This window comes from Herbidospora yilanensis, from assembly GCF_001570565.1.
GTDB lineage: Bacteria > Actinomycetota > Actinomycetes > Streptosporangiales > Streptosporangiaceae > Herbidospora > Herbidospora yilanensis.
The window spans coordinates 57672-115342 of record NZ_BBXE01000035.1; the positions used below are offsets into that span (position 1 = coordinate 57672).

At 70.1% G+C, this 57671-nt stretch carries 49 protein-coding genes, 1 tRNA gene and 1 pseudogene (2 of these 51 cut by a window edge); 22 read left to right on the plus strand and 29 right to left on the minus strand.

From position 1 onward, the window contains the following. Together AW273_RS27670 and AW273_RS27675 are read left to right on the plus strand one after the other, a co-directional pair. On the plus strand, window positions 1–2878 hold the 3' portion of the coding sequence (locus AW273_RS27670) for a ThuA domain-containing protein (RefSeq protein WP_062354184.1). The gene continues 626 nt to the left of window position 1, outside the view; only the last 2878 of its 3504 coding nucleotides appear in the window; its start codon lies off the left edge, out of view; the stop codon is at window positions 2876–2878. Between the two features lie 147 nt (window positions 2879–3025). Beyond that, window positions 3026–4012: a LacI family DNA-binding transcriptional regulator gene (locus tag AW273_RS27675; protein ID WP_062354187.1), complete on the plus strand. Its 987-nt coding sequence runs from the start codon at window positions 3026–3028 to the stop codon at window positions 4010–4012. Between the two features lie 4 nt (window positions 4013–4016). Here the strand turns inward: AW273_RS27675 and AW273_RS27680 are convergent, their stop codons facing one another. The 3 genes from AW273_RS27680 to rpmG form a co-directional block, all read right to left on the minus strand. Continuing rightward, window positions 4017–4325, minus strand: a complete 309-nt coding sequence (locus AW273_RS27680) for a gamma-glutamylcyclotransferase family protein (RefSeq protein ID WP_062354190.1) — start codon at window positions 4323–4325, stop codon at window positions 4017–4019. Between the two features lie 69 nt (window positions 4326–4394). Continuing rightward, on the minus strand, window positions 4395–4637 hold the full coding sequence (locus tag AW273_RS27685; protein ID WP_062354194.1) for a type B 50S ribosomal protein L31: 243 nt from the start codon (window positions 4635–4637) through the stop codon (window positions 4395–4397). A 3-nt stretch (window positions 4638–4640) separates the two neighbouring features. Further along, window positions 4641–4805: a 50S ribosomal protein L33 gene (rpmG, locus tag AW273_RS27690; RefSeq protein WP_062354197.1), complete on the minus strand. Its 165-nt coding sequence runs from the start codon at window positions 4803–4805 to the stop codon at window positions 4641–4643. A gap of 368 nt (window positions 4806–5173) precedes the next feature. Here rpmG and AW273_RS27695 point away from each other — a divergent pair, with 368 nt between their 5' ends. The 6 genes from AW273_RS27695 (at window position 5174) to AW273_RS27720 (ending at window position 12629) form a co-directional block, all read left to right on the plus strand. Further along, the gene (locus tag AW273_RS27695) at window positions 5174–5956 is read left to right on the plus strand and encodes an IclR family transcriptional regulator (RefSeq protein ID WP_063910126.1); all 783 of its coding nucleotides are present in this window, start codon (window positions 5174–5176) and stop codon (window positions 5954–5956) included. Next, window positions 5953–7341, plus strand: a complete 1389-nt coding sequence (locus AW273_RS27700; RefSeq protein ID WP_062354203.1) for an aldehyde dehydrogenase family protein — start codon at window positions 5953–5955, stop codon at window positions 7339–7341. Before AW273_RS27695 ends, AW273_RS27700 begins: the two co-directional genes overlap by 4 nt. After that, entirely contained in the window at window positions 7338–8807 is a 1470-nt protein-coding gene (locus tag AW273_RS27705; RefSeq protein WP_062354205.1) for a sugar ABC transporter ATP-binding protein, read from the plus strand. Before AW273_RS27700 ends, AW273_RS27705 begins: the two co-directional genes overlap by 4 nt. Continuing rightward, window positions 8804–9751, plus strand: a complete 948-nt coding sequence (locus AW273_RS27710; RefSeq protein WP_198168394.1) for an ABC transporter permease — start codon at window positions 8804–8806, stop codon at window positions 9749–9751. The genes AW273_RS27705 and AW273_RS27710 overlap by 4 nt, the downstream gene beginning before the upstream one ends. A 20-nt stretch (window positions 9752–9771) precedes the next feature. Next, window positions 9772–10743 carry a substrate-binding domain-containing protein gene (locus AW273_RS27715; RefSeq protein ID WP_198168395.1) on the plus strand — a complete coding sequence of 324 codons (972 nt, stop codon included), beginning with the start codon at window positions 9772–9774 and terminating at the stop codon, window positions 10741–10743. A 68-nt stretch (window positions 10744–10811) separates the two neighbouring features. Further along, entirely contained in the window at window positions 10812–12629 is a 1818-nt protein-coding gene (locus AW273_RS27720) for a discoidin domain-containing protein (protein ID WP_198168396.1), read from the plus strand. A gap of 49 nt (window positions 12630–12678) precedes the next feature. On the opposite strand, the gene AW273_RS27725 is transcribed toward AW273_RS27720, so the two are convergent. The 3 genes from AW273_RS27725 to AW273_RS27735 all read right to left on the minus strand — a co-directional run bounded on the left by AW273_RS27725 (window position 12679) and on the right by AW273_RS27735 (window position 15803). Continuing rightward, the gene (locus AW273_RS27725) at window positions 12679–13821 is read right to left on the minus strand and encodes a pectate lyase (RefSeq protein ID WP_062354209.1); all 1143 of its coding nucleotides are present in this window, start codon (window positions 13819–13821) and stop codon (window positions 12679–12681) included. Between the two features lie 127 nt (window positions 13822–13948). Then, window positions 13949–14872: an SMP-30/gluconolactonase/LRE family protein gene (locus AW273_RS27730; RefSeq protein ID WP_062354212.1), complete on the minus strand. Its 924-nt coding sequence runs from the start codon at window positions 14870–14872 to the stop codon at window positions 13949–13951. A 73-nt stretch (window positions 14873–14945) separates the two neighbouring features. After that, complete coding sequence (locus AW273_RS27735) at window positions 14946–15803, minus strand: helix-turn-helix transcriptional regulator (RefSeq protein WP_062354215.1); 858 nt, start codon at window positions 15801–15803, stop codon at window positions 14946–14948. Between the two features lie 118 nt (window positions 15804–15921). On the opposite strand from AW273_RS27735, the gene AW273_RS27740 reads away from it, so the two are divergent. Together AW273_RS27740 and AW273_RS27745 are read left to right on the plus strand one after the other, a co-directional pair. After that, on the plus strand, window positions 15922–16224 hold the full coding sequence (locus tag AW273_RS27740) for a hypothetical protein (RefSeq protein ID WP_062354408.1): 303 nt from the start codon (window positions 15922–15924) through the stop codon (window positions 16222–16224). Window positions 16225–16234: 10 nt separating this feature from the next. Then, window positions 16235–16621, plus strand: coding sequence for a VOC family protein (locus AW273_RS27745; protein WP_062354412.1), 387 nt, complete (start codon window positions 16235–16237; stop codon window positions 16619–16621). Between the two features lie 53 nt (window positions 16622–16674). Here AW273_RS27745 and AW273_RS27750 read toward each other — a convergent pair whose 3' ends face one another. Continuing rightward, the gene (locus AW273_RS27750) at window positions 16675–16878 is read right to left on the minus strand and encodes a cold-shock protein (RefSeq protein WP_030455501.1); all 204 of its coding nucleotides are present in this window, start codon (window positions 16876–16878) and stop codon (window positions 16675–16677) included. Window positions 16879–17223: 345 nt separating this feature from the next. Between AW273_RS27750 and AW273_RS27755 the strand changes: the two genes are divergently transcribed. The 3 genes from AW273_RS27755 to AW273_RS27765 all read left to right on the plus strand — a co-directional run bounded on the left by AW273_RS27755 (window position 17224) and on the right by AW273_RS27765 (window position 21930). After that, window positions 17224–18936 (plus strand): NAD-dependent malic enzyme, encoded by a 1713-nt coding sequence (locus AW273_RS27755; RefSeq protein ID WP_062354415.1) that lies wholly within the window; start codon window positions 17224–17226, stop codon window positions 18934–18936. Continuing rightward, on the plus strand, window positions 18936–20342 hold the full coding sequence (locus AW273_RS27760; protein WP_062354418.1) for a class II fumarate hydratase: 1407 nt from the start codon (window positions 18936–18938) through the stop codon (window positions 20340–20342). The genes AW273_RS27755 and AW273_RS27760 overlap by 1 nt, the downstream gene beginning before the upstream one ends. A gap of 121 nt (window positions 20343–20463) precedes the next feature. Then, window positions 20464–21930, plus strand: coding sequence for an RICIN domain-containing protein (locus tag AW273_RS27765; RefSeq protein WP_062354217.1), 1467 nt, complete (start codon window positions 20464–20466; stop codon window positions 21928–21930). Here AW273_RS27765 and AW273_RS38865 read toward each other — a convergent pair. From AW273_RS38865 to AW273_RS27820, 12 genes and pseudogenes are all read right to left on the minus strand, one after another. After that, window positions 21927–22127: a hypothetical protein gene (locus AW273_RS38865; protein WP_062354219.1), complete on the minus strand. Its 201-nt coding sequence runs from the start codon at window positions 22125–22127 to the stop codon at window positions 21927–21929. The genes AW273_RS27765 and AW273_RS38865 overlap by 4 nt on opposite strands. Window positions 22128–22161: 34 nt before the next feature. Beyond that, window positions 22162–22308 (minus strand): annotated as a pseudogene (locus AW273_RS38870) (BTAD domain-containing putative transcriptional regulator); the annotation flags it as partial. Window positions 22309–22396: 88 nt separating this feature from the next. After that, window positions 22397–23038: a response regulator gene (locus AW273_RS27775; RefSeq protein WP_062354222.1), complete on the minus strand. Its 642-nt coding sequence runs from the start codon at window positions 23036–23038 to the stop codon at window positions 22397–22399. Then, window positions 23035–24123 (minus strand): sensor histidine kinase, encoded by a 1089-nt coding sequence (locus tag AW273_RS27780; protein ID WP_062354225.1) that lies wholly within the window; start codon window positions 24121–24123, stop codon window positions 23035–23037. The genes AW273_RS27775 and AW273_RS27780 overlap by 4 nt, the downstream gene beginning before the upstream one ends. Before the next feature lie 10 nt (window positions 24124–24133). Then, window positions 24134–24697: a hypothetical protein gene (locus AW273_RS27785; protein ID WP_062354228.1), complete on the minus strand. Its 564-nt coding sequence runs from the start codon at window positions 24695–24697 to the stop codon at window positions 24134–24136. Window positions 24698–24865: 168 nt separating this feature from the next. After that, entirely contained in the window at window positions 24866–26035 is a 1170-nt protein-coding gene (locus AW273_RS27790; protein ID WP_063910127.1) for an ROK family transcriptional regulator, read from the minus strand. A 1-nt stretch (window position 26036) separates the two neighbouring features. Beyond that, window positions 26037–27098 (minus strand): ABC transporter permease, encoded by a 1062-nt coding sequence (locus AW273_RS27795; protein ID WP_083950097.1) that lies wholly within the window; start codon window positions 27096–27098, stop codon window positions 26037–26039. Then, a complete protein-coding gene (locus AW273_RS27800; RefSeq protein ID WP_062354231.1) occupies window positions 27091–28593 on the minus strand; it encodes a sugar ABC transporter ATP-binding protein in 1503 nt (500 codons plus the stop codon). Before AW273_RS27800 ends, AW273_RS27795 begins: the two co-directional genes overlap by 8 nt. Next, on the minus strand, window positions 28594–29658 hold the full coding sequence (locus tag AW273_RS27805; protein WP_062354233.1) for a sugar ABC transporter substrate-binding protein: 1065 nt from the start codon (window positions 29656–29658) through the stop codon (window positions 28594–28596). A gap of 13 nt (window positions 29659–29671) precedes the next feature. After that, on the minus strand, window positions 29672–31012 hold the full coding sequence (locus AW273_RS27810; protein WP_062354236.1) for an L-fuconate dehydratase: 1341 nt from the start codon (window positions 31010–31012) through the stop codon (window positions 29672–29674). 341 nt (window positions 31013–31353) lie between these two features. Beyond that, the gene (locus AW273_RS27815) at window positions 31354–34593 is read right to left on the minus strand and encodes a discoidin domain-containing protein (RefSeq protein ID WP_083950099.1); all 3240 of its coding nucleotides are present in this window, start codon (window positions 34591–34593) and stop codon (window positions 31354–31356) included. A 130-nt stretch (window positions 34594–34723) separates the two neighbouring features. Further along, window positions 34724–37849, minus strand: coding sequence for a glycosyl hydrolase family 95 catalytic domain-containing protein (locus tag AW273_RS27820; protein ID WP_198168397.1), 3126 nt, complete (start codon window positions 37847–37849; stop codon window positions 34724–34726). Window positions 37850–38289: 440 nt separating this feature from the next. Between AW273_RS27820 and AW273_RS35845 the strand changes: the two genes are divergently transcribed. Further along, window positions 38290–40410: a ThuA domain-containing protein gene (locus AW273_RS35845; RefSeq protein ID WP_063910128.1), complete on the plus strand. Its 2121-nt coding sequence runs from the start codon at window positions 38290–38292 to the stop codon at window positions 40408–40410. A 108-nt stretch (window positions 40411–40518) separates the two neighbouring features. Here AW273_RS35845 and AW273_RS38875 read toward each other — a convergent pair whose 3' ends face one another. From AW273_RS38875 to AW273_RS27840, 3 genes are all read right to left on the minus strand, one after another. Next, window positions 40519–41883, minus strand: coding sequence for a chitinase (locus tag AW273_RS38875; RefSeq protein ID WP_062354242.1), 1365 nt, complete (start codon window positions 41881–41883; stop codon window positions 40519–40521). Between the two features lie 182 nt (window positions 41884–42065). After that, complete coding sequence (locus AW273_RS27835; RefSeq protein ID WP_062354244.1) at window positions 42066–43241, minus strand: hypothetical protein; 1176 nt, start codon at window positions 43239–43241, stop codon at window positions 42066–42068. Next, complete coding sequence (locus AW273_RS27840) at window positions 43216–44034, minus strand: hypothetical protein (RefSeq protein WP_157556228.1); 819 nt, start codon at window positions 44032–44034, stop codon at window positions 43216–43218. The genes AW273_RS27835 and AW273_RS27840 overlap by 26 nt, the downstream gene beginning before the upstream one ends. A gap of 222 nt (window positions 44035–44256) precedes the next feature. Between AW273_RS27840 and AW273_RS27845 the strand changes: the two genes are divergently transcribed. From AW273_RS27845 to AW273_RS27855, 3 genes are all read left to right on the plus strand, one after another. Continuing rightward, window positions 44257–45711: an MFS transporter gene (locus tag AW273_RS27845; RefSeq protein ID WP_062354250.1), complete on the plus strand. Its 1455-nt coding sequence runs from the start codon at window positions 44257–44259 to the stop codon at window positions 45709–45711. A 74-nt stretch (window positions 45712–45785) separates the two neighbouring features. Continuing rightward, entirely contained in the window at window positions 45786–46103 is a 318-nt protein-coding gene (locus AW273_RS27850; RefSeq protein WP_062354252.1) for a nuclear transport factor 2 family protein, read from the plus strand. Window positions 46104–46198: 95 nt separating this feature from the next. Next, window positions 46199–48085, plus strand: coding sequence for a hypothetical protein (locus tag AW273_RS27855; RefSeq protein ID WP_062354255.1), 1887 nt, complete (start codon window positions 46199–46201; stop codon window positions 48083–48085). A gap of 15 nt (window positions 48086–48100) precedes the next feature. On the opposite strand, the gene AW273_RS27860 is transcribed toward AW273_RS27855, so the two are convergent. The 3 genes from AW273_RS27860 to AW273_RS27870 are packed head-to-tail and all read right to left on the minus strand — an operon-like array spanning window position 48101 to window position 49838. Next, a complete protein-coding gene (locus AW273_RS27860; RefSeq protein WP_198168398.1) occupies window positions 48101–48637 on the minus strand; it encodes an NUDIX hydrolase family protein in 537 nt (178 codons plus the stop codon). Continuing rightward, entirely contained in the window at window positions 48634–48837 is a 204-nt protein-coding gene (locus AW273_RS27865) for a helix-hairpin-helix domain-containing protein (protein WP_062354258.1), read from the minus strand. Before AW273_RS27865 ends, AW273_RS27860 begins: the two co-directional genes overlap by 4 nt. Before the next feature lie 11 nt (window positions 48838–48848). Beyond that, window positions 48849–49838: a hypothetical protein gene (locus AW273_RS27870; RefSeq protein ID WP_157556230.1), complete on the minus strand. Its 990-nt coding sequence runs from the start codon at window positions 49836–49838 to the stop codon at window positions 48849–48851. Window positions 49839–49856: 18 nt separating this feature from the next. Between AW273_RS27870 and AW273_RS27875 the strand changes: the two genes are divergently transcribed. Then, a complete protein-coding gene (locus AW273_RS27875; protein ID WP_062354264.1) occupies window positions 49857–50273 on the plus strand; it encodes a protein-tyrosine phosphatase family protein in 417 nt (138 codons plus the stop codon). 172 nt (window positions 50274–50445) lie between these two features. Here AW273_RS27875 and AW273_RS27880 read toward each other — a convergent pair whose 3' ends face one another. Both AW273_RS27880 and AW273_RS27885 read right to left on the minus strand, forming a co-directional pair. Next, a complete protein-coding gene (locus tag AW273_RS27880) occupies window positions 50446–51324 on the minus strand; it encodes a DNA-3-methyladenine glycosylase family protein (protein WP_062354267.1) in 879 nt (292 codons plus the stop codon). A gap of 55 nt (window positions 51325–51379) precedes the next feature. After that, window positions 51380–51865 carry a carboxymuconolactone decarboxylase family protein gene (locus AW273_RS27885; RefSeq protein ID WP_062354426.1) on the minus strand — a complete coding sequence of 162 codons (486 nt, stop codon included), beginning with the start codon at window positions 51863–51865 and terminating at the stop codon, window positions 51380–51382. 83 nt (window positions 51866–51948) lie between these two features. Here AW273_RS27885 and sigJ point away from each other — a divergent pair, with 83 nt between their 5' ends. Beyond that, window positions 51949–52791 (plus strand): RNA polymerase sigma factor SigJ, encoded by an 843-nt coding sequence (gene sigJ, locus AW273_RS27890; RefSeq protein WP_062354270.1) that lies wholly within the window; start codon window positions 51949–51951, stop codon window positions 52789–52791. Further along, window positions 52785–53153, plus strand: coding sequence for a hypothetical protein (locus AW273_RS27895; RefSeq protein WP_062354272.1), 369 nt, complete (start codon window positions 52785–52787; stop codon window positions 53151–53153). Before sigJ ends, AW273_RS27895 begins: the two co-directional genes overlap by 7 nt. Window positions 53154–53317: 164 nt before the next feature. On the opposite strand, the gene AW273_RS27900 is transcribed toward AW273_RS27895, so the two are convergent. Continuing rightward, window positions 53318–54709, minus strand: a complete 1392-nt coding sequence (locus tag AW273_RS27900) for an LVIVD repeat-containing protein (RefSeq protein ID WP_062354276.1) — start codon at window positions 54707–54709, stop codon at window positions 53318–53320. Between the two features lie 53 nt (window positions 54710–54762). Continuing rightward, window positions 54763–55179 carry an SsgA family sporulation/cell division regulator gene (locus AW273_RS27905; protein WP_061295511.1) on the minus strand — a complete coding sequence of 139 codons (417 nt, stop codon included), beginning with the start codon at window positions 55177–55179 and terminating at the stop codon, window positions 54763–54765. 457 nt (window positions 55180–55636) lie between these two features. Here AW273_RS27905 and AW273_RS27910 point away from each other — a divergent pair. Together AW273_RS27910 and AW273_RS27920 are read left to right on the plus strand one after the other, a co-directional pair. Beyond that, a tRNA-Val gene (locus tag AW273_RS27910) sits at window positions 55637–55708 on the plus strand. Between the two features lie 863 nt (window positions 55709–56571). Next, window positions 56572–57671 carry the 5' portion of a pentapeptide repeat-containing protein gene (locus AW273_RS27920; protein ID WP_062354282.1) on the plus strand. Its footprint extends 250 nt past the window's final position, so the window shows 1100 of its 1350 coding nt (coding positions 1–1100); the start codon lies at window positions 56572–56574; its stop codon lies off the right edge, out of view.

Sequence of the window (57671 nt, forward strand, 5' to 3'; positions counted from 1 at the left end):
GTGGTGCCGTGAGGTCGGCACGGCCAAGGTCTGGGCGACGGCGATGGGGCACACCGCCTCGACGTACAGCGAGCCCTACTTCCAGCAGCACGTGCTGGGCGGCATCCGCTGGGCCGGCGGCGAACTGGCCGGCGGCTGCGGCGGCACCGTCTGGAACCGTTTCCAGAAGGTGACCCTCGACTCGGCCCCGAACCAGCCGATGGAGCTCGACATCGCGCCCGACCGGACGGTGTTCTACATCAGCCGGGCCGGCCAGCTCAAGACGATCAACCCGTCGAACGGGCAGATCGCGACCGCGCACACCCTCAACGTCTACACCGGCGGTGAGGACGGCCTGGTCGGCCTGGCCCTGGACCCGGCGTTCGCGTCGAACCGCTATCTCTATCTCTACTACTCCCCGGCCGGCAGCCAGTCGATCGTGCGGGTGTCGCGGTTCACGTACACCGCGTCGGCCGCGCCCACCGCGCTGAGCGACGAGCGGGTCCTGCTCACCATCCCGGCCGAGCGCATCGACGAGCCGGGCCACACGGGCGGCTACCTGACGTTCGGCCCGAACGGCAACCTGTACATCGGCGTCGGCGACGACGTGAACCCGAACGCCTCGTCCGGCTACGCGCCGATCGACGAGCGCTCGGGCCGCGCCCACTTCGACGCCCAGCGCACCGCGGCCAACACCAACGACCTGCGGGGCAAGATCCTGCGCATCCACCCGGAGGCCAACGGCACGTACACGATCCCGAGTGGGAACATGTTCGCGCCGGGCACCGCGCAGACCCGGCCCGAGATCTACGCCATGGGCTTCCGCAACCCGTTCCGGTTCGCGGTGAACAAGGAGAACGGCTGGATCTCGATGGCCGACTACGGCCCCGACGCGGGTTCGGCCAACTCCAGCCGAGGCCCGGCGGGCACGGTCGAGTACAACCTGATCAAGTCGCCCGGCTTCTACGGCTGGCCCTACTGCACCGGCAACAACACCCCGTACAACGACTTCAACTTCGCGACCAACACGTCGGGCGCCCTGTTCAACTGCTCGTCGCCGACCAACACCTCGCCCAACAACACGGGTCTCCAGACGCTGCCGGCCGCGCGGGCGGCCAACGTCTGGTACACCTACAGCGGCGCGGCCCAGTGGCCCGAGATGGGCAACAGCGGCGGCGCGGCCCCGATGGGCGGCCCGTTCTACCACTTCGACCCGAACAACACCTCCGAGACCAAGTTCCCGCAGTACTTCGACGACACCCCGTTCTTCTACGAGTGGAGCCGGAACTTCCTCGCCGAGATGCGGCTGGACAACTCCGGCAACCTGCTGAAGATCAACCGGTTCCTGTCGTCGATGCAGTTCCGCTCGCCGATGGACATGAAGTTCGGCCCCGACGGGTCGCTCTACATGATCGACTGGGGCACCGGCTTCGGCGGCGCCAACACCGACGACGGCGTCTACCGGATCGACTACATCAACGGCTCCCGGGCGCCGATCGCCAGGGCGTCGGGCACGCCGACCTCCGGTCAGGCCCCGCTGACGGTGCAGTTCTCGTCGTCGGGCTCGGCCGACCCCGACGGTGACGCCATCACCTACGCGTGGGACTTCACCGACAACGGCTCGGTCGACTCGACGTCGGCCAACCCGAGCTTCACCTACACCTCCAACGGCAACTACACCGCGCGCCTGACCGTCAGGGACGCCGGCGGCAAGACCGGCACCGCCACCGTGCCGGTCGTCGTGGGCAACACGGCGCCGACCCTCCAGTTCTCGGCGCCGCCGAACGGAGGCGCGTTCGACTTCGGCGACACGATCTCGTACACGATCACCGGCAGCGACCCCGAGGACGGGTCGATCGACTGTTCACGGGTGCAGGTCATCATCGCCCTCGGTCACGACACGCACAGCCACGACGTCGAGCAGCGCACCGGCTGCTCGGCCACGATCACGACCGGGCAGTCGGGCCACGAGCCGACCCAGAACGTGTTCTACGTGTTGTCGGCGACGTACACCGACAGCGGCGGCCTCACCAAGGGCGCCGAGCTGATCCTCCAGCCCAAGCAGAAGCAGGCCGAGCACTTCACGAACTCCTCCGGGGTCCGGGTCGTGGCGCAGTCGGCGGCGGAGAACGGCAACCGGGTCGGCGACATCTCCAACAACGACTGGATCTCGTTCGCGCCCATGGCGACGCAGGGGGTGACCGGCATCTCCTACCGGGTCTCCTCGATCTCCTCGGGCGGTTCGATCGAACTGCGGGCCGGCTCGGCGACCGGCACCCTGCTCGCGACGACGTCGGTGCCCTCGACGGGAGGCTGGGACACCTACGTCTCGACGCCCGTCAGCAGCGTGACGGGGGTGAACGGCAGCCAGACGTTCTACCTGGTGTTCAAGCACTCGACGGCCAACCAGTTCGACCTCGACTCCTTCACCCTCCAGGGACAGGGGGTCGGCGGCACGACGACGACCACCGGCCCGGTGGCCAACGGGGTCTACCAGATCGTCAACGTCGGTTCCAGCAAGGCGATGGACATCGAGAGCGCGTCCACGGCCGACGGGGCGAGGGTCGTGCAGTGGGCGGCCGGCAGCGGGACCAACCAGCGGTTCCGGTTCGTCGACGCGGGGAACGGGGCGTTCCGGCTCCAGGCGACGCACTCCAGCAAGTGCGTCGACGTGTCGGGCGCGTCGACCGCGGCGGGCGCGCTCCTGGTCCAGTGGACCTGCCACACGAACGCGAACCAGTCGTACCGGTTCACGGCGCAGGGGTCGAACTGGCGGATCCAGGCCGGGCACAGCAACCTGTGCCTGGAGCTGCCCGACTCGGCCGACCTGACCCAGGTGCGGCAGCAGACCTGCTCCACGGCCGGTAGCCAGCAGTGGCGGCTGACCCGGATCAGCTAGCGTGAGCGACCGGCCCCCGGACCACCGGGGGCCGGTTCCCGTTCTCCGGTGACCGGATCAGAACGTTTCAATCCCGCTCAGCCACACGATGGGCAGAGCGGCCGGCCCGTTGCTCCTGGCAGGCTTGCTACGTTTTAATCGACGTCCATGAGTGACGTGGGCATCAAGGATGTCGCCGCGCGGGCCGGAGTGTCGCCGGGCACCGTGTCCAACGTGCTCAACCGGCCCGAGAAGGTGTCGCCGGCGACCCGGGAGAAGGTCGAGGCGGCCGTCCGGGAGCTGGGGTTCGTGCGCCACGGGTCGGCCTCCACGCTGCGGGCCGGGCACAGCAAGACCATCGGCCTGTCGGTGATCGACATCGGCAACCCGTTCTTCACCGACGTCACGGCCGGCGTGGAGGAGGTCGCCAGCGACCTCGGCTACGCCGTCATCCTCAGCAACTCGGCCGGATCCCGGGCCAAGGAGGAGCGTAATCTGCTCGTGCTGGCCGAGCAGCGGGTGCGCGGGGTGCTGATCACCCCGTCCGACGAAGACCCGGCGCGGCTCGACCGGCTGCGCGAACGGGGCATCAGCGTCGTCCTGGTCGACCATCCGGCCCACCGCCCCGACCAGTGCTCGGTCGCGGTCAACGACATCGGCGGGGGCATGACGGCGGTGCGCCACCTCATGGAAAGGGGCGCGAAGTCGATCGTGTACGTCACGGGCCCCCTCACCATCCGCCAGTGCCTCGACCGCAGGGCGGGCGCCGAACGCGCCTACGGCCGCCCGCTGCGGGTCGTCGAGATGGGCACGATGAACCCCCGCGCCGGCCAGCAGGCCGCCGAGAAGCTGCTCTCCGAGGGCGACCTGCCCGACGCGGTCTTCTGCGCGAACGATTTACTGGCCCTCGGCCTGATGCGCGACCTCACCCACGCGGGCGTCCGGGTGCCCGACGACGTCGCCCTGGTCGGCTACGACGACATCGACTTCGCGGCCGCCTCGGCGGTGTCGCTGACCTCGGTCCGCCAGCCCACCCACCAGCTCGGCCGGGTGGCGACCGAACTCCTGCTCGACGAGTGCGACAACCCGGCCACCCACGCCCACCAGCAGATCATGTTCCAGCCCGAACTGGTGGTCCGCGAGTCGACCCGGTGAGCCCTCAGGCCGACTCGCGGGACAGGTAGACCCACGCGGTGACGCCCGACTTGAGGGTGACGAGACGGCGGGCGTACTCGACGCCCTCATAGGCGTCGGCGGCGGCCAGCTCCTCGGCGCCGAGCTGGTAGATCACGCCCAGCACCTCCTCACCGGGCGAGCGCTGGACGATCGGGACCGTGCCGCCGGGCATCTTCACCGTGGTCAGGCGATGGTTCGGCAACGCGTCGGGGCGACCTTCCAGGCGGCGGCCGAACCGGGCGAGCTGGACCCGTTCGAGCTGGAGGCTGCCGTACGAGAAGAGAAAGATCACCCGCCCAGTGTGCCAGCGAGCACAAAGAAAGAGCCGGCCGGGCAGGGCCCGGCCGGCTCTTCGAGAAGATCACTTGCTGTAGCGGCGGCGGAACCGCTCGACGCGCCCGGCGGAGTCGACCACGCGGCTCTTGCCCGTGTAGAACGGGTGGCTGGCGGAACTGACGTCGACGTCGACGACCGGGTAGGTCTGGCCGTCCTCCCACTCCACCGTCTTGTTCGACCGCACCGTCGACCTGGTCAGGATCGCGAAGCCCGCGCTCGGGTCGCGGAAGACCACGGGACGGTACTCGGGGTGGATGCCCTTCTTCATGCGCTATCGCTCCTCTCGGAAGGTCACGTGCTGCCGGACGACGGGGTCGTACTTGCGCAACTCCATCCGGTCTGGGTCGTTGCGGCGGTTCTTCCTGGTCACGTAGGTCACACCGGTGCCCGCGGTGGACCGGAGCCGGACCAGCGGGCGGAGGTCACTTCGCTTCATGGGATCGAAAACCGTTTTCAAAGCGGGGATATTCCCCCGGTTCTACCGTGCCGGACACCGCGCTCCTCGGGAACGGCGACGGCCTGGCGCCGTCGGTGAGCAACGATGTCATCACTTTCTCCGCTGTTGCGGGGGCGACCTACTCGATCACACCTATCTAGATCACCCGGAAGGCCGGTCACCACGCGTGGCCGACCTTTTGTGTCTGCAAAAACGACAAACTAACACGCAAGATTCGGATCACCTTGCAAGAAAATCCCTCCAGACACGACAAAAGCCCCAAACAGCAGGGGCTTGACAGGATTTGAGGGCAATGCAACTCTCGCAAGCATGTTACAAGAATATGAAAATAGATTCGAGTAACTCGAATGCAGAGTGGTCGTAAATCAGCAAGCGTCGACAAAGCCTTCGAGCTGGTGCACGCCGTCTCCGACGCCGGTCGCGACGGGATCACCCTGGGCGCGCTCGCGAGCCGCGCCGGGGTCGCCGTCAGCACCGCCCACCGGTACGTGACGTCCCTGCTCGAACTCGGAGTGCTCGACCGTGACCCGGCCGGGTCCTACCGGCTCGGGGTCACCCTGATCATGCTGGCCGGGCAGTACCTCGACGAGGACGGCCTGCGCGCCGCCGCCCGGCCCTACCTGGCCGAACTGGTGGAGCTGAGCGGGGAGACCGTGCACCTCGGGGTGCTGGTCGGCGAACAGATCGTGTACGTCGACAAGGTCGAGAGCGCGAAGTCGATCCGCCTGGTGTCGCACATCGGGAAGCGGGCGCCGCTCCACTGCACCGCCATGGGCAAGGCCATGCTCGCCCTGCTCGACCCCGCCCGTCGCGACGAGATCCTCTCGGGACCTCTCGACGTGCGCACGCCCAGGACCCTCACCGGGAACGCCCTGCTCGCCGAGCTGGGCGTGGTGCGGGACCAGGGCTTCGCGATCGACGACGAGGAGAACGAGGAAGGGGTGCGCTGCGTCGGCCTGGCGATCATGAACGCCTCCGGCGAGCCGGTCGGCGCGTTCAGCGTGTCGGCCCCGGCCGCGCGGTTCAGCCGCGACGACTGCCACCGCCTCGCCCCCAAGGCCCGCGCGATGGCCGCCGACATCAGCAAACGCATCGGCGGGCGAACCCCCTATCGAAGGAGCAGCAGATGACCATTCTCGTGCGGAATCCGGGGACCGGTGAGCCTCTCGGCGAGGTGCCCGACCTGGACGCCGACGCGGTCCTGGCCGCCATCGCGGACGCGCAGAAGGGGCAGCGCGCGATGGCGGCCATGCCCGGCCACGAACGGGCGGCCCTGTTACGCCGGGTGGCCGACCTGATCGAGGGTGAGATCGAGTCGCTGGCGAACCTGCTGGCGAGCGAGAACGGCAAGCCCCTGACGCAGTGCCGGGGTGAGGTCGAGGCCGCGATCCGGATCTGGCGCGGCTACTCGGCCGAGGCGACCCGCCTGTTCGGGCGGCAGACGCCGATGGACGCCGTGCCCGGCATGGAGCGCCACCTGGCCGTGACGATCCGCGAGCCGCTCGGTGTGGTGGCCGCGCTGGTGCCGTTCAACTACCCGGTCGAGTTGTACTCCCACAAGGCCGCCGCCGCGCTGGCCGCGGGGAACGCGGTGATCGTCCAGCCGCCGGTCAAGTGCCCCCTGGCGCTGCTGCGGGTCGCCGAGCTCGTCGAGGAGGCGGGCGCGCCGGAGTTCGCGCACCAGGTCGTCACCGGCGGCGTCGAGGTCTCGGCGACGCTGGCCGAGGCCCCGGGCGTCGCCGCGATCTCGCTCACCGGCAGCACCGGCGCGGGGCGGGCCGTCGCCAGGCTCGCCTCCGGCACCCTGAAGAAGGTCTTCCTCGAACTCGGCGGCAACGACGCGATGATCGTCTGCGACGACGCCGACGTCGAGGCCGCCGCCACCGCTGTCACCCTCGGGCGGCTGGCGCGCGGCAACGGCCAGATCTGCTGCGCGGTCAAGCGGGTGTACGTCCAGGACGGCGTGCACGACGCCTTCGTCGCGGAGTTGTCGGCCCAGGCGGCCAAGCTGGTCGTGGGCGACCAGATGGACGACGGCACCGACGTCGGGCCGCTGATCACCGAGCAGGCCGCCGAAGAGGTCGAGAAGGCCGTCGGGAGGCTGGTCGGCGAGGGCGCGCGGCTGGTCGTCGGCGGTGGCCGCAGGGGCTCGTTCGTCGACCCGGTCGTGCTCGTCGACGTGCCGGCCGAGAGCCCGACCTTCGCCGAGGAGATCTTCGGGCCGGTCGCGCCGATCGCCCGGTTCTCCGACCCGCGCGAGGCCGCGGCGCTGGTCTCCGACTCCCCGTACGGGCTGCACGCCTCGGTGTTCACCCGCGACGTCTCGCGCGCGTTCACCCTGGCCAAGCTGCTCGACGTCGGCGGCGTGATCGTCAACGGGTCGACCGCGATCCGGGCCGAGAACCTGCCGTTCGGCGGCACCAAGGACACCGGCGGCTACCGCGAGGGCCTGCACGAGACCGTGCTCGACTTCACCCGGCAGAAGACCGTGCTGGTCATGGAGGCGTTCGGATGAGCCTTGAGCTCCGGGACGTCCGCAAGAGCTACGGCGACGTGGAGGTGCTCCACGGCGTCGACCTCGTCGGGCGCGACGGTGAGGTCCTCGCCGTCGTCGGGGCCAATGGCGCGGGCAAGTCGACGCTGATCCGGATCTTCTCCGGCGCGCACGAGATGTCGTCCGGCGAGATGCGCGTCGACGGCGAGCCGGTGCGACTGCGCTCGCCGCACGACGCCCACGAGCGCGGCATCCGCACGGTCTACCAGGAGTTGTCGATCGTGCCCGGCCTGTCGGTCACCGAGAACCTGCTGATGGGCCGGTTCCCGAGGCGGAGGAGCGGCCTCATCGACTGGCCGGCCGCGCACCGCGAGGCCAAGGAACTGCTCGACGCCGCCGGTTTCGGCGCCATCGAGCCGCGCACCGTCGCCGGCCGCCTCACCGTGGCCCGCCAGCAGATGGTGGAGATCGCCAAGGCGCTGGCCGGAGAGGTGCGGGTGCTGGTCCTGGACGAGCCCTCGGCCGTCCTGGCGGGCGGCGACCTGGACGCGCTGTTCGGCCTGATCCGCCGGTTGAAGGCGCGCGGGGTCCTCGTCGTGTACGTCTCCCACCGCCTCGCCGAGGTCATGGAGCTGGCCGACTCGATCGTCGTCATCAAGGACGGCGTGATCATCGAGACGACCGAGCCGTCCCGCACGTCCGAGGACGAGCTGATCCGGCTGATGGCCGGGCGCAGACTCGAACAGATCTATCCCGACCGGCGCGGCGCGCCGGGCGAGACCCGTCTGAAGGTCGACCGCCTTTCGCGGCGGGGCGAGTTCTCGGACGTCTCCTTCGAGCTGCGCGCCGGCGAGATCGTCGGGCTGTTCGGCCTGGTCGGCTCCGGGCGCAGCGAGATGGCCCGGTGCGTCTTCGGGGCCGAACCGCCCACGTCGGGCGGCGGGGCGTTCCGCTCCCCCGCCGACGCGATCTCGCACGGCCTCGCCCTGGTGACCGAGGACCGGAAACGGACCGGCCTGGTGGGCGGGATGACCGTGCTCGACAACATCGCCCTGGCGACCATGCGGGCCACCACCAGGGGGCCGCTGATCGACATGCCGGGGCGCAGGGAAAGGGTCGCCGGGATGATCGACCGGCTCAGCATCCAGCCCGCCCGGTGCGCCACCATGCCGGTGGCCGCGCTCAGCGGCGGCAACCAGCAGAAGGCCGTGCTCGCCAAATGGCTGCTCGCCGAGCCGCGGGTGCTCATCCTCGACGAACCGACCCGGGGCGTCGACATGGCCACCCGCGTCGACATCTACCGGATGATCGACGCGCTGGCCCGCGAGGGCCTGGCCGTGCTGCTCATCTCCTCCGACCTGACCGAGGTGCTCGGCGCCACCGACCGCGTGCTCGTCATGCGCGAGGGCCGGCTCGCCGGCGAGCTGCGATCTGAGGGGACCACCGAGGACGAGGTGCTCGCGCACGCGATCGGAGTGGCCGCGTGAGCGTGAACGCCCTGCCCAAGATCTCCCGCGACCTGCTCGTCACGGCGGCGTTCGGCCTGCTCATCGTGGTGATGGTCGTGGTGGCCGCGGTGACGACCGAGTCGTTCCTCACCCAGGCCAACCTGACGAACCTGCTCAAGCAGATGGTCACCATCGGCCTGCTCGCCTACGGGATGCTGGTCGTCATCCTCACCGGCGGCATCGACCTGTCGGTCGGGTCGGTGGTGGCGTTCTCCGGCATCCTGACCGCCGGGCTGGTGTCGAGCCTGCCGATCCCGGCCGCGATGGCCGTCGGTGTCGTGTCCGGCATCGGGTTCGGCCTGGTCAACGGCGTGCTGGTGGCCCGGTTCGGGCTGGCGCCGTTCGTGGTGACGCTGGCGTCGCTGACCACCGTCCGCGGCCTGGCCTTCGTCTACTCCGAGGTGCCGATCGCGCCGGAGGACCCGGCGTTCTTCACGCTCGGGTCGGCCATGGCCGGGCCGATCCCGGTCTCCACGCTCATCATGTTCGCCGTCTTCCTCGTCGGCGGCGTCTTCCTCACCCGCACCCCGGCGGGGCGGTCGATCGTCGCGATCGGCGGCAACGCCGAGACGGTCCGCCTGGCCGGCATCAACGTGCGCCGGCACGTCGTGCTGGCCTACACCGTCTCCGGCCTGTGCGCCGGTCTGGCCGGGGTGATCCTGGCCAGCCGGGTCGGCATCGCGCAGCCCAGCGTGGGCGTGGCGTTCGAACTCGACGCCATCGCCGCCTGCGTCATCGGCGGCGCCAGCCTCGCCGGCGGCAAGGGCTCCGTCCGCGCCACCTTCGGTGGCGTGCTCGTCCTGGTCCTGATCAACAACCTGCTCAACCTGTACGGCGTGCAGAGCTTCTGGCAGCAGGTCCTCAAGGGGTTGATCATCATCGCCGTCATCCTCGCCCAGCGCACCAACCGGGTGCGCGCGTAACCCCCAGGAGAAACACCGTGATGTCCAAGAGAATCCTGGCCGGCGCCGGCCTGTGCCTTGCGATGCTGACCGCCTGCTCCTCGGGCGGCTCGGCGGAGCCGGCCACCCAGGCCGACAGTGGTTACACCATCGGCGTCGCCAACTTCATGCTGAGCGGCCCCTACTTCAGCGGCATGGACAAGGCGATCGCCGCCCAGGCCCAGAAGAAGGGCAACGTCGAGATCATCAGCACCGACGCCAACGGCGACGCCGCCAAGCTGGCCGGCAACGTCGAAGACCTGCTGACCAAGAACGTCGACGCCGTCATCATCTCCGGCGGCCCGCTGGAGTCGGCCCCCGCCGTGCTGAACAGCATCAAGGCGGCCGGCAAGCCGGTCGTGCTGGTCGACCGCAAGTTCCAGACCGGCGAGTACACGAGCTGGATCGGCCCGGACAACGAGGCCATCGGCCGCCAGAACGGCGAATACCTGTCGACCGCGCTGCCCGACGGCGGCAAGGTCGCCATCATCAAGGGCGGCCCCGCCGACAACAGCATCGGCCTGGCCCGCACCAACGGCGTCAAGTCGGTCCTGTCGGCCGACTCCAAGTTCACGCTGGTCGAGGCGCCCGACTTCGGCAACTGGGGCTCCGACGGCGGCCTGACCGTCATGGAGAGCCTGCTCGCCACCAACAAGGACATCAAGGCGGTGTTCTGCGAGAACGACGCCATGTGCCTGGGCGCCCAGCGCGCCATCGCCGACGCGGGCCTGTCCGACGGCATCATCATCGCCGGCGTCGACGGCCAGGCCGAGGCGCTGAAGGCCATCCTCGACGGCACCAACTACAAGGTGACCGGCCTGAACGACGCCGACATCATCGGTGCCAAGGGCCTGGACCGCGCGGTGGAGATCCTCGGCGGCGCGGCGAACGTCGAGAAGGACACGGTCGTGCCCTCCCCGATGGTCACCAAGGACAACGCCGCCCAGTTCCAGAACCCGGACGGCAGCTTCTGACCTTCCCCTTTCACCCGCCGGGGTGGCGGGCGGCGACGCCACCCCTTCTCACCCAGAGAGGTTGCGCATTGCGTACACGAAGAGCCAGAGCCGCACGCCGAGCGGCGCTGGCGCTGCTGCTGACCAGCTCGGCGCTGACCCTGACGAGCACCCCCGCCCAGGCCGACGACCCGACCCGGCCTGGCTGGACGTTGCTCTACGACGAGAACTTCGTCAACCCGATCAACACCGGCAACGCGCCGTGGGTGCGCGACGACTACTCCCAGCCGTTCGACACGATCATGGACGACCCGGGCCAGTGGTACCGCAACGACTACGGCCCGGCCTGGACCACCGCGCTGAACTCCTTCCACACCTACCGGAAGGAGTTCCCCATCGGGCAGAACGGCTGGCTGACCGCCTCGTTGTCGGCCCGCGACTGGAACAAGGACGGCGACATCGAGGCGCCGCCGAGCCTGACGACCCAGACGCTCGGCAGCGAGAAGGTCGCCGTGATGAACGTCCCCGACCACACGGGCGGCGTCATCCTGCGGCCGAGCCAGAAGCTGCCCGACTACTACCGCATCGAGTACAAGCTCAAGACGCTCGACTTCGGCGGCAAACGCAACGGCTCGATCGAGTACGACGGCCGCACCAACGGTTACGCCAACACCGGCTGCAAGACGCAGCACCCGTGGGGCGAGGGCGAGAACTCGCCCGGCTGGTCGGGCAACGCCTCGGCCCCCTACTGCGAATGGCAGGACGTCCGGCGCGGCACCTACGGCTACAACGGCTTCCACTTCCTGTCGATCGTCGACTTCGCCAACCCGGCCCCGCGCAACAACCACTTCTGGCACTACCGCCGCAAGGTGCTGATGGACGCCTTCTCCCAGCACCCTGACCGGGTGGGGAGCGGCACCGGCGGCCGGGTCTGCAACGCCGCGACCAACACCTACTACAACTACCGCGACGGCAACTTCAACACCGTCAACATGTGGATCAGCGGCATGCCGAACTGGAACCCGGGCCCCGGCGGCCTGGCCGGCAACTCGCAGTGGTTCATGACCCCCTGCTCGGGCGGCGTCGCCGAGCAGCAGCTCTCGTCGGCGGCCGAACTCCAGCCGGAGCTCATGCCCAACGAGTTCTACACCTTCGCCATCGAACGCGACCAGACCGGCTACGTCCTTGAGGTGACCGGGAACTTCGCCCGTTCGGGCCAGCGGACCATCCGCATGCACCGCCCGTTCGTCGTCGGCAACAACCCGATCTGGCACTACAACGTGAAGGCCGACGAGTACAACGGGCAGTTCAACGGAAACCTGGTCCAGAACGACAACAACGGCTCGACCACCTGGCCCAACCAGTGGCCGGCCGGTTCGGCCTACCCCGACTACTTCGTGATCGGCGACCTCTACACCAACGTGTACGAAGGCAGCGCCTCGTTGACGGACGTCCGGCTGTACGTGCCACAGACCACCGGCAACCCGAACCTGGCGCTGAACAAGACCGCCACCGCCGACTCCTCGTGCGCCGCGAACGAGGGCCCGGCCAAGGCCGTGAACGGCTCGGTGTCCGGCGGCAACGCCGACAAGTGGTGCTCCCTCGGCTCGAACAAGTGGCTCCAGGTCGACATGGGGTCCAACCAGCGGGTCGCCAAGATCGTCCTGAAGCACGCCGCGGCCGGCGGCGAGCAGGCGATCTGGAACACCCGCGACTTCGACCTCCAAGTGAGCACGAACGGGACGACGTGGACCAACGTGGCCCAGCCACGCGGGAACACGGCGAACATCACGACGCACACCTTTACGCAACGGGATGTTCGGTATATCCGGGTGAACGTGCTCGCGCCGACGAGTAACTCGGACACCGCGGCCCGCATCTACGAACTGGAGGCCTACGCCTCGTAATTCCCGAAGTGAAGAAGGGCCGGTCCGACGAAATCGGACCGGCCTTTCTTCAGCGGTACGTCAGATCCGACGCCGAATAGAAGCAGTTCGTCGAATCGGCCCCCGTGCCGACCTGGGTCGGCTCGTTGCCGCTGCTGTTGCCGTTGTACTTGCGGCAGATCACCATCGACCGGCCCGAGTCGTTGACGATCGTCACCCCCGAGAACCGGGCGGTGTCGCCGTAGTTGACGTTGACGCCCGCGACCGTGTTGCCCGGCCGGGTCAGCGTGACGTTCCTGATGACGACGTCCCGCTGGTACTGCGTGGAGCAGTTGCCGCACGAGCGGTAGAACGTCCCGAAGTTGGTCGCCTGGAAGTTCTGGATCGTGAGGGTCCCGCCCCCGTTGTGCTGGAACACCTTGTCGCCGGCGTACCGGGCGCCGCCGCCGTCGACCAGGAAGGTCGGCTCGCCGCTGCCCCGGAAGGTCGCGGCGTCCTCGCCGACGTCCTCCCACCAGACGTTGCGCAGCGTGCACGACCCAGAGCAGTGCACGCCGTCGCCGGCGGGCGCGCCGATGATGACGTTCTGCAGGGTCGCGCCGTTGGCGAGCTGGAACACCGGGTCCTGGCTCTCCTCCTGCCCGCCGTCGCCGATGCAGCAGTAGCGCCGCATGCCGCCGTCGAGGGTGCCGGAGACGGAGATGGTCCCGTTGACGCTCACCTGCCCCGTGGGGGTGGGCCACCCGGTGGGCTGAGGTGTCGGGGTCGGGGTCGGGGTCCTCGTGGGCGTGGGGCTCGGGCTCGTGGGGGTGCCGCCGCAGGCCACGCCGTTGACGGCGAAGTTCGTCGGTGCGGGATTGCTCGACCCCGACGTGCCGTTGAAGCCGAACTGGACCGACGCGCCGGATGCGACGGCGCCGTTGTAGCTCAGACTGGCCGCCGTCACCGTGCTCCCGCTCTGGGTCACGGTGGCGTTCCACGCCTGCGAGACGGTCTGGCCGGCGGTGTACGACCAGGTCACCCGCCAGGCCGACAGCGGGTCGCCGGTGTTGGTCAGCGTGACCCCGGCGGTGAACCCGCCGGGCCACTGCGACTGGACGGCGTAGGTCACCCGGCAGGCGACCGCCGCCTGCGCCGCCACCACCGTCAAAGGTGTGACGGCCGCCGCGGCCGTCAGGACGAGTAGCGCCTTCTGACGCCATGAGCGCAGCATGCTGCCTCCTGCTGCTCGGGAACGTAGGCGCCAGCATCCGCGCCCGGCTGACCACCCCTCCTGAGGCTCACGTCGTTCTCCCAGGTCGGCGCTGAACGTTTCTGAAATCCGGTGTTACGGGCGGTCGTCAGCCTCGCCCTGCCGGACGGGGCGCTTCGATGAGCATCAGGTTGGGGTCGGTGCCGGTGAGGTAGGCGGCGCTGAGCACGTAGAGGGTCCTGCCGCGCAGGGCCACCGACGTGGGGTTCTGCAGGCCGGTGGCCGGAAGCGGCTTCGCCCGGCCGGCCGCGTCGATCGTGACGACCTGGTTCGGCGCGTTCAGGGTCGCCACGACCTGGTCGTCGCGGGTGAAGGCGATGTCGTCGATGCCGGCCAGGCCGGTGGCCCTGACCTCGACGGGACGGCCCGGCCTGAACCGGAGCAGGGTGCCCTTGTCCAGGTTGGTGGCCCAGATGGCGCCGTCGCGGACCTTGATGCCGTTGGCTCCGAGGAATCCGGCCGGGGCGAGTTCGGGCGCCGACGACCAGACCTTCGCGACGCCGCCCTTCAGGGGGACCGCCGAGATGGTGCCGAGGGCCGAGTCGGTGAGGTAGAAGGTCTTGGCCGGTCCGTCGTAGGCCAGGCCGTTGGGCAGGCCGTCGGCCGGGAGCGCGGCGATGCGGCGCGGCTTCTGCCCGGGCTTGAGCCGGTAGAGGCCGGTGGTCTCGGGGTCGCCGCTGGCGTACAGGAAATGGAGAGTGCCGTCGTCGGCGCGCACGATGCCGGTGGTGAGCGCGAACCCCAGGGCCGGGACGTCCGCGCCGCCGTCGGCGGGGGCGGGGAGGGTGGCCAGGATCCTGATCGAGCCCTTCGGGCTGATCGCGGCGACCTGCCTGGCGGCGGCGAAAGTGACATACGCGGTGCCGTCGGGGGCGAGGGCGATGTTCTCCGGCTGCTGGCCCTTGGCCAGGTCGAAGTGCACCGCGATCCGGGACGGCGTCGCGGCGGACGGCGCCGCGGCCGCCAGGGCCATGCCGGTGGTGAGCGCGAGGGCGAGCAGTCTGGTGCGCATTGGTGGAGTCCTGTCCGTGTGAGGGCGTGCGGCATCGGGCGCCCGGGTCCGAGCGCCTGCGGAGAAGCGGGTGTCAGTGGGTCGTGTACGTGGAGCGCGACGCCGCCCCGGTGTGCACGCCGTGCACGAGCAGCGTCATCGCGGCGTGGGAGGGCGAGCCGGGTTCGGTGGTCGCGACGACGACCACCTGGTCGTCGGTGACACGCAGTGTCTGCTGGGTCACGTGCATGCCGCCGACCAGGGGGTGGCGCATCTCGTACACGGCGTCACCGCCGGTCTTGACGCGGTGGTCGGCCCACATCGCGGCGAACTCGGGGCTCCTGACGGTGAGTTCGCCGATCAGCTCGTTCATCGCGGGGTCGTCCGGATGGCGTCCGGAGGCCATGCGGAGGGTCGCGACCACGGCCCGGGCCTTGGCGGGCCAGTCGGCGTAGAGGTCGCGGGTGTGCGGGTCGAGGAAGACCAGACGGGCCATGTTGGGCCGTTGGGACAGATGGCCGGCGTACAGCGCTTGACCCGCGGTGTTCCAGGCCAGCGCATCACTGCGGCGGCCCAGCACCACCACGGGCACGTCGCCGAGCACGGCGACGAGCTGACGTGTGGCGGCGCTGACCCGTTCGGGCGCGGGCCGTCGCGCGGGGCCCCGCCGACGGCCGCCCTCCGCCAGTTGGTGCAGGTGGCGGCGTTCGGTGTCGTTCAGGCGCAGCGCCGAGGCCAGTGCGTCGAGCACCTCGGGTGAGGCGTTGGCCGCCTGGCCCTGCTCCAGCCGGGAGTAGTAGGACGCGCTCACCCCGGCCAGCAGGGCGAGTTCCTCCCGGCGCAGCCCGGGGACCCGGCGGCGGTCGCCGTAGGTGGCCACCCCCGCGTCCTCTGGCACAAGCTGGGAGCGCCGCGTCCGGAGGTACTCCCCGAGTTGCCGTCTGCTGTTCATGTCCTGAAGTATTCGCGGCCGGTCCGGTTCCAGCCACACCCTGTGGGGGTTGGTCAACGCTTGAACCAGGAAGCCAGGATCTTGCTCCGACACCGGCATAACGGCTTTACTGGTGTTCATGATTATGCGGACCTGGCGCGGCTGGACCCGGAGAGAAGACGCCGACGCCTATGCGGACTACCTCATGGAGACCGGCCACCCCGGCTACGTCTCCACCCCCGGCAACCGGGGCGTCACCTTCACCCGCCGCGACGACGGCGACCGGACCGAGTTCTTCCTCGTCTCCCTCTGGGAGTCGTGGGAGGCCGTCCGCGCCTTCGCCGGCGACGAGCCGGGCACGGCCGTCTTCTACCCGCAGGACGACCGGTTCCTCGTCGACCGCGAGACCACCGTCGACCACTTCGACGTGTTCGCTCACTAGGTTGGCCGCCATGACACACCGATCGCGGCTGCACGCCGTCTCCATCGACGTCCCGCCGGACGTCCACGACGAGGAACTGGACTTCTGGCAGGGGGCCGTCGGCCGCGAGATGCCGCGGCTCGGCGCCTTCCCCGACTTCCACCGGACCACGCCGCCCGGCGCGGGGGTCGCCTTCATCGTGCAGCGGCTCGGAGAGGGGGCGCCGGGCGTGCACGTCGACATCCACACCGACGACCTCGACGCCGAGGTGGCGCGGCTCGAAGGGCTCGGCGCGGTGAAGGAGGCGTTCACCGAGGGCGGGTGGTGGATCATGCGCGATCCGGCGGGGTTGCGGTTCTGCGTGCTGGAGGATCCGCCCGGCACGTTCGGCGACGACGACTCGGCCCTCTGGGAGTGACGAAAAACCGGGCCCGCGCCGTGTGGCGCGGGCCCGGTCGGGTCGTGCTCAGGTCAGGCGGGAACGATGTTCTCGGCCTGCGGGCCCTTCTGGCCCTGGGTGACGTCGAAGCTCACGCGCTGCCCCTCCTGGAGCTCACGGAAGCCCGAGGCGGCGATGTTGGAGTAGTGGGCGAAGACGTCGGCGCCGCCGCCGTCCTGCTGGATGAAGCCGAAGCCCTTTTCCGAGTTGAACCACTTCACGGTACCGGTAGCCATATCGATTCTCCTTCGGGGTTGCCCGTGAGACGCGCACTGTGCGCGCCTCGCGTCGCCGCGATGATTACCCCGACCGGAAAATGATCCGGAAATACGAAAGTGCCACCACCGATTCATTTCACGGTGAGGCACTTGAAGTCTTCGGGAACCACAACTGCAACTGAAAACGACAGTATCACGGCGCCCCCGGCCGTTATAACGGCGGTGCGGAAAAACCTGGCCCCCCGGGTCCGCCGAACCGGATCAAGGGTGATTCGTGGCGAAAACCTGACTTTGCCCGGCGTGTCGCCGGGGCACGGCCCGCTGAACAGCCACTTTCCTGGGCGAGACGGGGGGATGGTGACGATGTCACCTGGGAACAGGAAGCCGGACACGGGCCGCCGCGAGTTCTCCGAGCAGCCGGACGGCTCGTACGCGACGTCCCTGCGGGGCCTCGACCTGCTGCGGGAGCCGATGCTCAACAAGGGGACGGCGTTCACGCCGGAGGAACGCGCGGAACTGCTGCTCGACGGCCTGCTGCCGCCGGTGGTCGAGTCGCTCGACGAGCAGGTCCCCCGCGTGTACGCCCAATACCAGGCCCAGCCGGGCGACCTGCTCAAGAACGTCTACCTGGAGGGGCTGCGCGACCGGAACGAGACGCTCTACTACCGGCTGCTCGGCGACCACCTGCGCGAGATGCTCCCCGTCGTCTACGACCCGACGGTCGCGCGGGCGATCGAGACGTACAGTCACGAATACCGCAGGCCCCGAGGGGTGTTCCTGTCCGTCGACGACCCGGGCGGGATCGAGCGCGCCTTCGCCAACCTGGGGCTGGGCCCCGACGACGTCGACCTGATCGTCGCCTCGGACGCCGAGGAGATCCTCGGCATCGGCGACTGGGGCGTGGGCGGCGGCGCCGGCATCGCGGCCGGCAAGCTGGCCGTCTACACGGCCGCCGCCGGGATCGACCCCGACCGCGTCATCCCGGTCGCGCTCGACGTCGGCACCGACAACGAGGGGCTGCTCAACGACCCCGCCTACGTGGGCAACCGGCACTCGCGGGTGCGGGGGAAGCGCTACGACGACTTCATCGACGCCTACGTCACGGCGGCGACCCGGATGTTCCCGGGCGCGATGGTGCACTGGGAGGACTTCGGGCCCTCCAACGCCCGGCGGATCCTGGAGAGGTACACCGACCGGATCTCCACCTTCAACGACGACATGCAGGGCACCGGCGCGATCGTGCTGGCCGCCATGCTGAGCGCGGTGAAGGTGTCGGGGCTGCCGATGCGCGACCAGCGGATCGTCGTCTTCGGCGCGGGCACGGCCGGGATCGGCATCGCCGACCAGCTCCGCGACGCCATGGTCCGCGACGGCCTCGACCCCGGGGAGGCGGCCCGCCGCATCTGGCCGATCGACAAACAGGGCCTGCTCACCGACGACATGGGCGACCTGCGCGACTTCCAGGTGCCCTACGCCCGCCCGGCGAGCGAGGGTGGCGGCGGGCTGGAGGAGGTGGTGGCGCGGGTCGAACCCACCATGCTGCTGGGCACCTCCACGACGCACGGCGCCTTCACCGAGAAGGTCGTGCGCACGATGGCCGCGAACGTGGAGCGGCCGGTGATCTTCCCGATCTCCAACCCGACGGAGCGGATCGAGGCGATGCCGGGCGATTTGATCCGCTGGACCGACGGCCGGGCCCTGGTCGCGACCGGCGTGCCGATCGACCCGATCACCCACAACGGCATCACCCACGTCATCGGCCAGGCCAACAACGCGCTGCTCTACCCTGGCCTGGGGCTGGGCGTGATCGTGTCGCGGGCCCGGCGGGTCAGCCGGGGCATGCTCCAGGCCGCCGCCGAGGCCGTGGCCGGGCTGGTCGACCCGACCCTGCCGGGGGCGTCGCTGCTGCCGCAGGTCGACAACCTGCGCGAGATCTCCGCCACGGTCGCGGTCGCCGTCGCGGAGCAGGCCGCGCGGGAGCACCTGGCCCGCACCACCCTGCGCGACCCGGTCCAGCAGGTCCAGGACACCATGTGGCAGCCGCGGTACCGGCCGGTCCGGGCGAGGGAGCGGTGATGACGACGTACAAGGAGACCCGCACGGAGAGCGACTCGCTCGGCGAGATCCCGGTGCCGGCCGACCGCCTCTGGGGCGCGCAGACGCAGCGGTCACTGATCCACTTCGACATCGGCGACGACCGGATGCCGAAGGCCGTCTACCACGCCTACGGCTACGTCAAGAAGGCCGCCGCGATCGTCAACGCCCGCGCGGGGCGGCTGCCCCAGTGGAAGGCCGACGCCATCGAGGAGGTCGCCGACGAGGTGATCACCGGGAGACTCGACGACGAGTTCCCCCTGTACGTCTGGCAGACCGGCTCCGGCACCCAGTCGAACATGAACGTCAACGAGGTGATCTCCAACCGGGCCATCCAGCTCCTCGGGGGCAGGCTGGGCTCCAAGGACCCGATCCATCCTAACGACCACGTCAACATGGGCCAGTCGTCCAACGACACCTTCGTCACCGCGATGCACCTGGCCGCCGTGGAGGCCGTCGAGGACGGCCTGCTCCCGGCGGCCCGACGCCTGCGCGACGCCGCCGCGGAGAAGAGCCGGCAGTGGGCCGACGTGGTCAAGATCGGCCGCACCCACCTGGAGGACGCCACCCCGCTGACGGTCGGCCAGGAGTGGTCCGGCTACGCCGCCCAGCTCGACGACGCCGCCGAGCACCTGACGGCCACCGCCAAGGGCCTCTACCGGCTGGCCATCGGCGGCACCGCCGTCGGCACCGGCCTGAACGCGCCGCCCGGCTTCGCCGAGGAGGTCGCCGCCGAGATCGCCGAGCTGACCGGCCACCCGTTCACCGGCGCGGCCAACCCGTTCGCCGCCCAGGCGTCGTGCGACGCGCTGGTGCGGGTCTCCTCGGCGATCAGGGCACTGGCCGTCCCGCTGTTCAAGTTCGCCAACGACATGCGCTGGCTCGGCTCGGGCCCGCGCGGCGGCCTGCACGAGCTGATCCTGCCGTCGAACGAGCCGGGCTCCTCGATCATGCCGGGCAAGGTCAACCCGACCCAGGCCGAGGCGGTGCTGATGGTCTGCATCCAGGTGATGGCCGACGACACGGCGGTCTCGGCGGCGGGCGCCGAGGGCAACTTCGAGCTCAACGCGTTCCGCCCGCTGATCATCAACAACGTGCTCCACTCGGCCCGCATCCTGACCGACGTGATCGACCACTTCCGCAGGTTCCTCGTCGTCGACGCCCGCCTGGACGAGGACCGGCTGCGGGAGTACGTCGACCGCTCGATCATGATGGTGACGGCCCTGAGCCCGGTGATCGGCTACGACAGGGCGGCGAAGATCGCCCACCGGGCGCTCGACGAAGACCTGACCCTGAAGGAGGCGGCGCTGAAGTCGGGCGTCGACGAGGCGCTGTTCGACCGGGTGGTCGTGCCCGAACGGCTGACCCGCCCGGGGACGGCCGGCTGAAGCGTCCATGAATGCATTCAGGCCGGGCGCACCCGGAGCTGGCCTGCGTCAGCGTGTTCTTGACAACCCATGACCTCGCACGTGATGTTAACGCTAACAGCATCTAGTGATGGGATGTTTCATGGTGTCTCGCGCCCACCGGTTACTGACCGCCGCCGTGGTGACCCTGTTCACCGCGGCGGCGGGCCTCGTCGTCTCCGCGCCGTCGGCCCATGCCGCCACCAGCCAGTTCCGGGGCATGAACTGGGCCGTGCTGGGTGACAACTTCAGCACCGGCACGCTCGTCGTGCAGGGCCTGAGTCAGTCCGACAACAACGCGACGGTTCGCGCCAAGGCCAACTCGATCTACGACAGCATGGAATACCTCATGGGCGTCAACACCGTCCGGCTGCCCATCAACACGCACACCGTGGCCAACGCGAACTGGTGGAACTCCTACCGCGGCGCCATCGACGCCGCCACCGAGCGTGGATTCAAGGTCATCCTGGCCTACTGGGAGGACGGCGCCGCCTCCGGCGGCCGGATCACCAACCTCGCCGCCTGGAACACGATGTGGTCCAGCGTCATCAGCACGTACGGTTCGAACGGCAACGTCTACTTCGAGCCGATGAACGAGCCGCACGGCTACTCGTCGGCGGAGTGGCGCGACGTCGCGGCCAACTGGCTCGGCCATCACACCTCGGCGGTGCCCGGCCGGGTGCTCATCGGCGGCACCGGCTTCAGCCAGGACCTGCGGGACATCTGCAACGACAGCCGCTTCAACGCGACGTTGTTGTCCTTCCACTACTACGCCTTCTTCTACAGCGCGATGACCTACGACGAATTCCGGAGCCACATCCAGACGCGTCTGGGCAACTGCGCCTCCCGCGCGGTCGCGACCGAGTTCGGCGCGCCGATGGCCACCGGCCTCGACTACGGCGACCCGAACAGCACCGACAACTTCGTGCGCTACCTCCGCGCCATGGCCCAGGTCATGCGGGACAACCAGATGGGCGGCACCTACTGGCCCGCCCTCGGCGGCAAGGTGACCGCGGGTCTCGGCTACGACCACTACTCGATGTTCGCTCTCGGCGGCAGCGGCACCACCCTCAACCTGGCCACCCGCAACGGCCACGGCGCCAACCGGGTCCGGTACGCCTGGGGCGACGCCGTCAACGACTCGCCTCCGCCGTCGGCGTACCGGATCGACGCGCGCCACAGCGGCAAGGCGATGAACGTCCAGCAACCGAACACCGGCAACAGCACGCGCGTCAGCCAGTACGCCTACGGCGGCAACGCGTGGCAGCAGTGGCAGTTCCAGGACGCCGGCAGCGGCTACTGGCGTATCGTCAGCCGTCACAGCGGGAAGTGCCTCGACGTGGTGAGCGCCTCGACCGCCGACGGCGCCGATCTCGTCCAGTACACCTGTGGCACCGGCGCCAACCAGCAGTTCCAGATGGTCGCCAACGGCGGTTACTTCCAGCTCCGGGCCCGGCACAGCGGCAAGTGCGTCGACGTGCCCGCCTCCGCGACGGGCGACGGGGTGATCCTCAAGCAGTACACCTGCAACTCGGGCGCCAACCAGCAGTGGTCGCGCACGGCCGTCTAGAGGAGGTCGACGGCCTCACCCGGTTCGAGCGCGGCGCCGGCGGCGAACCCGTCCCGGTAGGCGGCGTCGCCGGCCAGGTCCCGGGCCGCCCGCTCGCAGGCGGCCCGGGCCGCGCGCAGGTCGGCCGAGCCCATCTGGGGCCGGCCGTAGTCGCGCCAGATCTGGTGGCCGAGGCCGAGCAGGCGGGCGGCGCGCACGCCGTCGCCCGGTGGCGGGCCACCGCAGGTCGCGGAAGCTGTCGAGCGCCTCGGCGGGCCGCCCGGCCCGGTAGAGGGCCGGCATGTGGCCCTCACACAGCCGCTCGCGCAACGGATGGGCCTCGACCAGCGGCCGGATCTCCCGGAGCGCGGCCTCGGTGGCCCAGGGCCAGTTCGACACCAGCCCGCGCAGGCTGCGCCCTCTTCGACGAGCTCAACGCCGAGACCCGGTTCCAGGCGGGTGTCCAGCCCCGCCGGCGGGGCCTGGTCTAGGGAAGCAGGCCGTGGTCGCGGGCGTAGACCGCCGCCTGCGTGCGGTCGCGCAGGCCGAGCCGCTGGAGGATGCGCGAGATGTGATTCTTCACCGTGCCCTCGCTGAGGTAGAGCCGGTCGGCGATCTCCCGGTTCGACGCCCCGGCGGCCACCAGCCGCAGCACGTCGAGCTCCCGCGCCGTCAGCGGCACCCGCGCCTGCGGGGCACGGGCGCCGCCGGTCGCCACCAGGCGGGCGGCGACCCCCGGGTCGAGCTGGGCGACCCCGGCGTGCGCGAGCCGCACGGCCGCCGCCAGTTCCCGTGCGGGGAGGTCTTTCAGCAGGTAGCCGGTGGCGCCCGCGCGCAGGGCCTGGAGGACGTACTCCTCGTCGTCGAACGTCGTCAGCATGACCACCCGGACCTCCGGCGCGCGGTCGCGGAGCGCGGCGACCGCGCGCACCCCGTCCATGCGCGGCATCCGCACGTCCATCAGCACGATGTCGGGCCGCAGGGCGACCGCCTGCTCGACCGCCTCGTGGCCGTCGGCCGCCGTGCCGACCACGGTGACGCCGGGCTGCACGCCGAGCAGCGAGGCGATGGCCTCCCTGATCAGCCCCTGGTCGTCGACGACCAGCACCCGCACCGGCTCGTCGCTCACGGCGCGTTCCTCCGGGGGATGGTGACGGTCAGCCGGGTGCCCCCGCCGGGCGGGCTGCCGATGTCGACCCGGCCGCCGGCGAGCTCGACCCGCTCGCGCATGCCGAGCAGCCCGTACCCCTCGCTCCCGGGCACGAAGCCCCGCCCGTCGTCGCTGACCACCAGCTCCGCGCCCCGCGGGTCCAGCGACGCGGCGACCGACACGCGCGTGGCGCGGGCGTGCCGCCGGGCGTTCGTGATGCCCTCCTGCGCCGCCCGGTAGAGGGCACGCAACGCCGCCGGGTCATGGCCGCCCTCCTCGCCGGAGAACTCCAGGACCACATCCGTCTGGCCGTCGACCAGGGCGGACAGGGCCTCTTCGAGGCTGAAGGACTCGCGCAGGGTGCGCACCGAGCGCCGCACGTCCTCCAGCGCCCGCCGCGCCGAGCCGCGCGCGTCGGCGACCGCCCGGTCGGCCGCCTCGGCGTCGAGGTCACGGAACGCCGCGGCCTTCTCCAGCAGCACCACGATCGCGGTCAGGTGGTGCCCGAGATCGTCGTGGATGTCCCTGGCCACCCGGTTGCGCTCGGCCGTGGCCGACAGTTCGGCGACCGCCGCCGCCGAGGCGGCCAGTTCCATCCGTGCCCGGCGCTCCTCGGCCGCCACCGCCGCCATGGTCACCGCGAGGACCAGCCCGACGCAGAACATCAGCAAATCGGAGACCTGCCCGGCGTCGGCGAGCCAGTGCGGGTCGCGGACCAGTCCGGCCGCCGCCATGACGACGACGCACCCCACGGCGAGCGCCACGGCGACCGTCCGCCCGAACGTGAAGTAGGCCGTGAACGGCACCAGCACGAACAACACCCGCGACAACCCGGCGCCGTCGGCGGACGCGACCAGCGTGCACAACCCCACCCGCAGGGCCAGCAGCAGCACCGGGCCGATCCGGTGCTCCCACCGGTCGAGGACGGCCAGCCCCGCCAGCCCCGCCACGAACGGCACCGGCCGGGTGTCGCCCACCCCGGCCAGCCAGGCGTACAGACCCGCGAGGAGGACCGCGCCGTAGAGCACCGGCGACACCCACGGCACCGGACGGGACAGGGCCATGCCCGAAAGACTACGGTCGGTCCGCATACCGCCGCACCGATAGTGACAACCAGATGAGCGTCGCGGCGACCATGACGTGCAGCAGGCTCGTCAGCACGCCGTCCGGCAACGACGCGCCGACCGCCAGCGCGGTCAGCGTGACGCCGTACCCGGCGGCGGGCACCCGGGGGAAGACGCCCGCACGCAGCATCGCCGCCGAGAACAGGACCGTGCCGGCCACGAACACCGCCGTACCGCCGAGCAGGACGAGCTTCGTCGGGCCCAGGAGCAACTCCCGCGTCACCGCGCCGTCGAGGAAGAAGACGACCAGGTTGAGCGCGAAGGCGATGCCGGCGAAGAGGGAGAGCCCGATCATGTTGACGGCGTACGCGACCTCGCCGAACCGGCCGGAGACCTCGCTCTGCCGCAGGTGGAAGGCGGTGAGCGCGGGCGGCCCGAAGGCGACCCCGAGACCGATGACGAGGCTGGTGATCGTCGTCTCACCGGTGAACGCCTCGACGGCGCCGGGGACGCCGACGGACAGGCCCATGACGATGCCGCAGACGGCGCCGAACCGGAGCAGGGGGGAGGGCATGGGAGGACTCCTTGACCGAGGGGATTCCGACGGTAGGAGCGGCGGCTTCTCCGGATAAGTGCCGCAGGTCATGGTGACGTCACGGCTTCGGCGACCACGGTCATGTGCCGTCACGCGCCGGTGGCGGCCTCCGGCCCGCCCGCCGGGTGAACGTTCGTGGTCATCGCACTACCTGCCCGGCCGCCCTGCCGATTCGAGGATCAGCGGGTCGTCGAGGACACGGTCGACCACCGTGCCGGCCGCTCCTCGCGACGCCGCCTCGAAGCCCAGCTCCGAGGCGATGATCCTGCACCGCCCCCCGGCCACGACCCGCCGTTCGAGCTCGGCCTGGGCCGGGGGGATCAGCCGTTCGGCCAGCCGGGCGAAGTAGCCGCCGACCACGATCGCGCGGGGGTTGAAGAGGTTGACCAGGATCGAGCCGCCCAGGCCCAGCCAGCGGCCCACCTCGGCCAGCGCGTCGAGGGTGCGGGGGTCGCCGGCCGCGGCGGCCGACGCGATCGAGTCGACGCGCGTGTCCGGGTCGGTCGAGGTGGCTCCGGCGGGGTCGAGTGCCGCCAGTCCGACCTTCGTCTCCCAGCATCCGGTGCGGCCGCAGCCGCATCTCTCGCCGCCGGGGTCCACGAGCAGGTGGCCCGTCTCCCCCGAGAAGCCGTCGGCGCCGCGGAGTAACCGGCCGTCCACGATGATGCCGCCGCCCACGCCGACCTCGCCGGTCAGGTAGACCATGTCGGGCGTGCCCGCCGCCACGCCGCACGCGTGTTCGGCCAGCGCCGCCAGGTTCGCGTCGTTGCCCACGCCGACCGGCAGGCCCAGTTCGGCGTGGAGCAGGTCGGCCAGGGGCACCTGCCGCCAGCCGAGGTTCGGGGCGAAGGTGACCACGCCGCCGGAGACCAGGCCGGGCACGGCCACCACGACGCCGGCCAGCGAGCCCATCTCGCCCGCCGCCCGGCGGGTGACGCGGACCAGTTCGGCCAGGCACGCGGAGAGGCCCGCGCCGGCCGCGTCGAAGCCCTCACGGCTGGAGAACAGGACGCGGCCGCCCAGGTCGGAGCCGTGGGCGGCCACGTAGTCCACGTTGATCTCCAGGCCCAGGGCCCCCACGTGGGAGCCGTCGAGGGCCACGTCACGCCGTGGCCGCCCGATGGCCCCCGCCGAGGAGGTGCCCGCCTCCCGCGCCAAACCGAGCGACATCAGCTCGGCCATCAGGGAGGAGACGGTGGCCCGGTGCAGACCGGTCGCCTCCACCACGTCCGCGCGGGAGCAGGTCCCGTGGTCGCGCAGGTGCCGGAGCACGCGGGACAGGTTGTCCCTGCGCAGGGTGGCGCGGCCGGTCGTCACGCTAGTCCTGGGCCCTCCCGCCGGCCAGCCGGCTGATCATCAGGGCGACCAGGATGATGCCGCCGTACACGAGCTGCTTCCACTCGCCGGGCACGCCCTGGAGCGTCAGGATGTTCTCGACCAGGCCGATGACCAGGACACCGGTGAGGGCGCCGAGGATGGTGCCCTTGCCGCCGTCCATGCTGACGCCGCCGATGACGGCCGCGGCGAAGACCATGAAGATCCAGCCGACGCCCTGGTTGGCGCTGATGCCGCCGAGGCGGCCGGTCTCCAGGATCCCGGCGAGCGCCGCGAGGGTGCCGCCGATGACGAAGACCGCCAGCACGACCCGCTCCACGCGGATGCCCGCCGCCCTGGCCGCGTCGGCGTTGCCGCCGATGGCGTAGAGGGAACGGCCGGAGCGGAAGTAGCCGAGGGCGGCCATGCCGACGGCGAACAGCACGCCGGTGATCCAGATGGCGGCGGGCAGGCCGAGCCAGACCGCGCTGCCGAGGTAGGTGAACGACTCGGGCAGGGCGAAGAGGCTCTTGCCGCCGGTCAGGCCGAGGTGCAGGCCGTGCACGACGATCAGCATCGCGAGCGTGACGACGAAGGCCGAGAGCTGGTAGCGCAGGATGAGGAAGCCGTTGAAGGCCCCGATCAGCGCGCCGATGAGCAGGCACAACACCACGGCCATCGCCGGCGGCAGGCCCAGGCCGAAGCCGCCGTCGCCGGTGGAGATGACGAGCATGACCGCCACGGCGGGGGCCATGCCGACGATCGACTCCAGCGACAGGTCGAACTTGCCGGCGATCAGGATGAGCGCCTCGGCCAGCACGACCAGGGCCAGCGCCGACTGCTGCTGCAGCACGTTCGTCAGGTTGCCCGGGGTGAGGAACACCGGGTCGATGAACGACCCGACGATCAGCAGCACCACGATGACCGGCACCAGCGTCAGGTCGCGGAACCGGCTCAGCCGGAAGCCCGGCCGGGCGGCGAGCGCCGGGGCCGGGCCGGAGCCGTTCGCCGACGCCGCCGGGGTCTTCGGCAGTGTCGGGGCGCGGCGCCCCTGCCGATCACTCATGACTGACACCCTCCATAGCGGCCACGAGGTCGTTGTCCGACCATCCGCGTGGCACGTCCTTGATCACCCGGCCGTGGAACATCACCAGGACCCGGTCACAGATTCGCAGGTCGTCGAGTTCGTCGCTGACCAGCACGGCTGCCGCCCCCCGCTGCGCGGCGTCCTCGACCGAGCCGAGCAGCGACTGCTTGGCCTTGACGTCGACGCCGGCGGTGGGGTTGATGACGACCAGCGCGGCCGGGTCGTCGACCAGGGCACGGGCCATCACGACCTTCTGGGCGTTGCCGCCCGACAGGTCGCCGACCGGCTGGTCGGGGCCCTCGGTCTTGATGTCGAGCTCCTGGATCATCGTGCGGGCGCGGGCCCGGCGCCTCTCGGGCGAGATCATCCCGAAGCGGCCGAGCTTGCCGGCGATCGGCATGGTCGCGTTCTCGCCGACCGACAGCAGGGGCACGAAGCCCTCGTGGTGGCGGTCCTGCGGAACGAAACCCACCCCGGCGGCCAGCGCCGACGGCACGTCGCCCGGCTTCGGCCGCTTGCCGTTGATCGTGATGACGCCGCTGTCGGCGCGGCGCAGCCCGACGATGCTCTCGGCCAGGCCGACCTTGCCGCTGCTGCCCGATCCGGCCAGGCCCACGATCTCGCCGGCCTTCACGGTCAGGTCGACGTCGTGGTAGCGGCCCGCGGAGTTGAGGCCGCGCACCTCGATGACGACCCCGGCCTTCTCGTCGACCGTCCGGGCCTTGGCCTCGTAGGTGACGGCGTGCTCGCCGGTCATCGCGGCCACCAGCGCGTCGTGCGGGAGGTCCGCCACGGTGCTGGTGACGATGTGGCGGGCGTCGCGGAAGACGGTGACGCTCTGGCAGACCTCGTACACCTCTTCGAGGTGGTGCGAGATGAACATCATCGTGACGCCCTGCTCCCGCAGGTCGCGCATGCGGTCGAAGAGGCGTCCGATGGCCGGGCCGTCGAGCTGGGCGGTCGGCTCGTCGAGGATGATGAACCGCGCGCCGAAGGAGAGCGCGCGGGCGATCTCGACGAGTTGCCGCTGCTCGACGCCCAGGTCGCCGGCGAGCCCCGACGGGTCGACGTCGACGTGGTACTGGTCGAGGAGGGCGGTGGCGCGGGCGCGCATGGCGCGCCAGTTGATGACCCTGCCCTCGGTCTGGCGGTTGATGAAGAGGTTCTCGGCCACGGTCAGCGCGGGGATGATCGTGGACTTCTGGTAGACGCAGGCCACGCGGGCCTTCCACGCGTCGCGGTCGGCGAGCGGCGGAGCCGGCTCGCCCGCGAACCGGACCTCACCGGCGTCGGGGCGCTGCAGGCCGGTCAGGATCGACACGAGGGTCGACTTGCCGGCGCCGTTGCGCCCGATGAGGGCGTGCGTCTCGCCCTGCTTGATGGTGAGGCCGGCGTCGTTGAGTGCGACGGTGGGGCCGAAGCGCTTGGTGATCCCGCGCGCCTCGACCGCCGCCGCGTTCGATGAGGTGCTCATCTACTTGACCTGGTTGCCCCAGAGGTTGGGGTCGTCGACGTTCTCCGCGGTCACCAGCGGCGCGGGGAGCTGGTCCTCCAGGCCGTTGGGGAGCTGGATGATGTTGCTGTCGTGGTCGGTCGGGCCGGGCTGGAAGGTCTTGCCCTCCAGAGCGGCCTTCGCGTAGTAGACGGCGTACTTGGCGTAGAGGTCGGCCGGCTGCGAGACGGTCGCGTCGATCTCGCCGGCGCGGATGGCCTCGAACTCGGCCGGGATGCCGTCGTTGGACACGACGAAGATGTGCTTGGGGTCGTCCGGCTTGACCAGGAGGCCCTTGGCCTTCAGGACCTGGAGGGTCGGGGCCAGGTGCACCCCGCCGGCGTGCATGTAGATGCCCTTGATGTCGGGGTTCTGCTCCAGGCGGGTCTGCAGCATGGACGCGGCCTTGCTGCCCTCCCACTCCGTCGGCTCCTCGAAGACGGTGATCCCGGGGAACTTCTCCTTCATGCAGTCGCGGAAGGCCTCGGCGCGGTCACGGCCGTTGATGGAGGCCAAAGCGCCCATGAGCTGCACGACCTTGCCCTTGCCGCCGAGCTTCTCGCCGAGGAACTCGCACGCCTTGGTGCCGTAGGCGCGGTTGTCGGCGCGCACGACCATGTAGACGTCGCCCTTGTCGGGGCGGGTGTCCACGGTGACGACCGGGATCTGCTTGCTCGCGAGCGAGTCGAGCGTCGAGGCGATGGCGCCGGTGTCCTGCGGGGCCATGATGATCGCCTTGGCGCCCTGGCTGACCAGCGCCTGGGTGTTGGCGACCAGCTTGGCGACGTCGTTCTGGGAGTTGGTCGGCGGCATCAGCTCGACGCCGTCCTGGGTGGCGATCTCGGGCACGTACTTGTTGTACGAGTTCCAGAAGTCGGAGTCGGCGCGCGGGAAGTCCACGCCGACCTTGCCGCCGCCGGCGGCGGCCGCGGGAGCCGACTCGCCGGGGTTGGCGCTCGCTGCGGAGTCGGGGGTGTCGGACGACCCGCAGGCCGCCAGGCCCAGGGCGAGCACGGCGGCGCTGGCGGCGACGGACAGAAGTTTCATGCCGATCGGCCTTTCAGGACGGGGGGTGAGTGACGGCGGAGGTTCTGCGCGCCTCCGCCGCGGGGGAGCTCTGGGCCACTGCGCTGGTCCAGTACTGACCCCATGGATAGGTGAACGCGGCGAGCGACGCGGGTCGCATCGCCGAGCTGAATCCGGCTGCTTCGGGCGCCACGTAGCTGCCGTCCCGGATGACCACCGGGTCGACGAAGTGCTCGTGCAGGTGGTCGATGTACTCGATCACCCGGCCCTCCTTCGACCCGCTGACGGAGACGAAGTCGAACATGGCCAGGTGCTGGACCAGCTCGCACAGCCCGACCCCGCCCGCGTGCGGGCAGACGGGGACGCCGAACTTGGCGGCCAGCAGCAGGATGGCGATGTTCTCGTTGACGCCCCCGACGCGCGCCGCGTCGAGCTGCAGGTAGGAGATGGCCTCCGACTGGAGGAGCTGCTTGAACACGATCCGGTTCTGCACGTGCTCCCCGGTGGCGACCGGGACGGGCGCGACCGCGCGTGCGATCGCGGCGTGGCCGATGACGTCGTCCGGGCTGGTGGGTTCCTCCACCCACCAGGGGCCGAACTCGGCCAGTGCCTTCACCCAGCGGATCGCGTCGGAGACATCCCATCTCTGGTTGGCGTCGATCGCGATCGGGAAACCGTCGCCACAGACCTCGCGGGCGATCCGCATGCGGCGGACGTCGTCGTCGAGGTCGGCGCCGACCTTCAGCTTGATCTGCGGGAATCCCTCGTCGAGGGCCTCCTTGCAGAGGCGCCGAAGCTTGTCGTCGTCGTAGCCGAGCCAGCCCGGCGACGTCGTGTACGCGGGATAGCCGTGCTCCCGCAGGGCCGCGATGCGGCCGGCCCGGCCCGGCTGCGCGGCGCGGAGGATCTCCAGGGCCTCGCCTGAGGTAAGGGCGTCGGTGATGTAGCGGAAGTCGACCAGGGAGACGATCTCCTCCGGGCTCATCTCGGCGAGCAGCAGCCAGAGCGGCTTGCCCTCGCGGCGGGCCTTCAGATCCCACAGGGCGTTCATGACGGCGGAGATCGCCATGTGCATGACGCCCTTCTCCGGTCCGAGCCAGCGCAACTGCGAGTCGCCGATGAGGTCCTGGTAGACGGCTCCCAGGTCGGAGCAGTCACGGTCGACGATGTGACCTTCGAGCGCCTTGATGGCGGCGGTCTGCACGTCGTTGCCGCGTCCGATGGTGAACGCGAATCCGTGTCCCTTCTCGTCCTCGGTCCGCAGCACCACGTACGCCGCCGAGTAGTCGGGGTCGGGGTTCATCGCGTCGGAACCGTCGAGTTCCGTCGAGGTCGGGAACCGGATGTCGTGCGTCTCCAGGGAGATGACCCTCATGCGAGCTCCAGACACATCCGATTAATGTTAGAGACCGGCGCTACCGCCGGGCGGTCGTATACGAAAGCCTTTCGAGATAAAGATCCGATTAATTTGCGGACACGGCTCCTTGTGGCACCGTGGACCGATCCCAGGTGGGATCAGAATTCCGCAGGTCGCCGCCGGGCGGAAGACCCCGCGGCCGTCTTCTCGGTTACTCTCCAGACATCCGATGTTTGGTTCTCAAGAAGAATGCCCCGCGTGTTACAGGCATGTCAATAGCCGCAACCGGAAAGAGATCCGATGATTCCGCAGGGCCGCGACCGACCTCGTGGTCCGTCGCGGCCCTCGGGCTGACCTGCCTAGACGCCGTGGACGTCGAACTCCCAGAGCGAATAGCCCCATGCGGTGGCCCGCTGGGTGCCGTAGATCCGGACGTATCGCCCGGTTCCGGTCACCGCGAGGTCGTCGACGCCGCCGTCGCCGGCCGTCTGGGTGTGCACGACCGTCCAGGAGCTGTTGTCATTGGAGGTCTCCACCCGGTACTGCCGGCCGTAGGCCGCCTCCCACTGGAGCCGGACCCGGGAGATGGACCGGGTCTGGCCGAGGTCGACGGTGATCCACTGCGGGTCGGCGTAGAGGCTGGACCAGCGGGTGGCGCCGTTGCCGTCGACCGCGTTGGCCGCGACGTTGGCCCCGGCCTCCGTGCTCGACACCGTCACCGGTCTGCTCCGGGACAACACCTGGGCGATCCCGCCGGCCGGAGTGCCGTACACGTTGAGGTCCCAGAGCGAGTAGCCGTACTGCGTCAGCGCGCGCTGGGTTCCATATATACGGACATACCGCCCCGTGCCACTGACGGAGAGATCGTCCACTCCCCCGTCCGAGGCGGTCTGGTTCGACAGGACCGTCCAGGTGCTGTTGTTCGGGGAGACCTCCACCCGGTACTGACGGCCGTAGGCCGCCTCCCAGTTCAGCCTGACCCGGTTGACGTCGTAGGACGCCCCCAGGTCCACCGTGATCCACTGCGGGTCGGCGTACAGGCTGGACCAGCGGGTGGCGCCGTTGCCGTCGACCGCGTTGGCCGCGACGTTCACCCCGGCCTCCGTGCTCGACACCGTGACCGGCCTGCCCTGCGCGAGGTCGCCGCCACCGGAGATCGGCGTCGAGACGCCGGGTCCGGTGAAGGTGTAGCTGTCGACGTCGAACAGTGCCGGGCCGGCCGCGCCAGAGAAGGTCAGGTACAGGTCGCGCGTGCCGGTCGGGGCGCTCACGGGAGCGGTCAGCTCCACGTAGTCGTCCCAGCCGCCGGTGTTGGTCACGTTGACGCCGGCGACCACGGGGCCGGTCGGGGAGTCGTACCGGAAGGAGAGCACTCCCCCGGCGTTGGCGCTGGAGACCCGGGCCCTGACCCCGGTGATTCCCTGGAGGTTCACCGCGTGGTGGCGCACCCATTCGCCGTTCTGGATGTCGCCGAGCCGCTTGCCGCCCTCGGCCTGGGCCTGGTCGACGACACGCGGCCCGTTGAGGGTCACGTAGTGCTCGGCCTGCCACTGCTTGGGCCACAGGGTGATCTCCCGCTCGCCCGTCAGCGGCACCGTGCCGGTCGCGCCGCGGTCGGTGTAGGAGGCCCTGATCACCCAGAACAGCACCGAGTCGGGACCGGCGTGCACCGGGCCGACGTCGAAGGAGGCGCCGCAGCCGGTGCCCTCGCCCTCCTCGTGGGCGTGTTCCTGGTGCCCCAGCGCGGCCCGGACGACCACGTTGGCGCACGGGACCGTGCCGTCCTGGGCGTCGGTGGCCGAGGCGGAGGCGGTCAGGCGCTCGTCCCAGGAGAACAGGCCGCCGTTGGGGAGCCCGCCGACGTTGACGACCGGCCGGTTGTTGCCCACCACGACCGGGATCAGGGTGGTGCCGGTCATGGTCCCGTCGCTGACGGTCAGCCGGGCCCTCTTGTCGCCGCTGGTCGTGTACGTGTGCGACGGGTTGGCCGCCGTCGAGTCGGTGGTGCCGTTGTCGTCGAAGTCCCACGCGTAGGTGAGCGGGTTGCCGTCGGGGTCGTTGCTGCCCGCGCTGGAGAACTGCACGGTCAGCGGAGTGAGCCCGTTGTCGACACTGGCCGTGGCCACCGCGACCGGCGACCGGCCGCCCTGCACGTAGTTGATCTTGACGAGAGCGGCGTCGGCGGCTCCGGAGAAGTACCCGCTGCCGTATTCGAGCAGGTAGAGCGACCCGTCGGGGCCGAACTCCATGTCGATCGGGTGGACGAACGGCATCCCGGCGAGCACAGGTTCGATGATCGTCGGGGTGCCGGTGGCGGGGTTGCCGTCGCCGAACTGGACCTCCTTGATCCAGTTGCGGCAGTACTCGGTGATGATCAGCTTGTTGTCGTAGTACGGCGGCCACTTCACCGCGCTGTTGAGATCGGGGTCGTAGTGGTAGACCTCGGCGTGGTTCGGCGAGCCGCAACCGCCGGGCTGGTCGAGGGCCGGCCACTCCTTGCTGCCGCCGTGCTGCTCCCACACCAGCGCGCCCCGCGTGGGCGGGAGCTGCTGGAGGCCGGTGTTGCGCGGCGAGTCGTTGACCGGGCCGGTGGTCCCGCCGCACGGGAACCAGCCCCGGGGCGCGTTGGCCGCGAAGTCCCAGTCGTTGTAGGCGACGTTGGGGCCGCCGCAGTAGGGCCAGCCGTAGTTGCCCGCGCTGGTGGCGCGGTTCCACTCGTCGTAGGCGGCCGGTCCGCGGTTGGCGATGGTCGCGCCGGCGTCCGGCCCGACCTCGCCCCAATAAAGGGTGTCGCCGCCCTGCTTGTCGACCCAGATCCGGTACGGGTTGCGCGTCCCCATGACGTAGATCTCCGGCCGCGTCCGCGCCGTGCCGGGCGGGAACAGGTTGCCCGCGGGGATGGTGTAGGTCCCGTCGGCCTCCGGGTGGATGCGGTTGATCTTGCCCCGGAGGTCGTTGGTGTTGCCCGACGTGCGCTGCGCGTCGTACTGGGGGTCGCGGCTGGTGCGCTCGTCGATCGGCGCCATTCCGGCCGAGTCGCCGCCGGAGTTGGTGTTGTCGCCGACCGCGAAGTAGAGGTTGCCGTTGCCGTCCCAGCTCATCGATCCGGCCGAGTGGCAGCAGAGGTTCCGCTCGGTCGGCCACTCGATGATCATGTCTTCACCGGTCAGCGTGTTGGTACCGGTGGTGAAGGTGAACCGGGAGATCCGGTTCACCAGCGGGGTCACCTTCGGCGAGTAGAAGAGGTAGACCCAGCGGTTGGCCGCGAAGCCCGGGTCGAGGGTGATGCCGATCAGTCCGTCCTCGAACCGGGCGTCGAGCGGGAGGGTGAGGGCGACCGTCGTCGCCCGGGTGGCCGGGTCGTACAGGCGGACCTGGCCGCCGCCGGCGCTGGTGCCGCGGTTGATGTACAGCACCTTGCCGTCGGGCAGCACGGACAGCTCGATGGGCTCGCCCATCGACAGGCCGCCGTCGAGCCGGACCTTCTCGAAACCATTTGTGGGTGGCGGCGCCGCGTGAGCGGGTGCGGCGGGCACCAGTGCGACGACGATCAGGGCCAGCACACCCAGAATCGCGCGCAGGCGCGGGATACCTGACATGGGGTCTCCAGTGCAGGAGGGGACGGGGACGAGACGACGGCCCGTGATCACCGAGAGCCGCCGATGGAGAACGCACCGGTGACCACCCGCCACAAGCGGTCACCGGCGCGCTTACTGCCCCTGGGGGTTTCTAGACAGGGATCAGATCGAACTGCTCCCATGGTCCGATCGCGGCGCGGTTGGTGACGAGGTTCTGCGACCCGCCGCCCTCGGCGCAGACGTACTGGTTGTTCACCGTGGCCCGAAGCGAGATCGAGCCGTCGCCGTTGGTCACCACCGCGAAGGTCTCCCACGACCCGGCCGAGGGCCGGTCGGCCAGCAGCGGCACGTTGCCGCCGCCCTGGTTGGTCACATAGAGGTTGTTGGCCACCGAGCGCAGCGCGATGTTGCCGCCGCCCAGGTCGACCCGGACGAACTGCTCGGTCGCCCCGGCCGTCGTCTTACCGGCGATCAGCGGAGTGGTCGCGTCGGCGGCCGAGACGAACAGGTTGTTGGCCCGCGACCGCAGCGTGTACGTGTTGGCCGGCGTCGACCCCGTGATCACCCGGACCGCGTCGATCATGCCGACCGACGTGGTCTTGTTGACCACCCGGAGCGTGTGCTGGCCGCTGGACAGGCCCGTCTTGCCGTAGACGACCTGCTGCGCCTGCCGGGCGCCGCTCTGGTAGAGGTTCACGTTCTGCTGGAACACGTTGTCGATGTAGACGTCGACGTTGCCCATGTCGGAGAACCGTTCCGAGAGGATCTCGATGCCGGTGCCGGTGAACGTGTAGGTCGCGGCGGCGTTGACGGTGGTGCTGTGGTGGGTGTCGTCGTTGTGGTCGCCGTAGCCTCGGCCCGTGGTCAGGTGCCAGTTCGCGTCGTAGGTGAGCTCGGTGTTGTTGACCAGCCCCGGGGTGCCGCCGCCGTTGATGCCGAGGGTGGAGGCGGTGCCGCTCAGCGACTTGGCCGCCTGGTTGGCGGTGCCGGTGAGCTGGGTCTGGCTGTAGGCCGACAGCGGCTTGCCGGTGCGCTCCACCACGTAGACCGTGTTCGCGGCGGTCGCGAAGCTGATCTCAGCGGCCGAGCCGGTGGTGATGATCGCGTTGTCGGAGGTGCGGCGGACGCGGACCTGCTGGGTGCCCCACGGGTTCACCACGGTGGCCTGCTTGCCGTACAGGGACCTGATGCCGACGTACTTGGTCTCGTCGCCCTCGCGCTCGGAGGACACGATGAAGCCGTCCTTGGCCAGCAGCGAGAACTTCCCGATGAACGAGGAACCGCTCGGCGCGGCCGGGAAGACCCGGATCTTGTCGTTGTACGACTGCATCAGCGACTCGTTCATCGCCGCCATGTGCACGCCGTGGTACTCGAACACGCCGTTGGTGTTGCTGGTGAAGCTGTTCGGGTAGTTCTGGTACCGCTGCGCCATCGTCTTCATGCCCTGGAAGGCCTGGTCGCCCAGGCCCAGGCGGGCGGCCTGCACGGCGTCGTTGGCCCAGACGTTGCCGTAGGGGTGCGGACGCACGTTCCAGGTGTTCAGCGCCGTCTGGTAGTCGGGGAAGCCGATGCCGGTCAGGTTGTACGGCCAGATCATCTCCGCCGCGACGTTCTCGTTGTTGCGGGTCTGCGAGATCGGCGGCTGGTGCGGCTGGTAGGCGTTGTTGACCACCGAGTAGGGCACCAGGTTGTTCAGGATGTTCTGCAACTCGGTCCGCAGGCTCGCGTCGACGCCGAGCTGCTGCGCCACCTGGATCGTCACGGGGAACAGGCTGCGGATCGCGGTCAGGTCGGTAAGGGCGTTCCGCACGTTCCAGTACGTCTCATGGGCGTTGGAGTTGGCGATGTAGTACTGGCCGGTCGAGGCGTCACGGGACACGAAGCTCCGGTAGAACTTCGCGGCCTCGCGCATGAACGGGTAGGCCGTGTTCGCCAGGTAGGTCGCGTCGTTGGTGTACCGGTAGCGCAGGTACATGTTGTACGCGGCCTCGGCGGCGGTCGACATCGTGTTCTTGGTGTAGTCGGAATTGACGGTGCCGCGCGCGTTGCCGTCCCAGCCGTAGGTCTCCGGGAGCCAGATGCCGTCGATGCCGTATCTGGTCTGCGTGTACGACTTCAGCGCGTGGTAATTGCGCGAATGGAGATTGTTGAACACGTCCATCAGGTCGATGTGGTTGGACGCGTAGAACGAGTAGTACACGTGGCGCATGTTCCAGTACCAATAGGCGTTGGACCACTTCGACTGGTCTCCGGTGGCACGGAAGACCCCGTTGATGAAGTGGAACGGGTAGTTGCCGTACCCGCCCGCCGCGACGATGTAGTTGCTCAGGTAGTAGAAGTTCTCCAGGTAGTCGTTGTCGGCGCTGCCGCCGTACTGGACGAACGACTTGCCCCAGAAGTCGTGCCAGAAGTTCTTGAAGCCGGTGAGCGTGGCGCCGATTCCGGCCGACTTCACATTGGTGAGCTGATTTCGCGCCTGCTGCACCGAGTTGGCCGAGGGAGCGTTCTTCCGGGAGGCCGCGGTGAACCAGATCGTGTAGTCGTTGTCGGCGGTGATGCTCAGCCGGACGGTGCGCCCGTTGACGGTCGAGGTCGAGTAGTTCGCGCCCTCGACGGTGGCGGCGAAGGTGTAGCCGAACCCGTTGGCGTCGGTCTGGCCCCGGCTGAACCCGGCGACCGAGGAGTCGTTGAACGTCTGGACGGTGCGCCAGGTGTTCAGGTCGGGTGTGTCGGCGATGTTCTGGACGGTGTTCGGGTCCCACAGGCCGAGGTCGACCGTGGTGGTGCCGAGCCCGCCGCGGGTGTCCTCGACGCGGATGCCCATGACCTCCGAGCCGGGCTGGCCCAGGATCGTCACGGTGCGGTTGTTGTCGTACTTGGTGGTCAGCGTGCCGTCGTACAGGTTGAGGCGCTGCTGGTAGGTCGTGTAGCCGGTGTCCAGGCCGGGGCTGGTGTTGAGGGTCAGCGTGCCGGCCGCGTAGGTCGACTGCTGGGCCAGGTCGGCGCCGGAGACCTGCATGGTCATGCCGTTCTGGCTCCAGACCATGGCGCCGGTCCTGCCGTTGCCGACCGTCAGGCCGTAGTTCGGGTTGGTGTTCGGGCGGTTGTAGACGATGTCGTGCTTGGACAGATAGCCCGCCCGGTTGACGTTCAGGGCCCCGGCCGACTGGTCGAAGGCGTGGTCGGTCGTGGACGCCAGCGCGGGCGCCGTCACCACTCCCCCGGCCGCCAGCCCGCCGACGAGCGCTAATGCGGGGAGCGCTCTCAGAAATCTCATGTCATCGATCTCCTGGTCACCACAGCGGATTCAGGGGGTGCGTCCCTCCGGCAGGGGAGCCGCCGGGCCCCCTCACCGGCGATCGGCGACCGGTATGGGACAGCCCGACGGCCCCTCTGCACAGGCACAGGCCCGACTCGCACTGTTACCAAGTCGGAACTGTCAGGCGCAGTTAACATTGGATGTCTTCGGGCGTCAATAGCCACCTCTGCTTCACAGACCAGCGATCAGCCGCTTTTTATGTCGGTTACGAGAAGAAACTCGGTCGGACCGGTCCCAAATACCTCCGATGTCTTGAGATCGTTATCGTCCGTTGACGGTGTCCTTCAGGTGTGCGAGCCTTTCGGAGCACCCGCACGCGAGTGGCTCCGCGTGCCTTTCGAATTCACCATTCGGGTAGCGGTCGGCGCGCGCTCTCGCGAGCACAGTTAGGAGTCACGATGCGCCGACTGTTCATGGCGCTGCTCGGGGCGGTCCTGTTAGGGAGCGCGCTCTCCGCCGTGCCGACGGCCGCGGGCGCGGCACCGCTCACGAAGGTCCTCGTCTTCAGCAAGACCGCCGGGTTCCGGCACGACTCGATCCCCACGGGGATCGCCGCGATCCAGCAGCTGGGCGCCGCCAACGGCTTCACCGTGACGGCCACCGAGGACGCGGCCCAGTTCACCACGGCCGACCTGGCCCAGTACCAGGCGGTCGTCTGGCTCTCCACCACGGGCGACGTGCTGAACGCGGCCCAGCAGACCGCGTTCCAGTCGTACATCGCCGGCGGCGGGGGCTACGTCGGCGTGCACGCCGCGGCCGACACCGAATACGACTGGTCCTGGTACGGCGGCCTCGTCGGCGCCTACTTCGCGAGTCACCCGGCCACCCAGAACGCCGTGGTCAAGGTCGAGGACCGGTCGAACGTGTCGACCTCGCACCTGCCGCGGACCTGGACCCGTCTGGACGAGTGGTACGACTACCGCACCAACCCCCGTTCGGTCGCGCGGGTGCTCGCCTCGCTCGACGAATCGACGTACAGCGGCGGTTCGATGGGCAGCGACCACCCGATCACCTGGTGCCAGAACTACGGCGGCGGCCGGAGCTGGTACACCGGCATGGGGCACACGCAGGAGACCTTCGCCGACGCCGGCTTCCGGCAGATGCTCCTGGGCGGCATCCAGATCGCGGCCGGGTTCCGGGCGGCCGACTGCCGCCCCGAGACCGGCTACACCCCGCTCTTCGACGGCACCCAGGCCGGCCTCGACCGGTGGCGGCAGGCGGGACCCGGCGGCTTCACCCTGGCGAACGGCACCCTGACCTCGTTCGGCGGCATGGGCCTGCTCTGGTATCCGGTCTCCACCTTCGCCGACTACTCGCTCAAGGCCGACTGGATGATGCCGGGCGACGACAACGGCGGCGTCTTCATCGGCTTCCCCGACCCGCAGGGCGACCCGTGGAAACCGGTCGACCAGGGCCACGAGATCCAGATCGACGCCACCGACGCCGACCCCTCGCGCACCACCGGCTCGGTCTACGGCCTGTCGGCCCCCGACGCCGCGCTCCGCGACGCCGCCCTCAACCCGCCGGGGACGTGGAACGCCTACGAGATCAAGGTGACCGGCACCCGCATCGAGATCTGGCTCAACGGCGTCAAGATCAACGACTACACCAGCTCCCGCGCGATCCAGAACGGCTACATCGGCCTGCAGAACGACGGCGCCGGCCTGGACGTCAACTACCGCGACATCCGGATCAAGGGCGACGCCACCACCCCGCCGCCGCAGCCGGCCGACCTGGCCCGGGGCAAGATCGCGACCGCCTCCAGCGTCGAGCCCGGGAGTGCTCACGTGGCCGCCAACGCGGTCGACGGCGACACCGCCACCCGCTGGGGCTCGGCCTACGCCGACCCGCAGTGGATCACGGTCGACCTGGGGGCCTTGTACCACCTCAGCCGGGTCCGCCTGAACTGGGAGGCGGCCTACGGGCGGCAGTACCGCGTGGAGGTCTCCCCCGACAACACGACCTGGACGACGGTCTCCACGCAGACCGCCTCCGACGGCGAGATCGACGACCTCACCGTCTCGGGCACGGGCCGCTACGTCCGGATCCACGGCACCCAGCGCGCCCTCACCGCCTACGGCTACTCGCTGTGGGACCTGAACGTCTACGGAACCCCCGCCACCGGCGGGCCGGCCCTGCTCTCCCGGAGCCGTCCGGTGACGGTCTCCAGCGTCGAACCCGGCAGCGCGCACGCGGGCGCCAACGCGGTCGACGGCGACACCGCGACCCGCTGGGGCTCGGCCTACGCCGACCCTCAGTGGATCACGGTCGACCTGGGCCAGACCCGTACGATCAACCGAGTCCGTCTCCAGTGGGAGACCGCCTACGGCCGGCAGTACCGCGTGGAGACGTCCACGAACAACAGCACCTGGACGACGGTCTCCACCCAGACCGCCTCCGACGGCGGCGTCGACGACCTGACGGTCAACGGCGCCGGCCGCTACGTGCGGGTCTACGGCACCCAGCGGGCCACCGCCTGGGGCTACTCGCTCTGGGAGTTCGACGTCTACGGCTCGTAGACGCATGAGAGCGGCCCCCCTCGTCTTGCGGGCGAGGGGGGCTTCGTGGATGGGAGTGGCCCCCTCGTCCCGGGGACGAGGGGGACTTCCCCGTTGCGGGGCTCCGGGCTAGAAGCCGGCCGTGACGCGGGTGAAGTCCCAGTTGGCCTGGGCGACGCCCGAGCAGGTGTCGTTCAGGCCGCCCGAGCAGGGGCGGTCGCGGTTGACCGACCAGAAGGCCAGCCGGCCGAGGCCGCGGGCGCGGGCCCAGTCGCGGATCTGGGTCCAGGTGGCGACCGTGGTGACCTCGCTGTTGTCGGAGTAGCCGTTCATGCCCGAGATGCCCATGCGGGCGTAGGCCTGCGCGTCGGTGTAGCCCCACAGGGACTTGAGCTGGTTCTTCAGCCCTTCGGACGCGCTGACGGTGGCGTTGTAGATGTTGGAGGCGCCGAAGTTGAACGGCATGAGGGTGTAGTTGTCGATCGGCACGTTCAGCGCGCGGGCCTGCTGGAGGAAGCGGGCCTCGGCGCCGGCCGGGCCGGACTGGCTCGTGCCGATGGTGACGACGACGCGGACGTTCGGATTGTTCTGCTTGATGATCTTGATGCCGTTGAGGATGCGGTCCTGGACGGTGTAGTTCCCCATCTCGTCGGTGTTCTCGACGTCGAAGTCGACCACGTTCGGCCCGTGGGCGTTGATGACCTGCTGCACGGCGCCGGCGAAGGCGTCCGGGGTGGAGCAGTTCGGGCCGAGCTTGTTACCGGACCAGCCGCCGAAGGAGATCTGGACCTGGCCGCCCGCGGCCTTGATGGCGTTGATCGTCGACTGGTCGGTGCCGCCGGTCAGGGGGCGCTGGCCGTCCCAGCGCGGCACGCAGCCGCCGCCGGACAGGATGAAGGCCATCGTGAAGGAGCGCACACCGGTCTGGCTCATGATCGAGGTGGCGCTGGGCGGGCTGCCCCAGCCGAGGTAGAGGTAGGGCGTGCCGGGGAACCTGGCCGGGTTGCCGGGGTCGGGGTTGCCGCCGCCGGTCGGGAGGGTCCAGCGCTGGTTGGCGCCGGCGAAGCAGTCCCAGATCTGGAGCGGGGTGCCGTCGGCCGAGGAGTTGCCGGTGGCGTCGAGGCACTTGCCGAGGGCGCGCAGGGTGCCGTCGGCCTGCGGGGTCCAGTTCTGGGCGGCGCTGCCGTTGCAGTCGTAGAGCTGCACGCGGGTGCCGTTGGCCGTGCCGGCGGCGGCGACGTCGAGGCACTTGCCGAGGGCGCGGATGGTCTGGCCCTGGCCGGTCGTCCACTGCTGGGCGTTGGTGCCGTTGCAGGTGTAGAGCTGGATGGTGGTGCCGTTGGCGGGGTTGGCGGCGGCGACGTCGACACACTTGCCGCCGAATCCGGTGATCTGCCCGACCGCCGCCTGGGCGGGGGCCGCGACGACACCGGTGAGCACGAGCGCGGCGGCGCTCAGCACGGCTCCGGCGCGCAACAGTAAGCGGAGGCGCATGGGGGGTCTCTTTCCGACGGGCGAGTACGGGGAGAGGAGAGCCCGGCCGTTGCTTCTCCTCTTAAATTAACTCGGATGGAACACCCTCCTACAGACCCCTGTCAATAGGAAAGTTTCCGAATTAATTCACCCGCCGATCGCCTTCGGAAGCGGTTGAACTGCGGGAATGCGCTCTCCTGTCATCACCGCCCATCGAGAGCGTGGAGAAGTCTGGTCACTTCCACGCGCCACAGGCTGTCTGCCGGGAACCACCTGGACCGTTCCGACAAGGCGCGGGCGGCATGGCCGGCGGCGTCCGCCCGGGCCCCTGTCCGGGCGATCACCACCCACGGCCGCCCGGGATCGGCCCCGCCCCACCACGGCCGGGGCCGGACCGCGGACAACCCGGCCGCCAGCCGCGCCGCCCGCTCCGCGTCCCCCGGCCGACCGGCCGCGAGGTGCGCCTCGGCCGTCAGCAGCGCCGCCCGGATCTGCCGCCCCGCGTCGAGCGGCCCCCCGAGCGACATGCAGGCCTCGGCCACGGTCAGCGCGTGTTCCGCGGCCTCCCCCATACTCCCGGCCCGCCCGGCCCCCGCTCGTGAACCGGCGTCAGCCGCCACTCCTCCACCCGGCCCCGAGCCCGCGCTGAGAGCCGTTTGAACACCCTGCCCCGTTCCCGGGCCGTTTTCGCGTGCCGCCTTCGCACCCGGCTCCGGCCCGTTCTCCGGCCGCGCTCGTGCCGTCGCCCCCGCTCCGGCCGCCGCCAGCCGGGCGGAGGCCTCCAAAGCGCGGGCCTCCCAGGTGAGCAGGTGGTCGCCGCCCAGGACGGCGGCGCGGCGGCCCGACTCCTCCGCCGCCAGCTCGGCGGCCTCCGCGGTGGTCCGGCGGGCGTCCGGGTCGAGCAGCGGCAGGGTCAGGAGCGTGACGACCAGGTCGGTCCGGGCCACGCCGGTCCAGTGGTCGTGGCGGCCCAGGGTCTCGTGGCGGCGGGCGAGTTCGGCGCGCTGGGCGGTGAGCGCCCGGCGCAGGTCGTCGGGGCGGGCCCGGCGGGCGAGCCAGCGCAGATGGGCACTGGCGATCTCCATGGTGACCGGGTCGTCGGGGCCGAGGGAGACGCCCGCCTCGGCGTGCGCGGCCGACCAGGCGGCCACCGTCTCGTCCACCTGGCGGGTGCGGCTCAGTTCCCGTTCGGCCGCGGCGGCGACGCGGAGGGTGGTCGGGTGGGCGGCGCCCAGGTGGGCGCGGGCGCTGCCGAGCAGGTCGCCCAGTTCGGCCGCGGCGGACGGGCCGCCCGCGCGCACGATGGCGCGCAGGCGGGCGATCCAGGAGTGGCCGGCCGGCTGGGCCGGCCCGTCAGGCCGCGCGGGGGCCGTTGTCACGTTCCCGTCCCTCCGTCCTGATGGTCCGGCGCAGCGCGTCGGCGGCGGCTTCGAGCAGGTCGGCGGCGGCCGTCCGCTCCGGCGGGTCGAGCCGGGCCGACAACACCGCCACGACGGCGTCGGCGAGCGCGGGCAGCGGCTCGGTGGCGCGTTCCACGGCCGGGATCCGCGACTCCAGCGCGGGCCGCACCCCGTCGAGGACCACTTCGGCCGGCACGTGCAGCCCGCGCGTCGCGTCGATGATCACGTTCTGGAGCAGGCAGAAGACGTCGCGCGCGGTGGCCCGGGGACCGAAGACCGTCATGAGGTCCTCCACCGCGCAGACCGGCGGCTCCAGCCCGGTGGCCCGCAGCAGGCCCGGGTGGTCGGCGGCGAAGTCGGCCACCGCCAGCACCAGCCCCTCGGCGGCGGCCATCCGCCCGCCCGGTCCTGACTCCAGCATCTGTAGCCAGCTATCGCGATAGGGCCAGAAAGTCCAGACCACGGTCTCGCGCGCCAGTTCGGTCAGCGCGTCGACCCGCCCGAAGCAGTCGGGCAGCCCCCCGTCGTAGGCCGCCGCCAGCGAATGACGCGCCCTCGGTCCCACGACCGTGTACAACGTGCTGGTCGAGCCCCCCGACACGTCCAGCACCTCCTTGCCGACCCGGCCACCGGCCTCGGCCACCTCGCGGCAGGCCGCGTAGTAGACCGTCCTGGTCGCCCAGTGGCGTTGTCCGTGGCGGCTCCCCTGTAACAGGCCGTCCCGCCAACGGGCGGCCACGCTCCGGCGAGATTCCGTGAGTACGTCGGCCACGACCCCTCCCACCCGTACGGAAGTATTCGAATTGTCGACAGAAGACTACAGCTGACTTAAGTACTTTTCACGACCTGATTGCTTTTGGTGGCATTGGTGAGGATGTTCACCAGGTGTTCCCTGCGGAAAGACAGCCGATCGGCCAACATGGAGGGGCCCGGGCCGAACCGTGCAAAAGTGACATGAATAGGATGCAATTCGATCTGCACGGAAAGGCACCACGTGACTCCCCCAGCTCGCCGCGGCGGCGCGATCATCACAGCACTGGCGTCGGCGGGGATCGTGGTCTCGGTGATGCAGACCATCGTCATCCCGATCGTGCCCGAGCTGCCGCGGTACCTCCACACCGACGCCGCCTCGGTCACGTGGGTGCTGACCGCCACCCTGCTGGCGGGCGCCATCGCGACCCCGCTCACCGGGCGGCTGGGCGACATGTTCGGCAAGCGGCGGCTGCTGCTGATCTGCCTCGCGCTGCTGGTCGCCGGGTCGGTGGTGGGGGCGCTCAGCTCCTCGGTCGTGCCGATGATCGTCGGCCGGGCGCTCCAGGGGTGCGCTGCCGGGGTGATCCCGCTCGGCATCAGTCTCATGCGCGACGAACTGGCCCCCGAGCGGCTCGGCTCCGCCATGGGCCTGATGAGCTCCTCCCTCGGCGTCGGCGGCGCGCTCGGCCTCCCGGCCGCCGCCGCCATCGCCCAGAACGCGAGCTGGCACCTGCTGTTCTGGGGCGCCGCCGGGCTGGGCCTGATCGCCATGATCATGGTGTGGACGCTCGTGCCGGAGTCGAGCGACCGCAGCGGCGGCCGGATCGACTTCCCCGGCGCGATCGGGCTGACCGCCGGGCTGCTCTGCCTGCTGCTGGCCATCACCAAGGGCGGCGACTGGGGCTGGGGCGAGCCGCTGACGCTGGGGCTGTTCGGCGCGGCCCTGGTGATCCTGGCCGTGTGGGGCGTCTACGAGCTGCGCCGCCCGGGGCCGCTGGTCGACCTGCGCACCTCCGCGCGGCGTCCGGTCCTGCTCACCAACATCGCCTCGATCGCGATCGGCTTCGCCATGTACGCCCAGGCGCTCGCCATCCCGCAGCTCCTCCAGTTGCCCGCCGCCACCGGCCACGGGCTCGGCCAGTCGATGCTCGTGGCGGGCCTGTGCATGGCGCCCGGCGGCCTGGTCATGATCTTCGTGTCGCCCCTGTCGGCCAAGCTGTCGGCCTGGAAGGGCGCCAAGGTGTCGCTGATGACCGGCGCCCTGTTGTTCGCGGCCGGCGACGTCGCCGCGTTGTGGCTGCTGAGCGCCCCCTGGCAGCTCATCGTGGTCAGCATGATCACCTCGACCGGCATGGCCCTGGCGTTCGCCGCCATCCCGGCGCTGATCATGGCGAACGTCCCGCACACCGAGACCGCCGCCGCCAACGGCCTCAACGCGCTGATGCGCTCGGTGGGCACCTCCACCGCCAGCGCGGTGGTCGGCGTGGCGCTGGCGCACATGACCCAGCCGTTCGCCGGGGTCCTCGTGCCGACCCTCGACGGATTCAAGCTGACGTTCGTCCTGGGAGCGGCGGCCGCCATGCTGGCGGCGCTGATCATGGCGTTCGTCCCCGGGCGGCGGCGAAGTGTGGCGTACGCCACCCCCACAAAAGAAGCGGCGGGTATGGCGGCCGGCCACGTTCACCGCCCCTCGTAACCGGCATATCGTCCTCCTCAGCGGGGGATGTGGCCCACAAGGACACATCACCCGACCACACTGCGAGGACCGCGATGGATCCGCTTCTGCCCGCCATCCAGCAGATGATCGACGCCACCAACCGGGGCGACGACGACGCTCTCCTGGGGGCGTTCGCCGAGGACGCCGTCGTCAACGATTTCGGCCGCACGTTCGAGGGGCGCGACCGGATCGCCGAATGGAACACGCGGGAGCACATCGGCGCCCGCACGAAGATCGTGGTCACGGGGGCGCGCACCACGGGCGAATCGACCACTGTCGCGGTCACCGTGTCCGGCGACGGCTACAACGGGCCGGGCACCCTGACGTTCCGCACGCACGACACCCTTATCGACCGGCTTGACATCACCTGACGGGGGACGTCGGTCAAGCGCCGGGAAAGGGCGGTGCAAGCGGAAGGTCTATCACTTGTTCGCGTACGCGATGAAACGTACGAGAAGGAGCGCGGATGGCCCACGAGGGGGACCGCCGGGGACGGGGCACGGCTCTGGCGGCCGGGGAACACGCACTGCACACCGAGGGGGATCTACGGGCGGCCCGCCAGTGGTTCGAGCCGGCCTGGCGTGGGGCGGAGGGCGACGGCGACCACGAGGGGATGGCCCGGTCGGCCCTGGGGCTGGGCGGCGTGTGGGTGCACGAGCACCGCACCGCCGAGGCGGAGTCGACGGTGCGCACCCGCCAGTGGCAGGCCCTGGCCGCCGCCGAACCCGGCTCCGACCTGGCGCGGCGGCTCCGCATCCGGCTGGCCGGCGAGGAGGACTACCGCCACGGCACCCACCACGCGATCATGCTGGAGCTCGCCGAGGCCAGGACCGCCGACGAGCCGGTCGCCCTGGTCGAGGCGCTCAGCCTGGCCCACCACTGCCTGCTCGGCCCCGACCACGGCCAGACCCGGCTCGCGCTGGCCAAGGAGCTGATCGGGCACGCCGGACGCACGGGCCGCCGCGGCGACATGGTCATGGGGGTGATGTGGCGTACCGTCGACCTGTTCTTATTGGGCGACCCCCACGCCGAACGCGGCCTGCGGGAACTGGAGGCCCTGCTCGACCGGAGCCCCCACCTGGCGGCCGGGTTCATCGCCAGCGCGATCCGGGTGATGCTGGCCATCCGCCAGGGCCGCTTCGCCCACGCCGAGAACCTCGCCACCGCCAGCGCCGAACGCGGCACCGCCGCCGGCGACCGCGACGCCGCCGGCTGGTACGGCGGCCAGCTCGGCACCATCCGCTGGTTCCAGGGCCGCATCGCCGAACTGACCGATCTGATGCACGACCAGGCCGACTCCCCCGTGCTGAGCGCGGTCGACAACAGCTACTTCGCCGGCCTGGCCGTCGCCGCCGCCACCGCCGGGGAACACCGCCTGGCGGCCGGCATGCTGGCCCGCATCCGGGGCCGCGACCTCGCGGCCCTGCCCCGGTCGAGCTCCTGGCTCTACACCATGTACGGCGTCGCCGAGACCGCCCACCTCCTCGGCGACGAGACCGCCTCGGCCGAGGTCTACGACCTGCTCAGTCCCCACGAGGGCAGCCCGGTCATCGCCAGCCTGGGGGTCACCTGCCTGGGCTCGGCCCACCATCCGCTCGGGGTGGCCAGCCTGACCCTGGGCCGCCCCGACCGGGCGATCGGCCACTTCCGCTGCGCCGTCCGCGACAACCTGGCCCTGGGCCACTGGCCCGCCACCGTGTTGTCCCGCTGGCGGCTCGGCCACGCCCTGGCGCTGCGTCACGGCCCCGACGACGACGGCGCGCTGCGGGAACTGGAACTGGCCACCAAGGAGGCCGCCGAACTCGGCATGGACCTCCCGGCCCCGGTCGTCCGCCGCTCCCCGGGGCCGTGGTCGGCCACGGCCCGCCGCCACGGCCGCCACTGGCGCCTCGACCTCGGCGGCCGGTCGGTCGTCGTGGAACACAGCGTCGGCATGGGCCACCTGGCGGTCCTGATCGCCAACCCGGGCCGGGAGGTCTCCGCCGCCGACCTGGCCGGCGTCCCCGGCCAGCCCCCCGACCAGCCGGTGCTCGACACGACGGCGCGCCGGGCCTACGAGGCCCGGCTGGCCCGGCTCCAGGAGGCGATCGAGGAACGCGAGGCGCTGACCGACACGGCGGGGGCGACGGCGCTACGGGCCGAACACGCGTGGCTGGCGGGCGAGCTGGCCGCCGCGACCGGGCTGGGGGGCCGGTCGCGGGCGTTCGCCGGCGACGGGGAACGGGCCAGAGTGGCGGTCGGCAAGGCGATCCGCCGGGCTCTGGCCCGGATAGAGGAGCTCGACGAGGCGGTGGCGGCGGAACTGCGGGCGACGGTGAAGACCGGGGCCCGGTGCGGCTACCACCCGCGATGACCGCGTGACCGGCGGTCAGACGATCCGGCCGACGTGGGCGAGGGCCTGCTTCAGCAGGGTGCCCTGGCCGCCGGTCATCTCCTGCTGGACGACCGGGGAGGCCGCCTCCTCGGGGGTGAACCACTCCAGGTCGAGGGCGTCCTGGCGGGGGGCGCAGTCGCCGGCGACCGGGACGATGTAGGCCAGCGACACCGCGTGCTGGCGCGGGTCGTGGTAGGGGGTCACGCCCGGGGTGGGGAAGTATTCGGCGATGGTGAACGGCTGGGGCGACAGCGGGACGCGGGGCAGGGCGACCGGGCCGAGGTCCTTCTCCAGGTGCCGCAGCAGCGCGTCGCGGACCCGCTCGCCGTAGAGGACCCGCCCGGAGACCAGCGCGCGGCTGACGGTGCCGTCGGCGCCGATGCGCAGCAGCAGGCCGACGTGGGTGACCACGCCGTTCTCGTCGGCGCGGACCGGCACGGCGTCGACGTAGAGGATCGGGAGGCGCTCGCGCATGAGCGAGAGCTCCTCGGGTGACAGCCAGCCCGCCGCGGTTTCGGTCATTTCGGTCATCGCTCGATCTTATCGGGATCGCGGAACGACAGTCCGGCGGCGGTCAGCGCCTCGGTGAGCACGCGGATGCCCTTGGGCCCCATCCCGTGCAGCGCGAGCAGTTCCCTGGCCGTGAACCGGGTGACGTCTTCGAGGGTGCGGCAGCCGGCCTCGGCCAGCGCGCGGTTCGCCGGGCGGCCGATCGTCGGGAGTTCGGTCATGGGTGCCGATGCTACGAGACGCGCCAGAGTGTGGCATTGGCTCCGGGGTCATCGGGGTCCCCTTCCGGTGAGGTGAACCCGGCGCCCCACACCTGCGAGGTGCCCGGCCGGCGCGCCACGGCGGCCAGCGACGCGTCGTACCCCTTGGGCCGGGGCAGCGGCACGCTTTCCCAGCTCGTGCCCCTGACCTGCCAGAAACGCGGGTTCCAGCCGCCCTGCGCGATCCAGACCCCGCCCTTGCCGTCCGGCTCCGCCTCCGTGTACGGCTGCCCTTGCGTCGCCCCGAGCGTCATCCGCCACCGGGAGCCGTTCCAGTGCACGGCCAGTGGCCGGGAGAAGGTGACGTCGTCGCCCTCGGCATCGGCCCCCTCCCAGGAGACCCCGCCGACGGCCCACACATCGCGCGCGCCGAGGACGGCGACGTCGATGAAGGTGGCGGTGGCGTCCTCGGTCGGCAGCGGGATCGCGGGCAGCGGCACCTTGCGCCAGGCCTTGCCCGACCAGTGGAAGACGCCGCTCCCGGCGGCCCAGACGTGCCCCCCTCCGGCGTCCACGGCCTGGGCGGTGCCCGGGACGGGGTGGCGTTTCCACGACGACCCCGTCCAGCGCCGCGAAGTGTTCCCGCCGACGGCCCAGACCTCGCGGGCGGAGACGGTCTCGGCGTCGGCGGCCCGGAACGTGCCAAGCGACCACGACGTCCAGGCGCGCCCGTTCCAGGCGTAAGCCCGGTCGGGCCCGAAGGCCCAGACCCGGCCCGCGGAGGCGGCGACCGCCGACAACTCGGGCAGCCGTCCGGGCAGCGTCTTCCTCGCCTTGCCCTTGAGCGACTGCACGAACCCCTGGCGGCGCCCGTTCACGGACCGGTGCCCGGCGGTCCAGACGGTGCCGTCGGCCGTGACCGCGACGTCGGCGAACACGTCGTCTCCGGGGAAGTGGACGACCTGGGCGACCTGCCAGGGAGTGGCGGAGGCCGCCAATAAGACCGCGATGATTGCCCGCATCCGCCCACAATATTCCCCATGACCCTGCACGGCGCTCTTCTCCTGCCGGACGGCACCCGGATCCGGGGCCGCGGACTCCGCCACCCGCTGCCCCCGGGCCCGCTCCCCGACTTCGGCCTGTACGTCGTGGGCCGGCCCCCGCAGGTGCCCTGGCCCTCCGAATGGGTGCGCTGGCCCGACTTCTGGTTGCCCTCCGACCCGGCCCGTGCGGCCACGGCGATTCGCGGCCTGTACGACCGGGCCGCCGGCGGAGCCGACGTCGAGGTGGCGTGCGGGGGCGGGGTGGGCCGCACCGGGACGGTGCTGGCCTGCCTGGCCACGCTGACGGGCCTGGACCCGGACGAGGCGGTGGCGTGGGTGAGGGCCAACCACCACCGGAAGGCGGTGGAGACCCCGTGGCAACGCCGCTGGATCCGCCGCTTCGCCACCCTGTGAGGCCCGAAGCAGGCGGTCTGCTTCGGCGGAGTCGCCCCGTCCGAGGGCCGGAGACTCGGCCGACCCGCGCGGTCGGGCGACCGGCTCCTACGCGTCACCGGTCGCGGATGGCGGGTTCTCCGGCTCCGGGGGGTCGAGGGAGATCCTGCCGCACGCCACCGACGGTTCCGCGTTATTCGGTGTCGCGGTAGGTGGCCGTCCGGAACAGGAACGACGCCCACGACCGGAACGGCCGCCAGGTGTCGGCCAGCCGCCTGAACTCCTTCGGCGGCGTGTCCTCCGGCAGCCCGTAGGCCTCCCTGAGCAGCGCGAACAATCTCGGCTCGTCGCCGGGGAAGGCGTCGGGGGCCCCCGCCCCGCGGATGAGGATGAGCCCGGCCGAGAACGGCCCCACCCCCGGCAGCGCCCGGAGCTCCGCCAGGGCCTCCTCCGGCGGGACGCTCCGCAGGTATTCGGTCGTCAGCATCCCGTCGAGGGCCGCCCTCGCCAGCCCCCGGATCCACTCCTCCTTCTGGGCGGGCAGCCCGAACCCCTCGGCGTCGACCAGGCTGATCGGCGGCGGGAAGACGGCGTGCTCGGCGTCGCCGACGACGATCCGCGCGCCGAACCGCTCCGAGATTCGCCCCTTCAGGCTCCGCGCGACGACCATCGACGACCGCTGCACGATCACCGCCCAGACGGCCGCCTCCCACGGCGTCCAGAAACACACGGGCCGCAGCCCCGGGTGGGCCGCCCGGAGATCCTTCAGCACGGGATCGGCGTCCCCCACCCGCTCGAAGCCGGCTCCGTCGACGTCGAGCGAGAAGATCCGCGCCACCTCGGCGCGCAGGGCGGCCCCGGCGGGCCGGGTGGTCTCGACCCGCACCCCGCCGGGGGCCGCGGTGACGGCGACCCCCACGGGGAGCCAGTCGTGTTCGGCGCAGTAGCCGAACCGCAGGGTCCCGCCCTCGGACGGAAACGTGGTCGCCGCCGGCCACTCCCCGACGAACCGCAGCGTGGCGGCGAAGTCGAAGGCGCCCCGGGCGGTCAGCGTGAATCCGTGCGTGGTCATCTCGGCATCGTAGGGGGCACGGGCCCGGTTTCATCCGCCGGCGGCGACGCCGGCTTCACCGCCTGCTGAGCGGGCTGTAGTTCTGCCCGACGGGCCTGCCCGGGATCGGCCGGGCGATCAGCGCGACGGGGATGAAGAAGCAGATCTGGCCGATCGCGACCGTGAGCGTCCAGAGGGCGTGGTCGTCGTAGTGCGCGGACGCCCGCGCGAACAGCTCGTCCGGCACGCCGGGGCCGGGTGTCAGCACGGCCTCCACGAGCTCCAGCGCGACCCGTTCGGCCTCGGTGAAGCAGGTCGCGTCGCGCCACGACGCCACGGCGGTGATGCGGTCCTCCGGCTCCCCGGCCTCGCGGAGATTCCCCGTCTGCCGGAGCGTGTGGTAGGTGCTCCCGGCCAGTTGCCCGGCGCGGAGATGCACCAGGTAGACGGTACTGTCGGGGATCGTGCCGTTGTGGACCGCCTTGGACATTCCGGCGGCGATCGCCCCCATGCCGGGGAAGAACCGCATCGGATCGGGCAGGCGGGACTGAAGTTCGGTCATGGTCACCCGACGACGTGACGACGCGGAATGTGAGGCCTCACATTCCGGGCGGCCGTCTCGTCGAGTGAGGTGAAGGGGGCGACGTGACAGTCGAACTGAACGAACGACGACATCTGATCAACCTCTCCTACCGGCTCCTCGGCTCCCTGGCGGACGCGGAGGATGTCGTACAGGAGACCTACGCGCGCTGGTACGCGCTGCCACCCGACCGGCAGCGGGCCATCGCCTCACCGGGGGCGTGGCTGACCACCGTGGCCAGCCGCGTCTGCCTCGACCTGCTGGGCTCGGCGCGGGTCCGGCGTGAACGCTACGTGGGCGAGTGGATCCCGGAACCGGTGCCCGACCAGCCCGGCGACCCGGCCGACCGGGTCACCCTCGACGAGTCGGTCAGCATGGCCTTCCTCGTCGTGCTCGAATCGATGACCCCGGCCGAACGGGTCGCGTTCATCCTGCACGACGTGTTCTGCCACTCCTTCGCCGAAGTGGCCGAGATCGTCGGCCGCAGTCCCGCCGCCTGCCGCCAGCTCGCCTCCTCGGCCCGCCGCCGCGTCGCCGCCGTCCCATCGGTCCCCGCGACCGACCGCGCCGACGTGGTCAGGGCCTTCAAACGGGCGTGGGAGGCCCACGACATCGGGGCGCTCGTCGCCCTGCTCGACCCCGCCGTGACGGTCACCGCCGACGGCGGCGGCCTGGTCGAAGCGGTGCTGCGGCCGATCGAGGGCGTCGACCAGGTCGTCCGCTACGCCGCCGAACTCGCCGGGAGACTGCCCGGCCTGACCCTCCTGGAGCGCACCGTGAACGGCCAGCCCGGCCTGGTGATGCGCCAGGACGGCGTGACCGTGACCGTGCTGGCGTTCGACGTGGCCGGCGACCGGATCACCCGCATCTGGGCGGTCCGCAACCCGGAGAAGCTGCGGCCATGGTGACGAACGTCCTGATCGCCGTGCGGACGCTGGTGCTCTTCATCGCGCCGATCACCGCCGGCCTCCTGCTGACCACGCCCAGCGGACTGGCCCTGCACAGCGCGTCGGCGTACACGATGTTCACCGTCGCGGTCGTGCACGTGATCGTGACGATCGCCCAGTGGCGACCGGGCGGGGCCTCACCCCGGCCGATCCTGTCCGCCGCCCTCTTCCTGGCCCTGACGCTCGCCCAGGTGGCGTTGGGGATCGCGGGGGTGGTGGTCGCGCACGTGCCGCTGGGGGTGCTGATGTTCGGCCTGAGCCTCGTCCAGCTCAGCCGGGCCAGAACTGAACCAGGTAGGCCTCGTCCTGGCCGTCAGGCCTGAACACCCGGAAGTTCCACCGGCTCTCCGTCCTGCCCAGATGGAGATAGGCGACGAATTCCACCCCGTAGAGGCTGCTCACGCAGATCTCGGCCGACTCGAAGTAGACGACACCGGCGCCCGCCTCCCACCAGCCGCCGGGCCATTCGGGGACGGACGGCCGCTCATCAATAACTCCGCTGGCTCTGCACGTTGAGTTCGGTCATCTTGACGCTCTTGGCCGGATCGGTCAACGGGTCGTTGATCTCCAGAATGTCGAGCCCCTTGGTGATGTCGCTCGAATAGATGAACCCGTTGTAGTAATAGGCCGACCACGACCCGCCCAGGCTGAGCCCCGGCCGCAGCGGCCCCCGCTCGAAATAGCCGATCTCGCGGGCGTTCGCCGAATCGGTGAAGTCCCACACCGAGACGCCGCCCTGATACCAGCCCTGGACCATGATGTCCTTGCCCCGCACCGGAATCAGCGACCCGTTGTGGGCGACGCAGTTCTCCTCGCTCGTCTGCACCCGGGGGATTTTGAAGTAGCCGCGCCGCTCAAGGGTGTTCTCGGGCGTCAGGTCGTAAATGGCGTTCGCGCCCTCCTGTACCCCGGTGCCCTTGTCGCAGGTCGCCGAGGCCCCGCCGCCGAGTTCGTCGCTGAACACCAGTTTCGTGCCGTCGTTGTTGAAGGTGGCCGAATGCCACACGGCGAAATTCGGGTCCTGTACGACCTGGAGAACCCGCGGCAACAGAGGATTGGAGATGTCCATCAGCACGCCGTCGCCGAAACAGGCCCCCGCGGCGAGTTTCCGCTCCGGATAGACGGTGACGTCGTGGCAACCACGCGGTTCCTCGTACTCCGAGCCCTCCGTGACGGGCCGCTTCCCGAACACCGGCGGCCGGGCGGCCACCCGGGCGGTCTCGGGGGCGTCCACGGGCACCTCGATGATGTCCATGGCGGCGTGCGGCGGCGGGCAGGTCACGGAGTCGGGCACGGGCCCGGAGGAGGCGACGTAGACGTACACGGTCTTGTCGCCCGGCAGCACCGCATGGGTGTGCGATCCGCATTCGGTACGAACAGAGGTCACATACTTCGGCTGCTTCTTGTCGGAGACGTCGAAGATGCGCACGCCCTCCCACGCCCCGGCGGCGCCTTCGTCCGAATCCCGGGAGACGCACGATTCGTCGTCTCGGGGGTAGTCGACGGAAAGGAACAGCAGATTCCCGGTGACCGAGATGTCGTTCTGGCCGCCTTCGCAGACCGTACGGGAGACGACCGAGGGTTTCTCCGGGTCGGAGATGTCGACGATCGTGAACCCGGCATAGTTTCCGACGAACGCGTAATCGCCCTGAAAGGCGAGATCGGTCCCCCACGCCTCGTCACCGTCGAAAGGCGCCTCAAGAGGGACGTTCGCGACGACCCTGACGTTGTCGCTGTGATCGATCGCGTCGACCCCCAGCCCGGCCGCCGCCGGCGAGGAGGCCGCCGCTTGCGGGGACACCTCGGGAGGAGGCTCACCGCCAGAAGAACACCCGGTCGCTAAGAGGGCCACCACCAGGACGCCGAAGATCCGCCTCATGGGGGAACGCTATGGCACGGATGGCCCGGTTACGTGGGGAATGCGTAACGGTTTCACGAGCTCCAGAGCATGTTGGTCAGCTCTTCGTCGAGATCCATGAAGTCGACCTCACGCCCGGCCGGCACGAGCTCGTAGGTCCGGTGGAGGAACTCGGTCAGCGGCGCCAGCGGCACCTCGAACAACGCCTGCCCGAACGGCGAGGTCAGGCTGATGTGGAGCGTGCGCTCCCCGTCGGACCGGGCCGGCCACACCTGGACGTCGCCGTCGCCCACCCGCCGGACGATTCCCACGGTCAGCAGCTCGCGCGCGAAGATCCATTCGACCGGCTCGTCGTTCCCGACGTGGAAGGCCATGCGGATGGCGTAAGGATCTTCGGCCGTGTAGCTCAACCCCGCCAGCAGCGGGACGGTCGTGCGGTCTGGGACGACAAGCCGAAGGCCCAGCTCGGCAGAGACGGTGGTGCTGTTCATCGTCAGCCAAACCTTTTCGTCGTCGGGACCCCCTGCGGGGCTTTCACTGCTCAGACGGACCACGTCCCGAGCTATGACGCGGAACGAAGAAACCTTGCAGGGAAGATTCCGCCGTCCGGCCGTTCTGTAACGCACAGCACAGCCAGACATTTTGGCATCTACCTGCACAAACACCATAACCAACCCGGTGTTTGCGATGGTTTTGCGTGTCCTCCGAGACGTGGATGGGCTTCAGGTGGTGCTTATTGGTCGAGTGTGGAGCATCACGATGCTATGCCAACAGACCGCCACGCCGCCCGTTCCTGGAGAACCTTTCGATGACGATGCGGGGACAGACCCGAGACACGGCGGGGACTCCAGGGGTTGGACGGCCCGCGACTCGGGCTTCGCTTCGCGTGGAGGGGGCGGAGTGCGGTATGGTTCTTGCTGTCGGGCCCCGCAGGGGAACGATCATCCCGGGCGATTAGCTCAGCGGGAGAGCGCTTCGTTCACACCGAAGAGGTCACTGGTTCGATCCCAGTATCGCCCACTCTGGAGAGGGAGACCTGTGGTCAGCGGCTTTGCCGCTTTCCCCGGGTCTCCTTCGTCGTTTACACGGGGGGACGACCCCCCGAACCCCCCGATGCGAAGGGGCTGTCGCCCCCTCGCGCTCCCTCTGGCGCGCTTGCGCGCCCCTGGCGTCGCTTCGCTCCGGGTCGCTTTCGCTCCTTGCGAAGGGCTCTGCCCTTCGCGCTCCCTGGAATTCCTCGCTTCGCCCGGGTGGCTCTCGCTTCGCTCGCCGATTTGCCAGTACCGGCCCAAAGATTCCTTCCGGGTGTCGTCTCTATCGGAAGCCGCACTGTTTGAGGCTGCCACGCGTCGAACAAGGTGGCGAGGCGACGAGATCGACGTTATGGGTCTCGCTCATCAGGCAAGTACCCGTGACGTAGGCCGGGAGATGATCGAACGCGCCGAAACCGCTGTGGACGAGTTAGCGGTGCCTGCCCGGTCGGGGCCCCCGCCTGCCAAGCTCCGTTAGCGCGTCCTTGTTCATCTGAGCTACACCGCGCCTCTATCAATAAGACGACGCTTGCCGAGCGTCGGCAACTCCTGGGCGTGAGCGGTTGGCGTCCTCTGCTGGCTGTCACAGGTCGTATAGACGTGCGTCAGTACAGGGCCGGCACGGCCCGGCTCGTCACCGCCGGGCAGTTCGCCAAGCAGGCCGAGCATGCCAAGATCGCCGCTTGGTGCTTGGATACCGACACTTGGCGGGTCACGAAGTTGCTCCCTGAAGTCTGCTCAGCTCGACTCGTCCTGCCGACCGGATTCATTCCGCTACAGAGCACCGATATGGCTAGCATGCGCCAGTGTCATGAATAGTCGGCCTTATCGGCGAGTGCTAGGTTTTCATCCATGGAGAAGCATGCGCTGAGCGACCTGACCCCCGTCGAATTTGAAGAATTCTGCGTCGACCTTCTCGGTTTCATGGGCTTCAAGGTGGACTGGAGGAAGGGAAGCAACACGAGTGCCAGTACGGCCGACGGCGGAGTCGATATCATCGCCATATATCCACGCGAAGATCCCGACGGATCGCTATACGAAGAGCGCTGGTTCGTCGAGTGCAAGCATTCAACGCTCCGCGCGATCTCAAAATTAGAGGTGGAAAAGCTCCATCTCGCTTCGAAAGGGCGTGACGAGAAAGCCCATGTGCTGCTGTTCATGACAAGCGGAGCACTCGGGAATTCCGCCAAGGACTACATCGCCACACTCCGGAGGAGCGAGCAGCCCCTCCGCATTCTGTACTGGGAGCGAAAGCATCTGGAGAAGCTCCTGAGACGAATGTCGTCCGACACCTCCTCGGGCCCGGATCGGTCCCTGCTCTTTTTGGAGGCGAAAACCCGCCTGACGCACGACGACGTACAGGTACGCACGGGCGGATTGGAGATGTTAGAAGAGTTGGCGGTGTCGTCCCCTTCGAAGAGACAGGCGGTCATGCGGGCCATGTGCCAGTATCTGAGGAACGATTACCGAGAGACCGTGGACGACGCGCACGTCTTCGCTCAGGACGTCATCTCCCGTCATGTCGCGTGGCCGGCCCCCCGGCGCGACCAGGAACCGCCCACGGACTACTGGCCGGACATGGAGATCGACCTGACTGGGGCGCGGCTGAAGGATCTCGATCTGGATAACGCGTGCATCCGGTCAGCGATATTTGACGATGCGGAATTCCTTGGCGATGTGCGGTTGCAAGAATGTCTCATCGAGGAGAGTCTCTCCCTCAGGCATGCTCGAGTGGAGGGAAACTTCTGGTTTTCGGGCAGCAAGGTAGGCGGGTCGGCCTCGTTCTCAGCTACGACATTCGGCGGGTCCGCCTACCTGGGACGCTCAGTTTTCAGAGGGGACACAGATTTCGACCACTGCAGGTTCCACCAGCATGCCAGTTTCGTGTCATGCGATTTCCGTGGCGCGGCGACGTTTCGCGACACCTCATTCATTGAGTCTGCGGACTTCAC

Bases quoted from the DNA above. Each gene is read 5' to 3' on its own strand.
- AW273_RS27675 (WP_062354187.1), top strand. From the start codon at position 3,026: ATGAGTGACGTGGGCATCAAGGATGTCGCCGCGCGGGCCGGAGTGTCG.
- AW273_RS27685 (WP_062354194.1), bottom strand. From the start codon at position 4,637: ATGAAGAAGGGCATCCACCCCGAGTACCGTCCCGTGGTCTTCCGCGAC.
- rpmG (WP_062354197.1), bottom strand. From the start codon at position 4,805: ATGAAGCGAAGTGACCTCCGCCCGCTGGTCCGGCTCCGGTCCACCGCG.
- AW273_RS27695 (WP_063910126.1), top strand. From the start codon at position 5,174: ATGCAGAGTGGTCGTAAATCAGCAAGCGTCGACAAAGCCTTCGAGCTG.
- AW273_RS27700 (WP_062354203.1), top strand. From the start codon at position 5,953: ATGACCATTCTCGTGCGGAATCCGGGGACCGGTGAGCCTCTCGGCGAG.
- AW273_RS27705 (WP_062354205.1), top strand. From the start codon at position 7,338: ATGAGCCTTGAGCTCCGGGACGTCCGCAAGAGCTACGGCGACGTGGAG.
- AW273_RS27715 (WP_198168395.1), top strand. From the start codon at position 9,772: ATGTCCAAGAGAATCCTGGCCGGCGCCGGCCTGTGCCTTGCGATGCTG.
- AW273_RS27725 (WP_062354209.1), bottom strand. From the start codon at position 13,821: ATGCTGCGCTCATGGCGTCAGAAGGCGCTACTCGTCCTGACGGCCGCG.
- AW273_RS27730 (WP_062354212.1), bottom strand. From the start codon at position 14,872: ATGCGCACCAGACTGCTCGCCCTCGCGCTCACCACCGGCATGGCCCTG.
- AW273_RS27735 (WP_062354215.1), bottom strand. From the start codon at position 15,803: ATGAACAGCAGACGGCAACTCGGGGAGTACCTCCGGACGCGGCGCTCC.
- AW273_RS27740 (WP_062354408.1), top strand. From the start codon at position 15,922: ATGATTATGCGGACCTGGCGCGGCTGGACCCGGAGAGAAGACGCCGAC.
- AW273_RS27745 (WP_062354412.1), top strand. From the start codon at position 16,235: ATGACACACCGATCGCGGCTGCACGCCGTCTCCATCGACGTCCCGCCG.
- AW273_RS27750 (WP_030455501.1), bottom strand. From the start codon at position 16,878: ATGGCTACCGGTACCGTGAAGTGGTTCAACTCGGAAAAGGGCTTCGGC.
- AW273_RS27755 (WP_062354415.1), top strand. From the start codon at position 17,224: ATGTCACCTGGGAACAGGAAGCCGGACACGGGCCGCCGCGAGTTCTCC.
- AW273_RS27760 (WP_062354418.1), top strand. From the start codon at position 18,936: ATGACGACGTACAAGGAGACCCGCACGGAGAGCGACTCGCTCGGCGAG.
- AW273_RS27765 (WP_062354217.1), top strand. From the start codon at position 20,464: ATGGTGTCTCGCGCCCACCGGTTACTGACCGCCGCCGTGGTGACCCTG.
- AW273_RS27780 (WP_062354225.1), bottom strand. From the start codon at position 24,123: ATGGCCCTGTCCCGTCCGGTGCCGTGGGTGTCGCCGGTGCTCTACGGC.
- AW273_RS27785 (WP_062354228.1), bottom strand. From the start codon at position 24,697: ATGCCCTCCCCCCTGCTCCGGTTCGGCGCCGTCTGCGGCATCGTCATG.
- AW273_RS27795 (WP_083950097.1), bottom strand. From the start codon at position 27,098: ATGAGTGATCGGCAGGGGCGCCGCGCCCCGACACTGCCGAAGACCCCG.
- AW273_RS27800 (WP_062354231.1), bottom strand. From the start codon at position 28,593: ATGAGCACCTCATCGAACGCGGCGGCGGTCGAGGCGCGCGGGATCACC.
- AW273_RS27805 (WP_062354233.1), bottom strand. From the start codon at position 29,658: ATGAAACTTCTGTCCGTCGCCGCCAGCGCCGCCGTGCTCGCCCTGGGC.
- AW273_RS27810 (WP_062354236.1), bottom strand. From the start codon at position 31,012: ATGAGGGTCATCTCCCTGGAGACGCACGACATCCGGTTCCCGACCTCG.
- AW273_RS27815 (WP_083950099.1), bottom strand. From the start codon at position 34,593: ATGTCAGGTATCCCGCGCCTGCGCGCGATTCTGGGTGTGCTGGCCCTG.
- AW273_RS27820 (WP_198168397.1), bottom strand. From the start codon at position 37,849: ATGAGATTTCTGAGAGCGCTCCCCGCATTAGCGCTCGTCGGCGGGCTG.
- AW273_RS35845 (WP_063910128.1), top strand. From the start codon at position 38,290: ATGCGCCGACTGTTCATGGCGCTGCTCGGGGCGGTCCTGTTAGGGAGC.
- AW273_RS38875 (WP_062354242.1), bottom strand. From the start codon at position 41,883: ATGCGCCTCCGCTTACTGTTGCGCGCCGGAGCCGTGCTGAGCGCCGCC.
- AW273_RS27850 (WP_062354252.1), top strand. From the start codon at position 45,786: ATGGATCCGCTTCTGCCCGCCATCCAGCAGATGATCGACGCCACCAAC.
- AW273_RS27855 (WP_062354255.1), top strand. From the start codon at position 46,199: ATGGCCCACGAGGGGGACCGCCGGGGACGGGGCACGGCTCTGGCGGCC.
- AW273_RS27860 (WP_198168398.1), bottom strand. From the start codon at position 48,637: ATGACCGAAATGACCGAAACCGCGGCGGGCTGGCTGTCACCCGAGGAG.
- AW273_RS27865 (WP_062354258.1), bottom strand. From the start codon at position 48,837: ATGACCGAACTCCCGACGATCGGCCGCCCGGCGAACCGCGCGCTGGCC.
- AW273_RS27870 (WP_157556230.1), bottom strand. From the start codon at position 49,838: ATGCGGGCAATCATCGCGGTCTTATTGGCGGCCTCCGCCACTCCCTGG.
- AW273_RS27875 (WP_062354264.1), top strand. From the start codon at position 49,857: ATGACCCTGCACGGCGCTCTTCTCCTGCCGGACGGCACCCGGATCCGG.
- AW273_RS27880 (WP_062354267.1), bottom strand. From the start codon at position 51,324: ATGACCACGCACGGATTCACGCTGACCGCCCGGGGCGCCTTCGACTTC.
- AW273_RS27885 (WP_062354426.1), bottom strand. From the start codon at position 51,865: ATGACCGAACTTCAGTCCCGCCTGCCCGATCCGATGCGGTTCTTCCCC.
- AW273_RS27895 (WP_062354272.1), top strand. From the start codon at position 52,785: ATGGTGACGAACGTCCTGATCGCCGTGCGGACGCTGGTGCTCTTCATC.
- AW273_RS27900 (WP_062354276.1), bottom strand. From the start codon at position 54,709: ATGAGGCGGATCTTCGGCGTCCTGGTGGTGGCCCTCTTAGCGACCGGG.
- AW273_RS27905 (WP_061295511.1), bottom strand. From the start codon at position 55,179: ATGAACAGCACCACCGTCTCTGCCGAGCTGGGCCTTCGGCTTGTCGTC.